This is a genomic window from Spongiibacter pelagi (assembly GCF_014705705.1).
Lineage (GTDB): Bacteria > Pseudomonadota > Gammaproteobacteria > Pseudomonadales > Spongiibacteraceae > Spongiibacter > Spongiibacter pelagi.
On record NZ_JACXLD010000010.1, the window covers coordinates 1 to 47,511 of the forward strand.

The following is a 47,511-nucleotide window of genomic DNA, read 5'->3' on the forward strand; positions in this document are numbered from 1 at the left end:
ATTTAATGGCGCCAATTGAGGGGTATCGGCCGAAAGGTGAAAGTTGATGCCTCTCTACAGGCCAGTAAACATGGGCGCTTCAGAGGCTTTTGCAGTATTTGGAGGCAAAATCCCTAGGACCCCGTTTACGACAGCTGGGTGATTATTGATTATCTGGACAAGCAGATTTAAAGCGGCACCATGCTGACCCCGCAGAATGCCAATACTCAGACGCAAATGCGTGCATTTATCGAACAGGCTTCACTGGATGATTCCCGTGCCCTGGGCGTATCACTCGGCACCTCAACTCCCGTGCTCACACTACCGGTGTTGCGCTACTGCCTTAAGCAACAACCGGCGCTCTCAGTATTGTGGAAGTACCGCAAGCACCCTATTCCCGCACGCCGCTGGGGTATAAGTATGGCCCGCTCGCTACCGTTACCGCCCTCACTATCCAGAAAATCACTGCAAAATGTGGGCGAGGAATTGAAAAACATCGAGGCTATGCTGCAATCAGGACAGGAGTATTTGTTTGGCGAATTCAGCCAAGCCGATATTATGATGGCGGCACACTTCCACCGACTGGAAGAAGTTGCACTCGGCGCAATTCTTGAAGAAGAAAAGCTCCCAAATATCGCCGCCGCTTGAAGAGTCGCCCCGCCTACGAAAAAGCGATTACCGAGTGGCACGACCCAATCTGGCGGGAAGCGCTGGACGCGGTATTTAAAGGCCAGCCTTCACCAGATTTGGAAAAAATCCGAACAATAGCCACCGACTGAACAGCAAACGGCTCTTGGTCTTGCTTATATGGCGCGCTAAGTGAGGTTCTGCAAGTAGGATTCAGCAAAATGCCGAGCCAATACAGAGAAGAGTGCTTGCTTAGGCAAACTCTTCTGTATCGATCTCCTGCTGGGTCGCCGCCGGGTAACGCGGCCCCTGAACCGTATTCGGGTTAATCAGTTCGTTGAGTTTGCCCAGAGTTTCTTCAGACAAGACCAACTCCAGCGCGCCCACGTTTTCTTCAAGATGAGCCAGTGAGGTGGTGCCGGGAATAGGCAGCACATGCTCACCACGGGTCAGCAACCAGGCCAGACAAAGCTGTGCCATGCTGCAATTATTCTCGGCCGCCAGAGTGGCAAACTTCGCCATCCATTCCTGGTTCGCGCTTAAGTATGGCTCTTGAAAACGCGGCATACCCCGACGAATATCGCCCTCTACAAGCTGCTCGGGGCGGTCGATACCGCCACAGAGAAAACCGCGACCAATCGGTGAAAAGGCCACAAAGGTCGCGCCGATTTCACGGCACAAATCCAGCACTGCAATTTCCGCATTGCGTGTCCACAGCGAATACTCGGTCTGCACGGCAGTAATAGGATGTACAGCATGGGCCTTGCGCAGGGTATCCGCCGAAACTTCCGACAAACCCAGTGCGCCGACTTTGCCCTCCTCCACCATTTTCGACAGCGCACCCATGCTTTCTTCAATGGGTACGCTTTTGTCCCAGCGGTGCAGGTAGTAGAGATCGATATGGTCTGTCTGCAAGCGTTGCAGGGCTTCGTCAATGGTTTTCACTAGGGTTTCCGGCCGACCGTCGATCACCCGCTTGCCATCAACCCCGGTCATACCGCATTTGCTGGCCAGATGGATTTCACCGCGCAGCGACTTAAGCGCCTTGCCCACCAGGGTTTCGTTACTGCCAAAACCGTAGAGTGCCGCGGTGTCGAAATGCCGCACGCCCAGTTCAAAGGCGCGATGCAATAGCGTAATGGCATCGGCTTCACTCGGCGGGTGGCCGTAAGCGTGACTGAGATTCATACAGCCCAAGCCGATGGCCGGAACCTGATGACTGCCGATATTACGCTGTTGCATTGCCCTTCCCTTTCTTTCTCTTTGGTGTTTGTTTAGCCAGCCAGTTGTTGCTCGAGGTCGTGCAACACTTTATAGCAAGGCAGTACTTTGCCAACGCTGGAGTTAGGCTCGCGGCCTTCAGCAATCGCGGCGAAGAATTCCCGATCCTGCAGCTCAATACCGTTCATGGACACATCGACTTTCGACACATCAATTGCTTCTTCCTTGCCGTTCACCAGATCGTCGTAACGGGCGATATAGGTGCCGTTATCACAGATGTATCGGAAGAAGGTTCCCAGCGGGCCATCGTTATTGAACGACAGCGACAGCGTACAGATTTTGCCGCTGGCGGTTTGCATCTGGATAGACATATCCATGGCAATGCCCAGCTCGGGGTGAATCGGCCCCTGTACCGCATTGGCTTTCACAATCGGATCGCCAGCCTGGTAGGCAAACAGATCGACAGTGTGAGCCGCATGGTGCCACAGCAGGTGATCCGTCCAGCTACGCGCCTCACCCTTGGCGTTAATGTTCTGGCGACGGAAGAAATAGGTTTGCACATCCATTTGCTGAATATTCAGCTCGCCATTCTTAATACGGTTGTGCACCCACTGGTGAGAGGGGTTAAAGCGGCGGGTGTGACCCACCATGCAAACCAGGCCAGTTTCCTGCTGGGTTTTCATTACCGCCTCAGCATCGGCCCAGCTGTCAGCCAGGGGAATTTCTACCTGTACGTGCTTGCCCGCCTTCATGCACTGAATCGATTCAGAGGCGTGTTGCTGAGTCGGGGTACACAGAATCACTGCCTCGGCTTCGGTCTCTGCCAGCGCCTGAGCCAGATCAGTCGAGACGTGCTTGATGCCGTAGTTATCGGCGACTGCCTGGGTTTTTTCTAGGGTGCGGCCAACCAGCGACACCACTTCTACACCATCAATAATTTTAATGCCGTCCAGGTGCTTGATACCAAAAGCGCCGGGGCCAGAAACCAGAACCTTCATTGCGTTCTCCTTATATCGTTAATTCATTTGGCGTCGTTGATGTTGCAACATCACTCAGGGATTTTCCAAAATCATATGGCCTACTGCGGTATTCGAGGCAGGCACATGGTAGAAGCGGTGCTTCTGCACGACCTTGCTCTGCATGGCGCCACGAGCAACCAGCCACATTACCAGCTCGATACCTTCTGAGCCGGCCTGACGAACGTAGTCAATGTGGGGAATATCCACCAGCGCCTGAGGATCATCCGCCAGACGATCAAGAAAGGCGTTATCAAACTCCTTGTTAATCAGCCCCGCACGCGGCCCCTGCAGCTGGTGGCTCATGCCACCAGTGCCCCAGATCTGCACGTTCAGGTCTTCGTCGAAGGACTCGACTGCCCGCTTCAGCGCCTCGCCAAAGGCAAAACAGCGCTTGCCTGATGGTGGCGGATATAGCACTACATTGACCGCCACAGGAATCACCAGACAAGGCCATTCTTCCGGCTGACCAAACATCAGTGACAGCGGCACGGTCAGGCCGTGGTCAACGTCCAGAGAATTGACCACCGTCAGGTCAAACTCGTCCTGAATCACGGATTGAGCAATGTGTGCCGCCAGACGCGAATGGCCTTTGACCACCGGCACCGGGCGCGGCCCCCAACCTTCATCGGCGGGCTGGAATTCCTCACCGGTGGCAATGGCGAAGGTGGGGACAAAATTGGAGTCGAAGGCGCTGGCGTGGTCGTTGTATACCAGCAGCACCACATCAGGTTTGTTCTCGCGGATCCATTCCTTGGAGTAGTCGTAACCGGCAAAGAGTGGTTTCCAGTAGTCCTCACCAGACTTGCCGTTATCGAGTGCCGCGCCGATGGCCGGCACGTGCGACGAGTATACACTCGCGGTAATTTTTGCCATTGTGGTACCTCATTGCGCCCCAACCGGAGCGTATTAAGTGTAGAGCGTTACTTGTACATATTGCCTTCTGGAGAACGACCCCCATCCAGCATCATCTGCGCGTATTCAGGCTGACTCATGCCGGTCATAGTCGCCGCTGCGTGCTGGAAGCTCAGTCCATCCGACGAAAAAATCTTGGCCAGAAAATAAATATTGCCGCCCAGTGACATCATGCGGTTGTAGTCCCGCGCAAGTACCGCCAGCTTTTGGTCTTCGGTCATCGGCCACTCATCTAGGTAAGCGCGCTGATCCGCCTTGAAGCGCTCGCGGTTTTCCGCCTTCATCAGCGACATACAGAACTGATTGAGGTGGAAACCCTGGCGTGCCATATCGGCGTCAAAAATCGTGGTACCGGGAATATCCTGATAGGGTTTGTCTAGTGCCATAAATAGCCTCCTGTTATTCCAGCCGCTTAATCCGACCAGTAGAGCCGCATCGGGTTAGCCACCAGCAGTTTTTGCTGCAACTCGGCGGTGGGTGCAATGCGGGGAATCATATCAACCAGATGGCCGTCGTCGGGCATATGGCTTTTCATATTCGGATGCGGCCAGTCTGTGCCCCACAATACGCGGTCGGGAAACAGCTCTACAATGCGGCGGCCAAAGGGCACAAAGTCGTCATAGGTCGGTGCGCCACTCAGCGACAAACGCTCGGGGCAGGTCACCTTCGACCAGAAATTCTCGTTCTCACGCAGCAGCTTGACGAACAACTCAAACTCGGGCCCGTCAACCGGCTTGCTGACATCGGGGCGACCCATGTGGTCCACCACCACAGTGGTGGGCAGCGCCGTAAAAAAGTCATACAGCTCGGGCAGTTCCTGCGCCTCGAAATAAATCACGATGTGCCAGCCCAGCGGCTTGATACGCTCGGCAATACTGCTCAGGCTGTCAAAGGGCAGCGCATCCACCAGACGCTTCACAAAGTTAAAGCGCACACCGCGCACGCCGGCGGCGTGCAGCGCTGCTAGTTCCTTGTCGGTGACACTGGCCTTGACCGTGGCCACGCCGCGAGCCAAACCATTGGAGTGGTTCAAGGCATCAACCAGCGCGCGGTTATCTGCGCCGTGGCAGGTTGCCTGAACAATGACATTACGGGAAAAGCCGAGATAATCCCGCAACGCCCACAACTGATCTTTGGAGGCGTCACAGGGGGTGTACTTGCGCTCCGGCGCAAAGGGGAATAAATCCCCGGGGCCAAACACATGGCAGTGGGCATCTACCGCGCCAGCAGGTGGCACGTAGCTCGGTTTGCTGGGCGACTGGTGCCAGTGCAGCCAGTCGGCGTCGGGGGTGAACTGGCTCATTCTCCTCGCTCCTTCAATGAGGCATCCAGTCGTGGATACACCCGGCGGGCATTGCCTTCAAAGACCTTGTAGCGGTCTTCGTCGGAAAGCGGCAACGCATCCAGATAACGTTTGGTGTCGTCGAAATACTGTCCGGTTTGCGGGTCGATACCGCGCACCGCACCGACCATTTCCGAGCCAAACAGAATATTGTCGATGTCGATCACCTTGAACAGCAGGTCGATACCGGGCTGGTGGTAAACACAGGTATCGAAGAACACATTCTTCATCACGTGCTCGTCCAACGGCGGCTGCTTGAGCATGTCGGCCAGACCACGGTAGCGACCCCAGTGGTAGGGCACCGCGCCGCCGCCGTGGGGAATAATAAAGCGCAGCTCAGGGAAATCCTTGAACAGATCGCCCTGCAGAAACTGCATAAACGCGGTGGTGTCGGCGTTGATGTAGTGGGCACCGGTAGCGTGGAAGTTGTGGTTGCAGGAACCGGACACGTGCACCATCGCCGGCACATCCAGCTCAACCATTTTTTCATAGAACGGGTACCAGCTTTTATCGGTCAGCGGCGCGGAAGTCCAGTGACCACCGGAAGGGTCGGGGTTCAGGTTACAGCCGACAAAACCCAGCTCGTTGACGCAGCGCTCCAGCTCGGCAATGGAGTTGGCAATCGGCACACCGGGCGACTGAGGCAACTGGCACACGCCAATAAAGGTTTCGGGGTAGAGATCGACTACTCGCTTAATCAGATCGTTACAGGCGCTGGTCCATTGCTTGGACACCGCCTCGTCGCCAACATGGTGAGCCATGGTGGAGGCGCGTGGCGAGAAGATGGTCATGTCGGCGCCACGCTCTTTCAGCAGGCGCATCTGGTTCTGCTCGATGCTCTCACGAATCTGGTCATCGCTGATTTGCGGCACTTCAGGCAGCGCTTCGCCTTTTTTAAAGGCTTCCAGCTGTGCCTCACGGAACAATTGATGGGGTTCTGGAGCAGTAGTGTAGTGCCCGTGGCAATCGATAATTTTCATAATTCTAGGCTTCTCCATTCATAGTACTAATTTGGGCGTTGATCGCGTCCAGCAAAGGGTTCAATTCTGTTTCACTCAGCTGGGCTTTGAATTTTGCCGCCCAGTCCTGGCGCTCGGCACAGGCCGCGCTCATCCACGGTGACAAACCCGCTTCGTTGACGGTCTTGGCCACTTCACGCATTTCTGCCGCGCGCCGCTCTCCGTGCAGTAGTGAGCGGGTAATCAGGTAGTGGGCATGTTCCGGCCAGTCGGGGCGGGGGAACAGGTTATTCAGCGAGGCCAGCACCACCTCATCAACACCGTAGTGCCGCGCGGCCAGTAAGGACTCGGTTACCAGTGCCTCCATGCCTTTAATAATCACACTGCGACACATTTTTGTAGCCGCCGCGATGCCCAGCTCCGCCGAAGTGGCACGCATGTCGCTAAAGCCCAGCTGCTCTCCAATAGCTTCGAAGGCCGCCGCGTGGGGGCCACCCAACAAGATCGGCGCGTCGGTGCGCTTGGGGTGAATCGGCGACATCACCGAGGCCTCGACAAAGCGTCCGCCTGCGGCCGTCACCATTTCTGACAGTTGCTTTTTGGCTGCCGGCGAGATGGAGTTAAGGTCGACAAACCAAGCCTCGGCAGCTAGTCCCGCCAACACCGACTCCGCGGCGGGCACCGCCTGCTCGGCGGTCACCATCGACAGCACCAGCTGGCAGTCTTTGGCAGCACTTGCCGCATCCGCAGCCCGACTCACCCGGTCAGAGGATGCCAACGACGCCCAGTGCGCTTCTGCCGCACTGCCGGTCGTGCCAAACTGCGCGTCCCACAGTTGCAAGTCCAGTTCGGTTTTCGCCAGCAGGTCCTCGGCCACGGCCAGGCCCACTTCGCCTAAACCAATCAGCGCGATGCGCTTCACTTTAGCCAGCTCAAGGTCAGCCATGCTCGCTCTCCAACTCGGCGGGCACCATCACCTCACCGCGCATCAGCAGCCGCGCCGTGCGCAACAGGGCCGCGCGCTTAACGGTAAAGCTATCGAGGCTATCGCTACCGGCCACTTCCATCTCTACAGTGAAAAACCCGGTCGGGTGCTCCACCTCCAGCTGACATACGCCATCGGCCGCAGGCACCGCTGCCACGGACTGCGCGACCGAACCCGGCAACATGCAGCCGGAGGCCACACTGACCGAACCCAGCACACCAATGGCTTCGTGAACCCGGTGAGGGATAAACGTGCGGGTATTGATCGAACCGCCGGCCAGCGGCGCAGAGATCAGACTCATCTTGGGCACGGTTTTGCTGGTCACGTCACCCAGATTCATCAGTTTGCCCGCCGCCAGACGGATGGATTCGATGCGCGCTTTCAACTCGGCATTGGCTTCCAGCTCCGCCGGAGACTCCAACCCGCTCAGGCCAAAGTCTGCCGCCCGCAGTAAGACCACCGGCATGCCGTTATCGATGCAGCTCACCTCAATTCCTTCGATCACATCGAGGGTGTTACCTGTGGGTAACAAGGCACCACAACTGGAGCCGGCAATATCGAGAAAATCGATTGGGATCGGCGCTGCCGTACCCGGCACGCCGTCAATACGGGCCTGCCCGACGTAATTTACACAGCCGTTGGGGGTTTCCACCCGAGCCACCGCGCGGGCACCGGTATTCACCATATGGATGCTGACATCGGTGTGTCCGTTCTGAGCCGCGACCAAGCCATTCTCAATGGCAAAAGGTCCCACCCCAGCCAGAATATTGCCGCAGTTTTGGGCGTCACTGACCTCGGCCTTATCGACCACCACCTGTAGGAAAAGATAGTCCACATCGACGCCGGGCAGCGATGACGGCGAGATCACCGCCACCTTGCTGGTCAGCGGGTGAGCACCGCCCATGCCGTCAATCTGGCGGGCATCCGGAGAGCCCATCGCCGCCAGCAACAAACGGTTGCGAGCTTCGGCGTCGGCAGGCAAGTCACTGGCCAGAAAATACAGGCCCTTGGAAGTGCCGCCGCGCATAACCTGACAGGGAATCGCCTTTTGCATGATTAGGCTTCGTCCAGCGACTTCACGTAACGCAGGCCTTTTTCCGCCAGACGCTCGCGCATATTGTAGATATCCAGCCCTAGTTCACCGGCGACCAGGCGTTCGCGCTTGCTGTCTTCGTTAGCCACCCGCTTGAGCACACTGGTGTGCACCGCCTCGGCTTCCTGGCGGCGCACTACCACCACGCCATCATCGTCGGCCACAATCAAATCACCGGGATTGACCAACGCGCCCGCACATACCACCGGCACATTGACGTTGCCCACGGTTTCTTTAACCGTGCCCTGACCAAACACCGCTTTGGACCACACCGGGAATCCCATCTCGGTCAAAGTGGCAATGTCCCGCACGCCAGCATCGATAATCAGCCCGACAACCCCCCGCGCCTTCAATGAGGTGGCCAACAGATCACCAAAATAACCGTCTTCACAAGGGCTAGTCGGAGCAACAACCAACACATCGCCTGGTTGGCACTGCTCTACAGCCACATGCAGCATCCAGTTGTCACCTGGCGCCACTTCACAGGTTACGGCGGTGCCAACGATTTTGGCTGGGCGGTAAATAGGGCGCATATACGAAGCCATCAAGCCCTTGCGGCCTTGCGCCTCGTGAACAGTGGCCACTTCAGCACCTTGGTACTGTTCCAGCACCTCAGCCGAAACACGCGTAATATCGGTTACACAAACAGGCATGGTCGCTTCCCCTATTTACTAAAATTCCGAACTTTATTATGGCCCAGCGTACTCATCTCGGCATGTTCGAAAGCTGTACCCAGGTATAAGTTTTTTCTATAATGTTCTTATTTCACTGCACCTCGACTCAGTTATGTCCATGAGAGACACCGCTCCCTCACCACCCAACTTGCGCCACCTCAGCGCCGCTCTGACTATATGGAAATTGGGCAGCATCAGCCGCGCCACCTCTAGCGTGCATCTATCCCAATCAGCCATCACCCAAGGCCTGGCCAAACTGGAGCAAGAACTGGATATATTGCTCTTTACCCGCTCAAGTACTGGCCTGCATGCCACCGAGGCAGGCGAAATTTTTCTTCGCCGGGCCGAACGGGCAGTGAATTGGCTGACCGCCATTGAGCAAGCCACCAGCCTACGCTCAGGCCGAAAAACGCAGCCCCTATACCGACGCCTCACCTCCACCCAACTCAGAACCCTACTCAGCGTTGTCGAACAAGGCAGTTATTCTCGGGCAGCACAGCACCTTGGACTGACCCAGCCCACAGTGCACCGCGCGATAAAAGAATTGGAAATTGTTTGTAACCAGGAGCTATTCCAGCGTTCACCAGCGGGTATGGAGCCGAGCTGGTTGGCCAGAAAAATGGCTCGACTCACAAGCCTCTTTCTTTCCGAAATTCGCCTGGGTCGCGAAGAAGTCGAAGAGCTGAAAGGGCTTAGCGCAGGTAGTGTGCGGATTGGCTGCCTGCCACTAGCGCGAACCAAACTGGTTCCGCATGCGGTCACGCACTTACTGAATGAATTTCCTGCAGCACATATCAGTATTATCGATGGGCCTTACGAGGAACAGCTACACGCCTTACTGCACGGCCAGCTGGACATGATAGTCGGCGCGCTGCGCCACCCCAGTCCTAGCCCAGAGATCGAGCAACAATTTTTATTTCGGGATTCCCTCCACTTGGTGGTACGTGCAAGCCACCCCCTGGCTGGCCGCGCTGCGCCACCCACAGCAGAACTGCGCAACTTGGGATGGATTGCGCCCAAGCACAATACCCCTGCGCGAGAAACCTTCAGCCGTTTTTTTGCCGATTCGGGCTTTGATCCGCCTACACAAATGATTGAATGCAGTTCGTTGGTTGCCATCCGTAGTCTGCTACTAGACAGCGACCGGGTCGCCCTGCTCCCCGCCCGGCAGGTTGAACTGGAAGTGGAGATGGGGATACTCGCTGCCAGTCCCCAGCCTCTCGAGGGAACGGGTCGCGATATAGGAATAACCGTTAGGAAAAACTGGCAGCCGACACGATTGCAGAAACGCTTCCTAGCGCTTCTGGACAACTTTTAGGGAACCCCGATCTACATAACCGATTCCACAGCATGAAAAGCTGCCGCCTAGAAGTCGATAGTTTGAAGGTTTTCACTGACGTGATGAAGCACCATCAGGCACTTTTCCAATTCCCGCTTTGAAATGCCTTTAGTCGCAGCTTCATTAATTTCAGGCGCAATGTGCATAAGCTTCTTTTCGAGATCACGCCCCTTCGGAGTCAAATAAACACACATCTTGCGACGATCAATTTCGTCCCGCTTTCTGGTTAGCAATCCATCTTTTTCCATGCCCAGAATCATCGCTACCGTGGTGTTTTCCTTGACATTGATAGCATCACCCAACTCCTTTTGCGTCAGGCCCTCACGCAGCCAGAGTACCCTCAAGTAGTACCAGTAGCCCGCCTTAAGACCAAACGGCGCTAGTCGAGCTGCCAGTAAACGATCAAAAGCTCTATGCGCTATGCGAACCTGATAGCCCAGACTCGCCTTCGGTGGAAGTGACGCCAATGTTTATCTCCCTTGCCCGCCGTACCCGCAATCGCCCGCATCCTCAACTTACCGCTAGCTGGGAGAAAGAAGTCGAAGCCTAATTCCAGAACGAAGACTCGCAACGCAATTCGGTCGCCAACAGAGAAGGCAAGAATAAAAAACCAAACTCTACCAAGCCCAGCGCAATGCTGCGTCTCGCAGCAAAACCCACAGATCACAACGACGCAAGCTACGACCGCGCCGCCTGACCTGCCAACTCAAGACCAAGAGCAATAACTTGCTCTGACAAGTCCCCCTGCTTCTGGACCAAATTCCGAACTGCAATGCCCTTCACCATATTCCACAAAAAACTGGTGATTTGGTAGGCCTTACCGGCCTCAACCCCCGATTCCATCAAACGGCTCGCCCACTGGTTCTGAGCGCCCGGAGAATAGCGCTCCTCCAGCGCTTTGCGCACCTTTGCCAGAGACTCATCTTTTCCAGAAGCGATCAGTATATCCAGCGTGACTTTATAAGAATCATCAAAGAAACGCGCCTGAGCATCCTCGACAATAGCAGATAGGATGTCTGCATCTTTAGTTGCGCCAATTCGACGCAAACTGTCCTGTTCTATCCGGTCTACTATACGCTCGTATACCGCTGCAACGAGTAGGTCCTTGGTAGGATAATGGTGTAACAGCCCGCCCCGGGAGACTCCTGACTGATCGATAACCTTGGCTGAACGGAGTCCAGCATGCCCCAAATCCCGCATAATTTGGTACGTTGTATCGAGAATTTGGTCCCGAGTGGAGGCACTGCGCCCTTGTTGGCCTTTATGATCGACTGCCCCTTCCACAGGTATGCCATTGCCTAGCTTCGACCCGGGCGGACTCGGGGGAGAGCTTGGCAGAGCGGGAGAGCCAAGTCTTTTCGACTTGAGATAACCGGTAAGAAGGCCTACAGCAAATTCGAGCTCGCCAGCATTTTTCTTCCCACGTCCGCCCTCTATTTTTCGGCCAACAACGTAACCCCTCTGAATACTCCACAACAGCACGAGGATTGCTGCAGCTTCCTGGCGGCTGATACCTGACTGGGCAATTCGATGAACCCACGCTTCTTCAATTGGTACCCGACTATTTGCTGAGATTTCTCTGACGCCGTCAGCAAGATGCTCCTCTTCGCCCGCAGAAACCAGCATATTTAAACTAACGGTATATAATTTGCTCGTTAAAAAATCTTGAGCGTGGCGGGCCGCCTGATCAATAACGTCCTCATCCGCTGTTTTGGCCGCATCAAACTCGGCCTGCCCCACCTCACTCTCGAACAGACGCTCGATTGCCGCTTCAATAAGTTCCTTTTTGGTGGAAAAATGGTGGGTTTGACCACCCCTGGAGACTTTAGCACGAGCAGCAGCATCGGCTATTCGAAAGCGCGAATAACCATTTTCAAGAAGGAGGTCGACGGTGGCCTTAAGGAGTTTACCAGACGTTTCACTGCGGCGCTCTTCTTGCGTGCGTCGCCTTTTTCTGGGGCTACTCTTTTTTGTACTTGGAAGCATTGTCTGCAGACATGTTACCTAGGGGGGATGACAGAGCCGGAAAATCAACGAAACAAATTCAGAATACGGCAGTACCCTGTGATGTTAAATGGGTTACTCCTTAAAGGCAAGGAAGTATAACCATGCCTCGAAGAGCCAATCCTAGAAAACGAAAGCGCGAGAGGCCTTGAAGGCATGACACTTATAAACTATTCAATACTTGGTCAGTACCTGGGTTTTCGAATTGGACTGTCAACATGCCTGAGATTGAACGCAGACCACCCAGGGTGTTTTATAACTACCTTCAGCTCGATATTTCCATAACACCCCGCAGCATGAACAATATGCAGATCAAAATAGGCAGCAGTGCAGATGATAGAGGCCAGCCCGCTCCATGCTACTTCAACCAGCCTCTTCAACGCTTTGTGCGACGCTGTCGAAATTGTGCTAATCCTTTACGCCTGCTTCAAATCAACTTAAGTTCGACAACACAAAGGCGATCGTTATGACGTCAAAGACCTTGGGTTATGTCCATAACCCTCACCGCTCCATGCTTGCTGACGATTACTCAGGCGCATTGAATCGCATTGCTTCTTTGAGCTCTTCGTCAGAAAGATAGCCAAGAGCGTCAAACATCGGCCGTGGAATCGGCGTCGGGTACATAGCGTTATCCAGACTGGGTTGCTTCACCGCACCTCCTTGACTGGCAAACGCCGGTGGATTGAGGTAGCGTTTCAAATCCGCTTCGCTCATTCCGAGTGTCTTAGCGGTACTAGGGTCGACCCAGTCTTCCGCTCGCACTGGCTCACATTGATCCGTGGTAGCAAACTCAAGTTGCATCCCTTCAGGACCACCAAAGTACATGGAGTGACTCATGCCATGCTCCAGCGGACCAAAAACAGCGTAGCCATTGCTTCTCAGGCGATCCCTCAGGGTCATCATTTCCTCAAGACTGTCGCAACCGAAGGCCATATGTTGCATTGCACCGCCAGCCACCGGGTGCGCGGTGTCAATTGCGTGGCTCACGCCATAGACAGGCTCGACATTGACGTCCTTTATTTGCACGAAGCTCACATATGCGTCTTTCCCCGCTTCAATAAAGCAATGAGAAGCACCAGGAACTCCGTGCATAGGAAAAATCCCAACCAGCTTCATACCGAGAACCTGGGTATAAAACTCAATTTGCGTTTTCATATCATTTGTTATGAAAGCGGCATGGTGTACACCAGTAAATGCCATGATATCTCTCCAAAAATAACTTGCGTCAACGACCTTAAGTACTTTGACGGATGAGCTCCGAGCCCACCTTCGTATTTAGAAAATAAACCATCAAAATCCAAAAGCTATCGTTCGGGCATACCGAACATTCTACGCATTTCATTGGCGGTCGCAGGTCTGCGACCGTGCATTTCGGCAATCTCCTTTGCGCGCTTGAACATTTCTAAGTTGCTGGTGAATTTCTCATCAGAGTTAGGATACTTGAATTCGGTATCCTCAGTACCAACTCGAATGTGCATACCCAGCATGGTCGCCAGCGTGGTGAAGTACATCGTGCCACGACCTGCTGCACAACCAATGAACTGGGCGTTGGGATCGATTTTCCGTATCTGGTGCTGCAGCAGCAGCATCTGCCGAACCAAATCATCCATATCCATTACCGTATTACCTGACAACAGCGTGCGCCCTACGTCAAAAGGCAGACCGAACAGCAGCCCCCACAGAACCGGCCCCTTCATCAGCCCTTTGTCGATAATACGGCGCTTCATCAACTCGATTTCACCGGAGTTGTGAATTGCCACTTGGGGCAGTACGCCGTATTCGAACAATGTCTTGACCGCATTGGTCACAAACACTTCTGGGTGACCCGGAGCACAGGGTGCAGTCTCCGCCAAACCGGCTTTCACCGGGCTCATGCACTCTTCGAAGGTCGCTCCGTTCAGAACATTCAGGTCTGCCATAAAGCTATAACCATAACGCTTGCGCAGCGGCTCAAGCACCATCGGGTAAGCTTCAGTAGGGGGAATCTGGTCCAAACGGCGGCCCTTCTCATCCGTCACCCAGGTAAAATCAATGTGGACAGACCAAGCACCTTCCTCAATTACTGCAGAGGCCTCATCAATGTACTTTTCAACAGAAGATTTGGATGCACCGGCCTTTGCGTCATCGCCAAAACGATTTGATACTGCACAGGAGATACCAATAATTTCAGGCACATCCCACTTTGGCTGCACGTAGTCCCCAAGGAAGCTGTATCCCTCCATTTCCTGCTTTGCAGCCTCCCACAGGGACGGAATGTTTTTCATATCGATATTGTCACTCATTATTTTTCCTCAGCTACCTTATCCAGAAGTTATAAGGCCCGGACCTTTCGGGCATGTTACAAACAGGTTGTACTGTCTATATAGTTGTGGATTCAAGCACAATTCCAAGCTCTGCGCAACCATCAAACCGTGCCTACAGAACCATCGATAAAGTGCAAAAACCCTCACCTCTTACCGGCATTACCAAGCGGCAACAACAAGTAGCCGCAACTATTTGTAATACGGACAACACTGCAGCTCCCTACAATTCCATGCCGCTCACTATTCCGGGGCAACTTCCGAAACACAATAGTTGGCGAATCGCGATAGAGAGTAGCCGCTAAAACACCCAAAGCATAATAATCAGCCCCATCAAGATATAAGGTAGGTAACTTAGAGCCTTGAAAATTTTAACAATGCGCTCAATTTCATGGGCCTCATTCACCCGCGGATATGGCTCAGCAGGAATATCCTTCCCCAGGAATTCACACAGCGGTTGCCATCCATCAGCGGGGTGGTGCACCAGCAGGCGCTCAGGCGGGTAGTACGCTTTGACGTCTTCAGTATTTTGCAGGAACACCTGTTTCGCATACGCCTCGTCAGCGAATCGACCGCCAAACACCCCATCCCAAACAACCCCTGTCACCATTTGATGGATGGTGCGCATCCGCGGACTTAACCAACGCAACCAGCGGGGCATGCTCTGGGTAAAAGCAAATATAGTGCTGCGGGTGCTGTCGTACCATTTGTCTGCGTCACGTACAGAAAGAACAATTTTGGCATCGGGATAATGGGCTGCCAGCTCTTTATGAAACTTGGCCGAGGGCCAGTCGCAAGCCGCCTGAAAGCCCTCAAAGATGACACTCCATTCAACCGCCTCCCCCGCACCTGCTCGATTAAACAAATCGACCTGGTCGCGCCGAGGCATCACTTCCTTCATATGGTGGCATGGGGCATAACCCAATCTCTCCAAAGCGACCTTAAGAGAATTTGTACTCGTCCGACCGAAACCGGCCCCAATAACCTGCAAGGTCACAACAAGCTCCCAATGATTAAAGTACGTTTATCCCCTGCACCAAAGCCAGACGCATAACACATTATTGACAGGCTTCCATTGCTCTGCGGGCCAGCTCCGCCAGGGTCGGGAAAGATGCCGCGCGATCTCGGGCATGAGCAGACGCGGCGCTGCCTTTTATCACCCGCCCCTTGATACCATGGAAAATCGCGGCCAGTCTGAAAAAGTTGAAAGCAATATAAAAATCATAGTTGGCGATAGCACTGCGCCCGGTACGACGACAGTAGTCAGCAATATAGTCTTCCTCCGTCGGAATGCCTAGCTCATGCAGGTCCGCCCCCGACAGGCCCGCAACGATATTCGGCGGCATCCGGTACATCATTGCGTGGTAAGCAAAATCCGACAGGGGGTCACCCAAAGTAGACAGCTCCCAGTCTAGCACTGCGAGTATGCGCGGCTCTGTAGGGTGAAAAATGACATTGTCACAACGGAAGTCGCCGTGAATAAGCGTTGTAGTATTGCCCTCTGGTATGTTTTCCGGCAGCCATTCAATAAGGCGATCCATATTGGCATCTCTGCCAGCGTCGCCGTCGTCCAGGTACTGCTTCGTCCAACGGGCAATTTGGCGCTCAAAGTAATTACCCGTGCGACCATAATCGCCCAAGCCCAATGCTTGGTAATCAAGGGTATGCAACTGCGCGATAGTCGCATTCATGGCGTCAAAGTAAGCGCGGCGTTCAGACTTGGCCACATCTGGGAAGGTAGCATCCCAAATAATGCGACCCTCAATCATCTCCATAATGTAAAAATTGCTGCCAATAAGCGTTTCATCAGTGCACAATCCGTAAACATGAGCGACAGGGTAGCCCGCTTTACCCAGCCCAATCAGCACAGTGGCTTCACGCTCCACCGAGTGCGCCCCCTTGACCAGCTTTCCCGGCGGTTTGCGCCGCAAAACGTAACTTCGGCCAGAAGTGATCAGTTTATAGGTGGGATTGGATTGCCCCCCCTTAAACTGCTCAACTCGAAGAGGTCCCTCAAAGCCCTCTACATTGGCCTTCATCCAGTTAGCCAGCGCGGCTTCATTAAAGGCAAACCCTTCCCGAACTGGGGTTGATCCAGAATTTGATGAATGATCGGAAGCACTCATAACTACATCGCTTTCCAATCGCGCTTGATTTTTTTAGCCAGGGACCACTTATGAACTTCGGTTGGACCGTCGTAGATGCGAAAAGCACGAATCTCACGAAAGACCTGTTCAACAACTGTATTCTGAGTCACACCAGTCCCGCCCATAACTTGAACACAACGGTCAGCAATGCGCATGAGAGCTTCAGAAACCGCCACTTTTGTCATGGAACTCTCCACAGTCGCAAGCGATCCACTATCAAGCACGGCGGCACACCAGTCGATCATTAGTTCGGCCTGTTTTAGATCAATCAGATTCTCCGCAAGCATAAAGCCTACACCTTCATGATCAACTAGCAGTTTCCCAAAAGCCTCTCGCTGACAGGCATAATCAGTCGCGATTTCATGGGCGCGCTTGCACGCACCGAGCCAGCGCATACAGTGCGAAAGCCGGGCTGGGGATAGACGCACTTGAGCATACTTGAAGCCCTCACCAGCCTCCCCAAGCATCTGCTCAGCCGGCACCCGGAGATTGTCTATCGTGAAGGTGCCGTGCCCGCCAGGCATAGCATTATCGATGGTGTGAGGGAGCTCATCGAGGCGAATCGCCGGGTTGGGGAGATCCACCAAAAACATACAGGCCCCCTCTTCGGCGGCGGCCATAACAATACCGACCTTTGCACCTATGGCACCAGTAATAAAAGCCTTCCGACCATTGATCACCCAATCATCACCATCCCGACGACAGGTGGTTTTCATCATAGATGGATCGGAGCCTGCACCGTTCTCACTCGCTGGCTCGGTCATAAAAAATGCTGACCGCGCCTCGCCGGAGGCTATCGGCTCCAAAAAGCGCATCTTGAGGGCGGGGCTGGCGACATGCCCCATTAGGTACATATTGCCTTCGTCCGGCGCCGCTGTATTACAGGCTACAGGACCGATGGGAGACAATCCTGAATTTATCAATACTAGAGCTGTCTCCCGCTGAGTGAGATGATGACCATCTGGTCGAATATGGGGTGTCATTACCCCAGCTTCCCGCGCCTTGTGACGCATCTCCATCACAAGCTCTTCGGTGGGCGCACCATGACTATCCCGACGGGCATCTTTCTCATAGGGAACAATCACATTGCGCACAAATTTTTCTACCCGCGCTGCCATCTCCACAGCGTAATCGCTCACCGGAGTCGCCAGGGAGGATTGTTTCATACCACATCTCCACTCAATTACGTCACGCCCCCGCGCAAACGCCAACACAGGGATTCCGAAGGCTCAACCTCGCAATTTAGGTGAATCAGCGCCCAGCGAGAAAACAGTTATTCCTTCAGGAAGCGGTACCCATTTCTTCACCTCATTTCCCCACACAGCAGCAATCGGCGGCGGCATATCCACTCCTGACAATGCGCCCAACGCGATCCCCCAGGAATTGGGCCGTCCCTCCGCGCGCCAAAATACAGTACTGCCGCACTCCGGACAAAAATGAAACGTGACCGTATTGCCGCTGTCAGCTTTGCGGGCGAATACTTTATAGTCACCCTCTATTTTTACACCGCTTTGGGCAAAAAATGCGTGCGTGCTATACACGCTACCTGTTCGACGTTGACACTGCTGACAACCGCAGATCGCAACAATCTCTGGCTCACCGTCTACTGCCATTACTACCTGACCACAGGCGCAGCTTGCTTTTCTTAGGCTCATCTCCTTACCCCTTTACTTGTCAATCAAAATGGTTTGGTTAAGGCCAAAATTAATACGGCAGGGATAAATACAACAATCGGATACGCTAGCCTTGTGAGGTATTTGTAGTAAAATTTCCGAAAAGCTTCGTATTTTGGTCTGTCGGCTTCTTTGTTTCGCTCCATACGTGGCGCTTTCACATGAGTCAACCAGATATCGTAAATTTCCATAGGCACAAAGAATCCAACCACTATCAACATCTTTGCAAAAAACCACCCACTGGCAAAACTCGCCACTCCAGAGGCGTAAAGCATTAACCCGGTTATTAACAGCACTGCCAGCGCAATATGTTCAAGAATAACAACCCGGTCCATCTGTTCCAGAACCCATTCCCCGCGACGCTTTAGCTCTGGATCATCGGGATTGGCCTTTAGCTTTTTCATTGTCGGATTGACGTAAAACAGCATTGGAGAAATGGTGGTAAATGACCACAAAAAAGCCGAAATGATATGAGCAGCTTTGACGCTCAAAAAGTGGCTCAGCACGAAGTTCTGAATAACGTCCACTAGTACATCCTCAAAGTAAATTATGACAAGAAGACCTGAATACCCACTCAACAGATCATATATTCCAGACGCCTAAAATTCGGCGGCCGCCTGCTTTAGAATTTCGGAAAATTCTGCAATATACTGAGCACGCTCTTCAGACGTTGGCCTAGTTGTACTCTCAGCCACCACAACTCGATGATCCAAGATACCCATAAAGCCAAAAATGGATCTGAGATACGGCAGCTGATTATCGAACGGATCACCAACCGGTACTGAGGAGCGTGTGAGAACGAACTGCAATGGTCGATCTTTCAGCAAACCAAAATGCTCCCCAGTCTCTGGGTTAAAGCCAAAGGTCACCAGAGGTTGTACAATTATGTCGATGTAGTGTTTAAGTTTGTAAGGAATCGAACCATTCCACATCGGCGTGGAAACGATGATTTTGTCAGCCTTATCAAAACGCGAGATCACGTCGAGAATAACCTGCCACTTCTGCTCTTGCTCCTGAGTTAGCTGATCGCCAAAAATGGGCGCGAACTTGGCTGTAGTCTGATCAAAGCCAAACTCGGGCAAATCACTCTCAAACAGCGATAGGGTTTCAATCTCGTGAGCGGGATTAATTTTCCGGTATTCATCAAGAAAGATATCCGCCATCTGGCCGGAAGCTGAATATTCCCTTTTGGGACTTGCATGAACATGAAGCACTTTTGTCATTATCATTTCACCATCTGTTTCAAGCTGACAAGATAATCATAGGCCACCCGCGCCAAATGCCTGACTGATAGCGTCCTCAACCACCAGCAGAACCCGCCCAGGGCAACCCACATGTTACAAATTGGGTTTTATTAAAAATTTGGACCCCGTCGAACGCGCAGCCGCCACCCGGATTTTTTCGGGGCAGAGAATTTCTCTAATGGTGGCCGAATGCCCAAACTCACTGGCAAATGTTGTATATATTTCCCGTTCGACACGTGCCTTTAATGCCGCCGTCGCCTCGTTGCCAATCTTTTCAAGGAAGGGGAACAACAACCAACCACCTGCCCCCCAGGCCATACCGTAGTTCTTACGCAGGACAATGGGACTGGTGTCGAGCCCTCCGTAAAAATACACCTGCTTATATACGTTTGATCCGTAACGACTGTAAGGTGTTTTTCCGGTGTTTGCCCTCTCCATCGCTGCAAGTATGCGGCTGGCAAGGTCACCACCACCAACAGCGTCAAAGGCAATGGTTGCCCCCGTCTCGCCGATAGCAGCGACCAGTTCATCGTCGAACGTGGGCGAGCTGCTATTGCATACATACTTGGCGCCCAGACCTTTTAACAACGTCACCTGAGCCTCGCTGCGGACAACATTTACCAGGCCAACGCCATCTGACTTGCAGATTTTTACTAGCATCTGACCGAGATTTGAGGCTGCAGCAGTATGAACCAAGGCCGTATGACCATCTCGGCGCATCGTCTCAACCAAGCTCAGGGATGTCATCGGATTTACAAATGCGCCAGCGCCATCTTCAGGGCTTGTGCCATTGGGCAGCGCCAGACAATCACCAGCATTAATCTTGCGGTACTGGGTGTACATGCCTCCGCCGACCATGGCAACCACGTTGCCGACCAAGTGCTGGGCCAGCTCCCCGGCGGCCACCACGGTGCCCATTCCTTCCAAACCTACTCCAATGGACTGGCCAACTCGCTCAGAAAACCGCCCAAAATCGGCTTCTGGAATGTCCGCAACGAGCCCACCATTGTCGGTAAGCCGAAATGCATCAGCGGACACACCACCCAGCATAGACCCAAGATCGGAAGGGTTCATCGGCGCTCCTTCGACCCTCACCACCAACTCATCCCCCACAGGACTACCGATCTCCACTACCTCCAGCGATAAATACAGCCTTGCGTCTTCACCAACGAAAGAACGCAACTCGCAATTAGCCAGTGGGAACTCTACTTTTTCAGTCATAACCGCCTCTGAGAAAAATAACTATGCAAACAGGGATGGGCCGTAGAATATTCTGACCCACTCCATGTTTCTTAGATCTCTAAACCTGCAAGCACGAATCTCGGATACTGCGAGCCGGGCTTAACCCCTAGGATTCTTAGAAACAGGTTATACTGTCTTTACGCTGCCATTTCAAGAGCACTTTTCCCCACCAAACCTGAAGCCGGTCATCACCCTTCAATTGAACCATGTAAACGATTAACCTGCAGGTAGGCATCCATCGCCCCAAAGCCCGCGTACTCAGCGCGAACACGCGAAGTGCCAGCCTTAATCAGCGCCAATGACAAACTTCAATTGACCCACAATAAAAACAGGTTATACTGTGTTTAAAATGAAAGAATAAATCGCTCTGATCTAGCACAGCAATAGATGTCCGATACCGAAGTATCGAAAAATTGAACGGTATACAGCGCCGTTCTGGATGATTGCAGCTGTACAACCTCAACAGCTCCTAATCAGGCAATTATTCACCGCTGAGTTTTACTCGGCCGTACAAAGTGAGAGTTCGATGCGCACACAACTGCATAAAGAAATTTTTACTCCACACCTGCTCATCCGAGCACTTCAGGACAATGCCGACCGCGAAGTTATCTTTCTACCCGACGGCAGCTCAAGAACCGGAAGAGAGATTGCCGATGAAACCAGTCGCTACTGCCAGGCGTTCCGAGCCCAAGGACTCAATCGCGCTAGCCGTATTGCCTTACTGTCCGGCAATAGAGTAGAAGTTATTCACGTCACTGATGCCGCGCTGTTGGAGGCAATGCTTATCACCTCTCTACACCCAATGGGCGCAGTCGATGACTTCGCGTACGTCGTCGAAGACGCCAATATCGACACCATTATTTTCGATCCCAAATTCGATCACTTGGTTGGCGAACTTAAACAGCGCTGCCCCCAGCTAAAACGTGTCTGGTCGCTGGGACAGAGTAACTCCGGCGAGAACCTCCTGCCCTTTGTGTCTAATCACGATGCGGCGCCGCTAATTGCCCCCGAGGTAAATGGAGAAGACGTATACCGGCTAACCTATTCCGGCGGCACAACGGGCAAACCCAAGGGAATCGAAGGCTCATACCGCTGCTTTATGACAATGACCCAAATCATGATGGCGGAGTGGGAATGGCCCGAAAACACGCGCCAACTTCTAGTCTCGCCCCTGAGCCACACTGGCGGCACCCTATTTCTACCCACCCTGCTTGCCGGTGGCTCCATGTACGTGATCCCCGCGTTTGAACCAGTCAAAGTCATGGAAATGATTCAGGAGCATAAAATTAACTGCATGTTGATGGTGCCAACCATGATCTACGCTCTGATGGATCACCCTCGTGCACCCGAGTTTGACCTGAGCAGCCTGGAAACCATAATTTACGGCGCCTCGCCAATGTCAGTACCACGCCTGCAGGAAGCCATCAAAAAATTCGGCCCGATCTTCTTCCAATTCTACGGCCAGAGCGAGTGCCCAATGACGATTTCGGTGATGCGCCGCAGCGAGCATTTGGTTGACGACCCCAAGCGCCTGTCGTCCTGCGGCCGCCCCGTGCCCTGGATTGATGTTGCGCTTCTCGACCACCAGGGCAATCCAGTGCCCGATGGCGAGCCCGGCGAAATCTGCACCCGCGGGCCCTTGGTGATGCCAGGTTATTACAACAAGCCCGATCTTACGGAGGAAGTCTTTGCCCACGATTGGCTCCACACTGGAGATATTGCAATTAAGGACCCCGATGGTTTCTTAAGAATTGTCGACCGCGCTAAAGACATGGTCATTACCGGCGGCTTCAATGTGTTCCCGCGGGAGGTAGAAGATGTAATTGCCACCCATCCGGCCGTCTCTGCGGTCTCGGTATTTGGCACTCCAGACGAAAAGTGGGGCGAGGCGGTCACTGCAGCAGTCGCGCTGAGACCCGGCATGGAAGCCTCTGCCGAGGATATTTCCAAACTGGTGCGCGCCACAAAAGGCCCCCACCAGACACCAAAAATTATCCATTTCGTCGACGCCATCCCCGTCACCAATCTGGGAAAGCCCGACAAAAAGGCCCTCCGCAAACAATTTAGTGGTTAATCGACAATTTTGGACTTGGGCGCGGTAAAATTCCGCTGTGGGCATCGAGAAAATTCCGCTAGAAGTTTGCAGTGAAGTGCTTACAACTGATTGGAAGTCGCTATAAACCACCGCGTTATGCCGACTACAAAGGCAAAGGTGGCATAAACCGCCACCTTATCCTTCTCCGGAAAGGTCGTTGCTACTATGTCAGCCCCCAGATTTCACGACAATTTTGATCTGGAAAACGGCATACTCATCATAAAAAAGAACTCGATCGCTACCTAGCTACGGCGTTATCTGAGGTGACAGTCTCACTCGGCAATTAAGATTTCATCACTTTTGAGCCGTTTCCGCCGGACAAAAAGGCATGTCTGCCAATGTCAGAAGGCGCGTTATTTTTTGAACCCCAAACCGTGTACCGCAGGGGCCCTTTTAATTTATCTTCTTGAGAATTTTTTTGTCACCAGTCCCTCAAAAGGAGCCCTCAAATTGACGCACGATAACCTTGATCGGAATTCCGGCGCAACGGTGGTTATATCTCACCGGGTTCACCACAACAGAAAGCCAGAATACGAAAGCTGGCTTAATGAGATTATACCGCTTAGCGAAGCCTCTCCCGGTTTCCTAGATCGTCATATCGTCAGGCCGGTACCGGGCATCACCGATACCTATTCAATTATGATCCGCTTCCGAACGGCGGAACAATTAAAAAGCTGGATGACTTCTCCAAAACGGCAACAGCTAATCGATAAGGCTAGGCCTTTCATTTCCGGAAATGATGATTTCAATATCACTAGCGGGCTGGACTTTTGGTTTACTCCAAGAAACGTCCGAGCAAAAATCCCGGTGCGCTGGAAACAGTACCTGCTAACCTGGTCTGCGATTTACCCTTTAGTGCTTTTTATTCCCATTATACTTAGCCCCCTGTTTAACCTACTAGGCATCCAGCACAATCGCTTGCTTAATACGCTCGCAGTTACTGCGGTCGCCGTTTTCCTTATGGTGTACATGATCATGCCCAGATATACCAGACTAGTTCACAAATGGCTTTTCAAATAGACCTTAAGTATCACAGCGCGACCACCAATAAATAAAAGATTTAATTATCGAATATGGCCTTCAACACGCGATCCTAAAAGACGCTGCGCTACTCTTCTTATTTAATTTGCAACTTAACCTCGCAGTAACGAGCCGGTTTCATTGTCTAATTGCTATGAAGCCTACGCACAAACCCAGTGATGCGAGATAACTGTTCAAACATCAAAAGGCTAAGGATTCGGCAGGGCCTGCTCCCGTAAATTGCATATGGTTTTATGCTTTTGGCCAAGTTGGGGAAAACGGCTCCGCCGGGCACTACCCAAATAGTAGGAATGGAGTGCCACAGCAAACCCAATTGGTCATGCTGCTCCTTCGGCTACCGTTGTTATATATCACCGGAGTGATCCGGCGATGGAGGATGTACTGTACAAAATTGAGTTCAGGCAAACTCTTCCGTATCAATTTCCAACTGCGACGTACTGCCATAGCGCGGACCGTGAACGGCGCCCTGATTAACAAGGCCATCAAGCCGCTCAATGTCACTATCTATTATGGGGACCGACGCCGCCTTAAAGTTTTCTTCCAGACCGATCAGCGAGGTGGTGCCGGGAATCGGCAACACGTGATTACTCGGGCCAGCAACCAGGCTAGCGAGAGCTGAGCCATACTTGATTGACACTAAAATTCGGCTCTGCAAATCGCGGTATCGCATTGCAAATTTCCTTTGTCGGGAACTAATCCAGGTCTTCTACCGCCCCTGCCAGAAGGCCCCGCCAAAGAGGAGAAAAAGCAACAAAGGTTGCGCCGATCTCGCAACAAGCATCAAGTACGGCGATTTCAGGATTTCGCGTCCAAAACAAGTACTCTGTCTGTACCGTCGAAATGGGGTGCACGGCATGCGCTTTGCGTAGTGTATCAGCCGACACCTCCAACAATCCCAACGCCCCAACATTGCCTTGCTCTACCATCCTGGCCATGGCTCCCAGACTTTTTTCAATGGCAATTTATTTGTCCCAGCGATGCAAGTAATTCCGATCGATATGCTCCACCCGCAGACGCAACAGCGCCTCGTCGACAGTTTTCAGCAGAGTTTCGGGGCGTCCATCAATTACCCGCTTTCCATCTACACCGGTCATACCGCACTTACTGGCGAGATGGATGTGATGGAGTTTGGACTTAAACGCCTTACCAATCAGGGCTTCATTGGCGCCAAAGCCGTAGAGTGCAGCGGTATCAAAATGCCGGATACCTAAGTCGAAGGACCGCTCCAGCACTAGCGTCGCCGCTGCCTCAGTCGGCGGATGACCGTAAGCATGGCTCAGATTCATACATCCCAAACCGACAGCTGGGACTTGCCAGTGTCCAATCTTACGGTATTGCATTTAGCTCAGATCGCACACCAATTGGCGGCGCAGTTACCCGCTTTATACGCCGCCGTACAACTCTGACTACGGAAAGGAAGCCCGGGCCAAATACCTTCCTGGCTTATTTTCAACGCTGCGTCCCGGCCACAGCAATTAGATTAAATACTGTAGCCTTCCTGTGTAGCAGGCCAGAACAACTCATCGGCCTTCACGGGACGTTCGGACAGGCCTTGCCGGTAGTGATGGTCCAGGAAGGTTTCCAGGGTTTTCAGATTGTTTTTGTAGCCGTAGGAAAAATAGTCGTTACCCATAAGCTTGCGCGCGTCTTCAATCTGCTCTTCCACAAAGGGCAACGTCACTTTAGTTGCTGATGTGTCAGACAGTGCAGCCAACGCTGCTGCCTTGGACTGCTCGAATGCCTTCAGCAGAGCCATCGGCAGCCAGTTGTGCTGCTCCACCAGTGAACGGCGAACGCCAACAACGTGCATAATCGGGAAAACGCCAGTTTTTTTATAGTACTTGGTGCCCGCAGCGCGGGAGTCCGAAAACAGACGCACGACATTCGGGTGGCCTTTGTCGAAGCACGACAGGGTCCGAGGCCCAATAAAGCCGTCGATCTCACCCTCTTCCAGCAGCGAATTCAACGTGCGGCCCGCCGCTGCAGGCTCCATAACTACACCCTTAGGCAGGGTTAACTTAACCTTCTCCGGGCGATCGGCCACTTCCATACCACCGCGAACCCAAGTGATGTCAGAGGGGCAAACACCATATTCTTCTTCCAGCAGTGCGCGCGCCCAGACGTTAGCGGTAAGCTGGTATTCGGCCACACCAATCCTTTTGCCCTTCAGATCTTCCGGACTGTTGATGCCCTTGTCATTGCGGATGTATATACAACTGTGGCGGAAGGCTCGGGACAAAAAGGCCGGAATGGCAATATAGTCGTTGGTACCGCGGCTGACGCTCAGCGTATAACTGCTAAACGACAGCTCACAAATATCGAATTCCTGATGACGGAAGGCCCGGAAGAAAATTTCCTCCGGTGACAATTTCATAAATACGGGGTTAACACCATCGATCTGGACTTCGCCGTCGATCAAAGCACGGTTGCGATCGTAATTCCCGATGGCCACAGAAAGGGACAGGTTTGACATAGATTTCTCCGTTCTATTACCTAGCTAATAGGTAATTTCTGATTATTGCGCAGCGACTTAGTCAGACATCCTGATTTCAACCCGCTGCTTGCTCCGAAACGATTCGTAAATGCCTTCACAAAGCGCCACATTGACATACCCACGACGGGCCGAATGCACCGGGGACATACCATGGCGCACCAATGCATAGAGCTCTGCAACAACCTCGGCCCGGGGAGATCCCTCCAAGGGCAAGGGAATAAACTCGTAACCATCGTCGCTATAGACATGAATGCCTTTGGCAGTGGGCCGCAGGTCAGCTTTCTCACAACTGATCACAATATTGCCGAAGTGCTCATGAAATTTCGGAACATCGCCGACGTGACTGCCCGCGACAAAACCACGGCTTTGTTTTGCCGTCACTTCGTTTTTTACCTGCGATAGATTTTTTCGAGCCACTGCATATACGTTAGGCGGCTTCAGCGCACCCATTTCCCCTATCCAACCTTGGTCGGCATCGCTGTCGTAATGACCATAGCCGCTATAAGTTACTGAACCGATACATCCATTGTCGAACTCAATTAAGGCGCTATATGCACCATCACAGGGACGCCGGGCGTCAAGGTTGCCAACGCATCCATAAACACTCACTGGCATCGCTCCAGTCAATGTTAGTAGCATATCTACCTGATGGGCGCCCTGATTAAACACCACTCCCCCACCGTGAGCGGAGTCCAATTCTTCAGGGCGTCGGGGGCGGAAAACAAAGTCAGTGTAGTAGTGAGCGTGAATCATCCCGACCCGACCATACTTGCCGCTGGCAATCAATTTTCCCGCCTCCACTATTGGTACGTCAAAACTGTGGCTGGGGCCGACGATCACTTCCCTTTGGTATTTTTCCACCGACTCAACAATGGCTGCCGCGTCGCTTACACGAATCGTCATCGGTTTTTCCACCAGTACATGCTTCCCCGAAGCCAGCGCCTCAATCGCATTGTCGCGATGCATCTCGTGAGGGGTTGCGATATAGACGGCCTCAATATTCGGGTCGGCGTACAGTTCTTCTGTCGTCGACACTGCACGATAGCCAAACCGCTTTTCAAATTCCTGCTGCTTCAATTCACTGGTCGTTGCTGCACCGACTAATTCAACTCGAGGGTCGTCCAAAAAGGTCGGCAACATCAACATAAAACCGCGGCCCAAGCCCACCACGCCGAGCTTGACTGGTTTGATATCGGCGGTATCCGTACTCATGCAATGCACCTAGCTCTGATTAATCTTAAATTTTGACGGTAATGGACTCACCCGCGGCACGCGACACGCAAGCCATTAGATAGCTTTTCTTCTCATCGCCTTCTAGAACGAGGTCGCGGTGATCCACCTCTCCGTCTAGGTAAGCAACCTTGCACGAGCCACAAGTTCCACTCTCGCAGGAGCTATGCACTTTAATACCCTGGCGCCGCAGAGCATCCAGCATTGTCTCGGATTCTCCGACTTGAACCTCGGTATCGAACCCGGCCAGACGCACGATGAAAGGCTTATCATCTACCCGCACCGCCTCAACAGGTTTGAAGTCTTCAAAGTGCAGCTGAGACTGACGCCAGTGGCCGCTCATATCTTTGATTTCGGACATCAATCCCTTCGGGCCACAGCAGTAAATATGCTGTGCCGTCGGCCTTTCCAGCATATCCCAAAAGTCGAAGCGCTCTCCAACCTCGTCACTGTGATGAATCAACACATGCTCCTTGTACTTAGCTTGTGATAACTCTTCTATAAAGGGTGCGTCAGCAACGCAGCGACTCAGGTAGATCAGCTTGAAATCGGGATGCCCGATTTTCATCAGGTGTTTAAACATCGCATAAATAGGGGTGATACCAATGCCGCCTGCTATCAGCAAATAGCCTGGGGCGTCGACAAACTCGAACTCGCACTCCGGCTCACTGATGGTCAGCACCGAGCCAACCTCAGTATCGTCAATCAGACTGACCGAGCCACCGCGACCGCCTGCCTCGCGCTTAACAGCGATAAAATAGGACTGGCTATTCTCCGTCACATCACAAATGGAGTACCAGCGATGCGCCCCGCTGGGCACCTCAACCGAAATGTGTGATCCAAGCTCACAGCCTGGCAACGCCGCACCGTCGGTCCGCACCAGCTCAAATTGATAGATATTGGTTGCAATTTGACTTTTGCTTTTAATAACAACTTCTAAACTCGGTTCGTTCCCACTCATACTCGCTCAGACCACAACTGAAACACTCACAAATATACTTCTCTATAGAAGCTTAATAGTGTACACCCTTCGATATTCGCTTTGCAATATTCCCCACTCTCTCTCGGACTCACCACCATCAACTTGAAACCAAGCAGCCTAAAAAGACCAAGCGTCAGCGAAAAATAGTCACTCATAGACCAAAATCGAGATCTGAGAATTCACGGAAATTGCGTTCGCAGCGCCTTTTTCAACACGGTGCACACATAACTTGGAGCCTCAATTGCGGCAAAACAAAAGGCTTGAATAAATATCTATATAGAAGTATATTTATGGGCATCAAATGCAATTCTTTTGCTCGTGGTCTATTAGGAGGCAGAATGCTAACCCCAGCCGAAAACGAACTATTGTGCAGAGTTGAGGGCGACGCCCCGATGGGGAAAATCATGCGTCACTATTGGATGCCCGCGTGCTTATCGGAGGAAATTCCAGAAGCCGATGGCAAGCCCATCCAGGTAAGGTTGCTGGGGGAAAACTTCGTTGCGTTTCGCGATAGTAATGGCGAAGTTGGTGTTATGGATGAGCTTTGCCCCCACCGCCGCGCCTCACTGGTGATGGGACGAAATGAAGAATGTGGCCTGCGCTGTCTTTACCATGGATGGAAAATGGACCGCCACGGCAACATCGTGGATATGCCCTCTGAGCCGCCGGAGAGCCCCTTGAAAGACAAGGTCAAGCACCGCGCTCTCCCTGTCAAAGAATGGGCAGGCTTGGTGTGGGTTTTCCTTGGGGAGGCAAATAGCGTACCTGAATTTATTCCGCCGGCATGGGCCCCCAACGCTGATACCAAAGTCAGTATTGCCAAGATCAAAATTCCGTGTAACTGGGCGCAGATTCTTGAGGGCGCGATTGACAGCTCACACAGCTCCAGCCTTCACTCCAGCGACATGGTTCCTTCACGTGTCGTTCAGGCTGAGGCTGATGACAACGCTTGGTACCGACCCTCTACGGACAAGAACCCGAGCATGCGCTCCAAATCAACCGAGTATGGCTTCCACTACGCTGCTATCAGAAGACCTATTAAAAAGGCGGATACTCACAGTTATGTGCGGACCTCAGTCTTCGTTTCCCCGATGACCGTGCTGATCCCGCCGAACGCGTCTTACAATGTCGCAAACATCAATGTTCCTATTGACGACACCAACACCGCATTCCATTTCATTGGTTGGGGTGAGAACGCCATGGACACCGAAAAATGGCGCGCCTTTCTAGGTGCGACACTGGGCGAACATCTAGATCAAAATTGGGTTTCTAAGCGCAACCTAAGCAATTGGTTCCAACAAGACCGACAGATGATGAAGGACGGTAACTTTACCGGGATCATCGGCATTCCCAATCAGGACATGGCTATGTGGATCACCATGGGCCCCATTGCCAATCGCTCTGAAGATACACTAGGTGCTGGCGACGCTGCGGTAGTGGAATTTCGCCGCTATATGATGGCTCAGTTGAGCAAGTACCAAGAGGAAGGCAAGGCGTTCGAAAAATCCATATTTCGCAAAGGACCTGAGCAGATTATTCCCTCTTGGCAAGGTATTATCCCGAAGGAAACCGACTGGTCTGATCCTCAAGAACGTGAGGAGAAGAAGCTCCAGCAATGGTAAGGGCTTGGCAAAAAAGGGATTTCGTGACTCTCAGGATTATTCTCGGCCAGTTTTGAGCTCATCTGTTCCACCCAGCGTTATTTCCGGCTCTTTATGGGCCGGCTTTTTTTTGAATGAGGCAAAGCCAGCTCATGATTGATTTAGACGTTCTTAATGCAGCAATAAAGCAAAATGTGGATGCAGCGCTAGCCGAAGATATCGGCACTGGCGATATTTCTGCACAGCTCATCCCGCTGGATACAACCGCCCGCGCAAAAATTTATTCGCGTCAGGAGGCGACTCTTTGCGGCACTCCATGGGTCGACGAAATATTCCGTCGTCTTGATCCCAATATTGCAATTTCGTGGCAAGTCGAAGAAGGACAGCAAGTAGCTAAAGACCAATGTCTTGTAGAAATAGCGGGAAATGCCAGAGCACTGCTAAGTGGCGAACGCACTGCCCTCAACTTCCTGCAAACCCTCTCAGGTGTGGCGACCGTTTGCAGGCACTACGCCGGACTAGTGTCATCAACGAAGGTAAAGTTGCTCGACACCCGAAAAACTCTCCCCGGTCTGCGAATTGCTGAAAAATACGCCGTAACCATTGGAGGCTGCTTCAACCACCGTATTGGCCTGTATGACGCTTTTCTAATAAAGGAAAATCATATCAACGCCTGTGGTTCCATTGCAGCGACAGTCAGGGCTGCCAGAGAACTTGCGCCAGGTAAATCCGTGGAAGTTGAAGTGGAAAACCTAAATGAGCTTGAACAAGCCCTAGAAGCAAAGGCCGACATTATCATGCTGGATAACTTCTCCGTTGACGATATGCGCGTAGCGGTAAAAAGAACCAACAAGCAGGCCAAAATTGAGGCCTCCGGGGGAATCAATGAACAGACACTACTGTCGATAGCAAAAACCGGTGTAGATTACATATCCATTGGCACTATTACGAAGGACTGTAAAGCTGTTGACCTGTCCATGCGCTTTGTCTAGTGCGAGGCCAGCTAAGAGCGAGCATGCGAGCAAAGCAGCGAATTGATGTGAAGTCGTCCGGGTAATTCGGACGACGCTCGCTATCTGAACTAATACAACTACAGCTATCTGAAATACCCCCGTCATTGAAGCGGTGTACACCAGAAGAGATGTCTAATCTACTTGCCGCTCTAAGTTTTAGTCTGTCGGTTACCTTTCCAATTTATGTAGTTATGGCTCTCGGATTCTTGCTGCGGCGGCGCCAGTTTACTGATAAGAACTTCATTGATATCAGCCCCAAGCTCACTTTCAACGTAACACTTCATGCGCTACTTTTTATTAGCGTTGACAAACCCACGTAGATTCTTCAAATAATCTTATGCTAATACATTTCGGACTAGCAGTTACCTTGATCGCATTTGTTCTACTAGAGTAGCTCTCAAAAGTACTGGTTCCAGACAGATGCAACCGAGGAGTGGTAGTACAAGGAGGATTTCGTTCCAATATGGGCATTGTCTGATTGGCCTATTGTACTAATGCATTTGGCGAGCTAGGCCTGAGAAGCGCCGCCCCATACATGGCACAGCTGACCATACAATTTGTAATCATCCGAGACAATCACAGCTCGCCTTCGCCTGCAGAGAATCAGTTGAATAAATCACCGCACTTGCGAGAGATAGAACAGGTATACCGACCTATTAGGGGTCCTAGGGATTTTGCCTCCAAATATTGCAAAAACCGCTGCAGGCCGCGCCAGCTGTGGTTTCTGGAGGCCCATTACTTATCGATTGTCGGCCGGTAGCCATCAATCGATTCCATTAAATCCTCAAGTTTTGGCAATTCACCTGTCGGTGCGAATGTGTATCTACCCCGGAGGTTGATATTCTCCCAGGCTACAGGTGAGGCCCGCTTTACTGTTTCCAGAGACATTGCATTGCCTTGATCCTCAAAGCTGTCCAGCAGATTACTGAGCACTTTTGAGTTGAAGTAGATGATGGCATTTGCCACCAGTCTGGCACTTTCGTTCCAGATCTGGATCTCCTCATCGCTATTACCCCGGAATCGGTCGCCATTGACGTGGCTAATCGCCCGTCTCAGCTGGTGATAGGCTTCACCCCGGTTCAACGCTCGCTGAACGTGATTTCTAAGGCTGGCGTCGTCAATGTAGTTCAGCAGATATTGGGCTTTCAGCAGCCGGTTATATTCGGTCAATGCCTCCAGTAATGGGTGATTGTGCTTGTAACCGGATAGTTTACGCACTAACCTGGCCTGACTGGTCTTGCGCTGAGCCAAAGAGACGGCAATCCGCTGGATGGTGTCCCAGTGAGCCATGATACGCTGCGTGTTGATCGGCTTGCGCAACGATATATGCACTTGCTGGTTCTTGTCTTCGGTGATGTTGAATAGTTCATTGATGACCCTGCCGACCTGGGCATATCGAGGTGCGAACCGATATCCGAACAGGTCGAGCAGGGCAAAGTTCACATGGTTTACTCCATGAGTGTCAGTTGAGAGCATGTCGGGGACTATCTCAGTACTGTTGTTCATCAACAGGTCAAAGATGTAATGGGATTCATGCTCATTGGCCCCGATTACCCGGGCATTGATGGCCATATTGTTGATTTGCATTTAAAACTGACCCGGCATTTGCATTTAAAGTTGACCCACCCCATTTGCCTAATTATGGCGTAGTTTTCGGTTTTCTGCCGGTCTTAATTTCCTCCCTGTTTGTCGTTGAGTTTTTTAGTCGGTAACTATCATTGCCTGTTTCGAGGATATGGCAGTGATGCGTTAATCGATCTAGTAGCGCCGTCGTCATTTTTTCGTCCCCGAACACCGTCGACCATTCAGCAAAGCTGAGGTTGGTTGTAATGATGATGCTAGTGCGCTCATAGAGTTTGCTGATCAAGTGGAACAACAAGGCGCCGCCAGCCTGACTGAACGGTAAGTAGCCCAGTTCATCCAATATCACGAGGTCGGTATAGATCAACCGATTCGCAAGGCGCCCTTGTTGTCCTTGCTGCTTCTCCTGCTCAAGCGTATTAACCACCTCGATCGTTGAGAGGAAGCGCACCCGCTGTCTGTGCTGCTGGATAGCTTGAACTCCGATGGCTGTCGCAAGATGCGTTTTGCCCGTGCCCGGCCCGCCGACTAAAACCACATTCTGGGCGTCCTCTAGGAATTGGCATCGGTGTAGCGACTTAACAAGCACTTCGTCGACGATACTTTGCTGGAAGTCGAAGCCAGTCAGGTCTCGGTAGGCTGGGAACTTCGCCACCTTCATCTGATATTGGATCGAGCGTACATCCCGCTCAGAGGATTCGGCTTTGAGCAGCATGTTGAGTACCGGTAACGCATTTTGATATGCCGGTGATGCTTGCTCAGATAGGGCCAAGATCGCATCTGCCATGCCGTGTAGCTTCAAGGACTTTAGTGTTGCCACCATCGCTTCAGTGTTCATGCTGAGTTCTCCTCAGGTTGTCGTAGCGTGCTGTATTCGCCATAGGTTCCGTGACGAGCTTGAGAGTGGGTGGAGGCTTAAGAGGCTGCGGTCGAGGTGGTTGCTCAAGTCGGTTTAAGCAATTGAGAACATGTTCTTTAGACGACTCCCCTAATGCCAGCGCCTTAACAATGGCTTGTTCTACTAACGCCTCATCATGCAACAGGACGAGCGCTAGGATATCCGCCATTTCTCGGTCACCTCCTGGGCGCTTTAAAAGCTTGGTTTGCAGCAGTCGGAAGCTTTCAGGTAATGTGCTGAACGGCGCACCATTGCGCAGTGCACCGGGTTTACGTTGTACAACGGTAAGGTAATGGCGCCAGTTATAGATGGTTCGTCCTTGAGTACGTTTATCACGATTAAAAACACGCTCATGCTCCGCAACCACTTGAGCTTCGGCAACGATCACCAGGCGTTCTGGATAAATCCGCAGGCTGACCATGCGATTAGCGAAGCTCGCTGGAACACTATAGCGATTATGCTCATGGGTAATCAGGCAGGTTGAGGACACCCGCTTGGTGTCCTCAACAAAGCCGTCAAAGGCTGGCGGCACAGACATCATCTCAGGTAGCTCATCGGTCAAGCACTCGGCCAACGACCGTGCTCTAAACTCGGGATGAGCTGTTTCTTGCCAACGTAGCTGACAACGCTGTTCCAGCCACCGATTTACCTCAGGTAGTGAAGTAAAGTTGGGGGCGTCATACCAAAGCCCGTGGCGAGCATCGAGCACCGCTTTCTCTACTTGCCCCTTCTCCCAACCTGAGGCTGGGTTACAGAACTCGGGTTCAAAGAGATAATGGCCGACCATGGCATAGAAGCGCTTATTAATCTGGCGCTGTTTACCTCGCCCAATTTTATCGACGGCAGTCTTCATATTGTCGTAAATGCCGCGCTGAGGGACGCCGCCAAAGGCTTGGAAGGCGTGATAGTGGGCGTCGAACAGCATCTCGTGCGTCTGGGTCAGATACGCCCGGAGATAGAAGGCTCGACTGTAACTCAGCTTGAAGTGCGCGATCTGCAGCTTAGTTTTGACACCGTTAATCCTGACCCAGTCCTCACTCCAGTCAAACTGGAAAGCTTCGCCCGGAGCAAACTGAAGCGGTACGTAAACATGCTTGCTAGAGAGACGCTTAGCCTCATCTTGAGTTTGTCGCCAACGGCGAGCAAAGGCGGCAACACGATCATAAGAGCCGGTGTAACCAAGCCCTGTGAGGTCGCGATGTAGCTGCTTAACGGTTCGCCGCTGTTTACGGTGTCGTCGCGATTCTCGAAACAGCCAGCCTGTGAGAATCTCGTCGTAGTTGTCTAAGTTGCTGGGTGTCTTGCGGGCCGGGTAGGCTGGCTCGACAACATCACTGGAAAGGTATTTGCGTACCGTATTACGAGACAAGCCCGTACGTCTGACGATCTCTCGAATTGGCATCCCATCACGTAGGTGCCAGCGTCGAATTACACTTAATAATGCCACGTCTATCACTCCAAAATACTCCCGCGACTTCGTCGCGGGAGAGTGTTACACGTGGGTCAAAATTCGATGCAAATATAGGGGGTTAGTGGGTCAGTTTTGGATGCAATTCAACAGCCATATGATTGGCATTCAGACTGACCGCGGACACGCCTTTGCTGGTCCCGAAGTATTTTGAGGAGTACCGCGTGCGGAATGTCTCGCGTTTGGCTTCGAACTTCTGACCATCGGCACTGGCGTGCAGAATATCTTCCTGAATGTTGTAGTGCTTGAAGATACTCAGTCGTGTAGTGGCGTTGTTGATGCGGTCATTGGACGCATTCAGGGTTTCCAACCGAAGGTAGTTCGCTTGGATAGTGCTGAGTTGTTCATAGGTGCAGTCAGAAATCTGCGCGATGCCATAGATGCCCTGATTAGTGGCATTGGCAATCAGTATCGCCAGCAGATCCACTTCGTACTGACGGCTTTTCGAGCTCAAGCCCAGCACATGTTGGAAGTCGTCAATGAACCCGGTATCCCGATCCACTACGCGCAATACATCGGCGATGCTGACCGCTTTCATTTGCTGGAAGAACGGGTTATTCACTAGGTGCTTCTTGCTGGCTGTAGGCAGCCGCCAGTGATGTTTGCCGTCTTTCGGTCGCAAAATTACGTCCCTGGTATCTGAACGCTCCAAATAGTGGCTGACTTCGTGCAACCGAAGGGTCAGCTCATCCGCCATGCGTGGAATCAGACGTTTCGGATCCTCGCTGATATTGGGTTGCTGAGTGCCCTCCACCAAGGACCCCTTCTGGTTTTTCCAGATCTCTGGCTTCACGAGATCATCCTCTAACGCCCGATATCGAATGACTTCCGGCAGCGTCAACTGGCCGTTTAAGCGGTTGGGTATCTGCAGATACAAAAACCATTCATACTTGGATTTGTCTATACTGCCATCGGGTTTCGACAGCAATGGCCGTGTGGCTTTCGGTAGTAAACGCTGATCAATGCTGACATCGCCGAGCCTATTACCGGCGACCAAATCCAACCGAGCTTGGGCCAGGGCCCCGGCTAACCGCCGCGTTTTGTCGGTACCGTCAAAACGCAGACAGCAAAAGAGCGAACGCAACAGTCCGGCTCGCAATGTGGACTCCGTATCCAGGTGCTGCCAAAATGCCTCCTCCGCCGACTGTTTCTGATTACTCAGGTATCGGCAGACTGAGTTCAGGTCGCTGACATTGAGAAACTGGAACGCCCGTTGCTGTACAGCTTGAAACGACGTATCAGGATCGATGCTGTCATCAACGAACAGGTGTAAGATATCAGTAGCTTTGCTCACATTGCGAGCTGCCTTTTGCCAATCCCGATAGACCCGTTCTTGGGCCATTTGATGCGCACGTTGTTTCACTTGCCGGAGGTGATGTATGAACCCTTCCGCAATACGTTCCAGGCCCTGCTGGTGCCGCGACTGCAGATAGCACAGCAAGTACAGGCGCTGGTTAGCAAGCGATTGACGTTTAAGTTTGGCTCCGTAGTAGTCAACCCGTTCGGCATAGTGTTGCTGGTTTTTCTGAGAGAGAGAAAGTGACTCGAGTACAGTCGTCACATCCGTCATCCACGGCTGAATATGGTGATACACGGCTATTTCTTTTTGCAACTCGGTGCCGGTAAAATTGCGGGCGCTCTGGCGTAGTTGCTGGAATGTAAACTGGCCTTCACCGGAAACCAGTGTGAGCAACATAGTTGATAGACCTTGGCTGCAAGCGGCGTCGATCTGGTCATGCAATCGTTTCTGGTGCTGGCCAATAACCTGACTGACGATCTTCTGCAGCGTACTATAGGCGGGAATTGCGATTTTCTGGCGAGCCAAATATTCGATTGCAGCGTCAAAGACTGCTCGGGGCTCCACCCAGCTTTCAGCACAGGTACACAAGTGCTCGACAAGCTGTGGCTGATGTCTTTTATCGTTCCAGTTGCTGACGCCGACGATCGATAGAACACGCGCATAGATACGGGATTTTTGGTCAGGTTTCAGGCTAAAACGCCTGAAGGTAAGGTCCCTATAGTGAAATCGGGCTATGAATACCAAGTCGTCCTGCATTGATTTGTACCTTGGGTTAAGCAGGACCGGTTTGCATTTGAAGTAGCCCAGCAAAGCAATCGCCACACAACGATATTTGCGTTGCCTTATTCTCGATATCTCCGCTAGTTCTTTGTCATTCAGCATAAAGTAGAATCGCTGGTATGACTCATTGAAGGATGGGACGCCATATAGATCCTCGACCTCGGCAGCAGTGAGGATTGATAGCCGCTTGTTTCTGCTCATTCTTTGACCTAAAGGTCGAAGAAGATACCGAATTTCTCAGCGCATTAGAAACTAATAGCCCCCTGCAGCCCACGGATGGCGGGGCCTCCGGCGGTTTTTGCAATATTTGGAGGCAAAATCCCTAGGACCCCTCATGGGCTTTTTCCATGAAATTGAGAGCGCTGGCAGTCACTTCAGAGTCGACAGTCTCCATCCGTTTCATCGTCAGGGGGCCGGTGTCCTGTACCCTGCCATCAGCGTGAGAATGAATAACACCCCGGGGGCCGAACTTCTTGCGAAATGCTGGATCCTTTGGGTAGTCGACATTTTCCGGCTCGTCCTCGGCGTTGAGGTGGTACAGGTTGCCGAAGAACTCGTCGAAGCCGTGATTGGTGGGCAGGTGCTCATCGCGGTCACCCAGGTGATTCTTGCCGAACTGGCCGGTGGCATAGCCGTGATTTTTCAACAGGCCGGCAAGTGTCGGGTCTTTTTCGCTCATACCTTCTTTCGCGCCGGGAAGCCCAACCTTGGTCAGGCCGGTACGAATGGGCGATTGGCCGGTAATAAACGCAGCGCGCCCGGCGGTGCAGCTCTGCTGACCGTACCAGTCGGTGAACATGGCGCCCTCATTGGCGATCCTGTCGATATTGGGTGTCTTGTATCCCATCATCCCGTGGTTGTAGGCGCTGATATTGAACCAGCCAATATCGTCGCCCCAAATCACTAGAATATTGGGTTTGCCTGCCGCATGAGTTGTAGTTGCCATCAGGCAGGCGGCGATTACAGCCCCTATCCATGCTAGTATGTACTTCTGGATAATTTTCACCAAACCTACTCCTTCGTTGGTTGAACGTACCGATTTTCCAAAATCATTCAGGGTGACGCCGCCGGCGATCACGCTCCACATCAAGTGTAGGCTATGTTCAGGTAAAAGCAGGGAGCAACCCTCGTCAATGTGGTCGAGCCTACTTTGCTTGCATAACCGTAGCTGCATCCAGTCGAATAACGCGCCCGTTCATATAAGCATTCTCGGCCAAAAAAGCGCAGGTATGGGCGAACTCATCCATCTCACCCATCCGTCGCGGTGCTTCAACCATCTGGATCAGGGCATCCTGGACTTTTTGGTCCATGGATTTGATCATGGGCGTGCCGAACAGACCCGGGGCGATTGAATTCACACGGATACCCAGGGGGCCCAGCTCCCGGGCGGCGGGAATGTTCATCCCGTTAACCCCCGCCTTAGAGCCACTGTAGGCACTCTGGCCAATCTGACCCTCGTAGGCCGCACCCGACGATACGTTCACGATCACCCCGCGCTCGCCCTTCTGGTCCGGCTCATTCTTCGCCATCTGCTCAGCACACTTGGCCATGACGTTGAACACCCCCATCAGGTTGACGTTGATAACCATGGCGTACTTCGCCAGGCTGCTGGCCTTGCCTTCCCGGTCGAGGATCTTGCACGGCAACGGGATACCAGCGGCGTTAACATTCATATGGATCGCGCCGAACTTGTCCATGATCGCTGCGATAGCGACATCTATGCTCTCCTCGGAGGTCACATCGGTCTGGCAGAAAATGGCATTTTCCTCGCCCAATTCTTCTACTGTCGCTGTGCCGGCTGCCTCATTCAGGTCCAGAAGTGCAACCTTTGCACCCTTCTCGCTCACCATATAACGCGCGGTGGCCTGGCCCAGACCCGAGGCGCCGCCGGTGATTACCAAAACTCTATTTTTCAGCTTCACAAAAACCTCCAAATTCCCTTACTTAACTGAACGCATTCAAACCGGTCAGGGCCCGGCTGATTAACAGCTTCTGGATTTCGGTAGTGCCATCGGGGATCGGCGCGACAATAGCCTCCCGCGCCAGGCGCTCAACGATGAATTCCTTGGTCACACCGTTACCACCGTGAATTTCCAGCGCGTCGCGCGTCGCGGTCACCGCGATTTCGGTGCCGTACCACTTGGCCATGGCGCACTCCTTGTCCGCGCGCTCGCCGCGCATCACCATATCCATGGCCCGGTAGGTCAGCAGCCGGGCGGCATCGATCTGGGTGGCCATGGTGGCGAGCTTGTCGGCGATCAGCTGGTGACCGCCAATCAACTTGCCGTGCTGCTTGCGCTCCTGGGCGTACTTGATGGCCTCGTCCATGGCGCGACGCGCCACGCCAATTCCCCACATTGCCATGTGGCAGCGAGCGTATTCGAATATCTTCAGGGTATTTTTGAGCCCGGTACCGCGGCCACCCACCACGTTCTCCACCGGCACCCGCACATCAGACATGAAAACCTGCGAAGTGGACTGACCGTTCAACGCCATCTTGGGAATTCCCACCGTCTCGTAGCCATGCTCCTCACGGTCGATCAGTATATGGCTGATCTCGTTCTCACCGGTGCGACAGGTACAGATGAACACGTCTGAGTACTCGCCATTCGTAATCCAGGTCTTTTCGCCATTGATCACCCAGTGGTCGCCATCGAGCACCGCACGCGTCTTGACTGCAGACACGTCTGAACCCACGTCCGGCTCAGAGATACCCATGGCGATGAACTTGTCGCAGTTGATGATGTCCGCGAGGTAATTCTCCTTGATGGCCTCGGGCGCCAGCTGTCTTAACAGCTCGGCATTGACCGCGTTGATAAAACCGGGGATGGCGATATCCAGAGAGGTGTAGGCGATCTCCTCAAATACCATCAGGTGGGTGAGCCAGTCCATGCCAAAGCCGCCCCACTCCTCACCGAATGGCGCCTTGATCAAGCCGAACTCGGTCAGCCCCTGGGTCCACTCCTGCATTTTCTCCCGCGGTATGAAGCCCTCGCCGTGCTCGCGAAAGGCCGGCTCGATCTCCGAGTCCAGGTATTTGCGCAGATTCTCGATAATCATCTGCTGTTCTTCACTGCGTTGGAAATTCATCGCTTTGTTCTCCTCTACTGCTTTGCGAGTATGCTTACCGCGGCCGTTGCCTCTTCCAGGCCGACGAGGCCACCACCGTTTTCCTGTACTGCGATCCGCGCGCCTTCAACCTGGCGCGCGCCGGCTTCGCCGCGCAGCTGGGTTACCAGCTCAAATATCTGGCCGAGGCCTGTGGCGCCGATGGGGTGCCCTTTTGACTCCAGGCCGCCGGAGGGATTGACCGGCACCCGGCCGCCGACAGTGAAATCGCCGCGCGCGGCGGCGGGGCCGCCCTCCCCCCAGGGCACCAGGCGCAGGTTTTCCACCTGGATGATCTCACCCATGGCAGTCGCGTCGTGCACCTCCACCACGCTCACATCCTCCGGGGAAACGCCGGCCTTCTCGTAGGCTTCTGCGGCCGCCAGCGCAGTAATGTGCTTTTCATACTCCTCGGCCGTGCGGTTGATACCGGAGCGGAAGACGCAGCTGAGCAGCTTCACCGCCCGGGAGGCATCGCCCCTGAGCCGTTTGAGGCCCTCGGCACTGCACAGCACCGCCGCGGCAGAGCCGTCGGAGATGGGCGCGCACATGGGCAGGGTCAGGGGGTAAGTGATCGGCGGTGCGGCCATCACCTCTTCAACGGTGTAAGGGTTCTGGTACTGGGCCAGGGGATTGTGCACCGAGTGGGTGTGGTTCTTGGCGCAAACCGCGGCGATCTGCTCCTGGGTGGTGCCGAAGGTCTTCATATGCTGGCGGCAGAAGGCTGCGTACACATCCATGAACATGCTGTAGGGCTTGGGTGACAGGGAGCCTTCCGGCAGGGTAATCCCCTCCCCCATCTTGAGCAGGTACTCCTTGTTGGCCTCAACCGTGGTCACATCCCAGGCGGAATCGAACGCGGCGAACATCTTCGCCTTGTCCTCGGTTAACATTTTTTCCGTACCCACCGCGATTGCGATATCGCAGCTGCCGGCGCGAATCGCCTGGGCAGCCAGGTAAAGGCCGGACGTGGCGGAAGCGCAGGCGCCTTCAACATTGAATATAGGGATGCCCTCAAAACCCATGGAGCGCAGGGCCACCTGGCCGGGCACCATATGCTGGTCCTGCAGAAAGCCGATGACACAGGAGGCGAAGAAGGCCTCGCCCACCTCGTCCTTGTCTACACCCGCATCAGTCAGGGCCCCCTGTACAGCCTCAGCGGTCAGGTCCTTGTAGCTCTTGTCCATATGCCGACCGAAGGGGGTCATGCCGACGCCGGCGATATATACATCTGTCATTTTCTCTACTCCTATTAGCGGCCCTGGAACCGTGGCTTGCGTTTCTCGGCAAAGGCGGCCAGGCCTTCCTGCATATCCCAGGAGCGCTGGTGCTTGCGGAATTCGTACATCTCGTGCCGCAGCGCGTCGTCTCGGGTCTTGTCAGCGGCGGCATTAGCCACGGACTTCATCCGGCGCAGGGCGATGGGGCTCTTCTCAGCGATATGCAGGGCCAATGCCTGGGCGGCTTCCTGCAGCTCACCGTCGGCTACCACCTCATTGACGAAGCCGTAGTTTTTCATCTCCTGTGCGGAAAGAGTTCTGCCGGTAAACAGTAGGTACTTAGCCACGTTGTGGGGAACGATACGCGGCAGTACTGCTGCTCCCCCCGCCCCCGGGTAGACACCGAAGTTGGCGTGAGCGTCGCCTATCCTGGCACTCTCAGCGGCCACGACGAGATCGGCGCACATGGCGGTCTCCAGGCCACCTGCCATGGTGATACCGTTGAGGGCGGCAATCACCGGCTTGGGGAAATCGCGCAGCGGGTTCAAAACCCTGTCGCACAGGCGATCGAGGAAATCAGGCTTACCGGGTGGGACGTCGAGGCTATCCAATACCTGCTTCAAGTCAGCGCCGGCGCAGAAAGCCTTGCCCGCACCGCTGATGACAACAACCTTGATACACTCATCCCCCAGAATCTGTTCCAGGTACTCCTCGTACAGGGTAATCATTTCCAGGCTGATGGAATTCATGGCCTCGGGCCGGTTCATGGTCAACCAGGCTACTCCATCCCTGTTTTCGAATAGAAGGGCAGCTTCACTCATTAGAAAAACTCCTGACACTGATCCATCTGTGGACCGATATTGTTAGCGGAAACCCGCGCTGGGTATTCACTCCCGTGTTCTGGGAATACTATAAGCGCAGGCGGCTGTAAGCCCCTTGTCATCAGAGCTTAAATACTTGTCTGGATGATAATTGTTAACGGGGGCTTTGAGAGTCGATTCGGGCGAATCGGGGAAGAAATAAAAAAAACAGCGCTTGATACCAGGCAGGGTGCCGGCATCAAGCGCCGCAAAGGGACTATCAGAAATTGTATGCTGCAGATATTCCGTAGACGCGGGGTTCCTCAACCCAGCCAATATAAACTCCTGGGCTCAAGGGAGCATCAACCGAAGCGGTGTAGGTGGTCTCATCGGTCAGGTTCCGTCCGTAGAGCACCACCTCCCAGGTACCTTCCAGGGACATCAGGGAGATACTGGCATCGACCTTGGTGTAGGAATCCTGCAGCACATTTTCATCGAGGTCGCCATCCAGGAAGAATTCATCCTTGTAATTGACATCGACATGGAAATTGAATTCCGCCCAATCAAATGCGTGATTGTAGTCCAGGTAGAGCGAGGCACTGTGCTCCGGTGCGAACGCCCCGCGCTCGCCGGACAGATCCTTTGTACCCTCACCAGAGGAGTTCGGGCAGGTACCCAGGCCAATCTCGACAACGGAACAACCCGCCCCCGGATACGAATCGAACTCGTGATCGAGGTAGGCATAGCTGCCGCCGATTTCCAGTGCATCGGTAGCGGCGAACTGCGCTTCGATCTCGATACCCTGGACGGTCAGCTCCGCCGCGTTGCCTACGACAAAACTTGTGCCACCCCAAGAAGTAACCTGCAGATCTTCCAGCTCAGATCTGTAAATGGCTGTCGCGACGCGCGCACGGCCATCCATGAAGTCCTGTTTTACACCCAACTCCCAGGCAGTCACGGCTTCGTCTTCAAACTCGTGACCGGGTCGAGACGAGCCATCGGGATTCGCTGTATCCGGGCTGAAATTGAAGCCGCCAGACTTGTAACCTTCCGAATACGAAAGGTATGCCATTCCGGTGTCACTGTATTCCCAGCGCAGGCGAGCAGAGGGGTCAAAATGACTTTCATCACGCTCGTCTTCAAAATAGGCAGCGTATCGATCCAGGCTGCCGGCATGTGCCGCGGCCGCAGCTGTCGCACCGGCATCGCCAGTAGCCACCATGACATTGGTCAGGTATTCAATAAGATCTGCGGACCCGGCAGTAATGTCAGGAGTCACTATATCGTTTACTTGCCCTGGTGCGCCCTGGCCGATGGTAACCAGCTTGGTCATTTCCTTCTCATCTTCCGAGTAACGCCCGCCAAGATCGAGGCTCAGGGTATCGGTGATGTCGAAAGTGACTTCACCGAAAATTGCCATTGTCGTGGTGTCCTGGTCGAAATCGGTCAGACCGGACGATGTGTCTGTCTCACCAAACGGTGTCACGAAAATGGTGGGGACTAGCCCGCCAAATGTGCCATCGATGTGAGTACCTTCGTCCAATTCCAGCTCCTGGTCCTCGTAGTAAACACCCGCGATAAAGTTAAACCGGCCATCCCAGTTTGTAGCAACACGGATTTCCTGGCTGAACATGTTCAGCTTTTCCTGGTCGATATTCTCGATGAAGTTGGGAGGCAGGAAGTCCACATCATGGTACTGCTCGAATTCAAAGTCAGATATGCCGGTCAAGGACGTTACCGTGTAGTCACCGACATCCCAGTCGATTTTCACAGAGAAGGCGGTCGAAGTCGTGTCCTCGGTATCACCCCTGCCCCACTGCAGGTTGCCTACCCAACTTTCATAGTCATCGCCTCCGGGTGCATCGGCCGCCGCAAATTGACCACCAGTAAGTGCGGCAGAGAGGGCCAGAGTGCTAGCCGGGGGCAGGCGGTCATCAATCGTATAGGCGTTCATTTCCTTGCCGGTACTTTCCATATCCACGTGTGACGCCTTGGCAACAATCGACAGGTTGTCGGCTGCATCCCAGGCCAGTGTCAGGCGAGCCATCTTGTTGGTTTCTTCCTGCTCATCGGTGTCCCGGAACCTGTTATCCATGTAACCATCGGAGTCTTCCTGGCGCAGCACCAAGCGGGCCGCAACACTGTCGCTCAGACTGCCTGATACGATGCCAGTGTAACGTGTGGTGGACTGCTCAGGCTCAAACGCGGCCTTGATGGACCCGTTGAACTCATCGCCAACTACCGGGTTGGCTGTTTCCACCTTAATAGCACCAGCCACAGTGTTTTTTCCGAATAGCACGCCCTGGGGGCCACGCAATACTTCCACCTGCTGCAGATCAACCAGGGACTGGGTGAACTGGCGGCTACGGGACTGGTAGATACCATCAATGTACATTCCCGCGGACTGCTCAAAGCCCTTGTTAATGCCTGAGCCGACACCGCGGATACGAATATTCGTGGTCTGGGCGCCGCGGCCAATCTGCAGGCCAGGTACCTTGGCGGAAAGCTGTTCCATGTTGGAGATACCCTGAGACTCCATGGCCTGGCCGGATACCGCGGTGACCGCCACAGGAGCGTCCATCAGGGTCTCAGTACGCTTACGGGCGGTGACCATCACCTCTTCCAGGGCCTGGCCGTGGGTGGGCAGTGACTGGTAGAGAAGAACCTGGGAAGCGGCGACTGCGAGCGCAAGGGGGCTTGGTTTTGAGTGAGATATTCATTGTGATCCTCTGCTTTCTATAGTTATGGAGCTTTATATAGTTATGGAACTGTGGGTTATTACATGGCAAACAAACGTCCGGCTCTTGGCCGAATAATGATTAAATTTGTCCATTCAGCCCGGAACGCGTGTTAATTTGCCGCTTTTCTTCCTGCGGGGTTCTTCCTCACCGGCTTTTTAGCTGTTGTTTTCTTTTTTAGCGGGCGTTTCGCCGGCTTACGCTTTGGTTTGGCCCCAGTGGCCGCCAGCAATTCCGCATAGCTCTCTTCCAGACACTGGGCCAGGAATTCCGGGGCCGGCACAATCTCGCGGCAGGCCGTCGGGCAGATATAGATCTCCCGGTCGTAACTGGTGATCGCGAATACCGCTCCCATGCCGTCGGTACAGGGCGCCACAATGGACCAGAACTTCAGCTTCGCGCCCTGGAGGTACAGCGGCACGCTCGGCCCAGGCACATTGGAAATTGCCATATTAAACAAGCGCTTACCGGTGCCACCCGCATCGAGACCAATACGGGAAATCAGCTTCCCTGTGGCCGCCAGCAAAGAAGCGGGAATATGCTTGTTGAGGTCCGTCAGGTCACTGGCGCCAATGGCGTTGACGATACTCTTGGAGCGAGCAGTCTGTTCGGTCACATAGGCGAGACGTTCTTTCGGGTCCGCAATATCGGAACCGATAGCGGCCCCCATGAAGGTGATGTTGTTGGCGCCAGGCTCGGCATCGGGCCCGGACCGGGTGTTGACCGGCATCATCGCCACCATGGTGTCCCGGGGCAATTCACCGTTGTGGTCCAGGTAGCGGCGCAGGGCACCGGATATAATTGTCGTCACCACATCGTTGATGGTGCTGCCTTCCACGGCCTTGCGAATGCCCTTGAGCTCGTCCAGTTGGAAGCGTGAGGTGGTAAACACCCGAAAGGGAGAAACCCGGCCGTCGAAGCGGGTCGTCGGCACCTTCGTTCCAGAATTGTGTTCTTCGACCCTGGCCACAGTGCGTTTCTGCACCTCCTTGCGCAACCTGCCACCCACCTTGGGCAGCAGGCGGGACAGGGGTCTGGCAAGACGCATCGGCGAGGTCGCATTGTTCCACCAGGCACGGGTGGCCATCTCAAACTGGCTGGGGGCGCGAACACCCTCGGTCTCATGCTCTCCGCCCAGCCCCGGCTTCTTGAGGGTCGGCCGTCATCCTGGAAAAATTCGCCAAATAAACCATAACGTATCGTTTTATATATGTTTTTACGGTTCTTCTGGCTCTAATATCTTGATGCCGAAGTCCAGCGGAGGCACCTCTCGTTCCAGGTCCAGGTTGTAGTCCCCGAAACGATTGATATTGGAGTTCCTGTACGGTGACAGCCCATTGAGTAGGTCCTTGCTGATGACGACATCCTCGCCCGCCAGATCTTTGAGGACTCTGGTCATTTTCTCCACGTTGTAGAGAATGACCATGTTTGCGACAAGCTGATTGTACTTAACGATTTTGCGCTGTTCGTGGCGCACATTTTCAGCGATGATGCCTTCCCCGCCAAAAAACAGCCATTTGATGAAACCATTAAACTCTTCGCTTTTATTGGTTGCAGACTGGATGGTTTTTCGCAGTTCGAGTTCATCAATATATCGGAGCAAAAAGAGCGTTCTCACGGCCTTTCCAAGCTCTTTAAAAGCCATATACAACTTGTTTTTTCGGCTGTAGGTTCCGAGGCGCCGCAAGATGGTTGAGGCGGTAATTTTGCCTTTCTTAATTGAGATGACCACACGCAGCATGTCGCGAAGGTGCCGTTCAATTAACTTGAAATCGATACTACCGGCAAACAAAGCCTCTATATTTTTGTATCGATAGCGATTGTCGGGCCTGAACAGCAACAAGTCCTGAATATTGCGAATCCGCGGCATGAGATTGATGCCCAGAAGGTGTGATAAACCAAACACAGGATAACTTTGCGCTTGTGTATCACCGTGCAAGGTGTCAGGTTGAATATCGGATTTATTGCTCATGAGTCCATCCAGAATATAGACCGCTTCGTAGACGCCGCATGGAATAAAGTGACTGAACAAGGCAATGTAAGTATCGGAAACGTGATAGTAGCCAATACCTCCGTATTTGCCGTACCGAATATGATATTCCGTCAGCAGGTTTTGCTCGTACAGATCCCACATGGTGCCATCCGCAGCGGCATGCTTTCCGGTACCCCAGTATTTGGGGAGATCAAATTTATTGTAGGCGTTGACGACCTGCGTTATTGCTCGGTCTAATCGGTCTTCGGAGGCATGCCGGAGATTGAGCCAGGCAATCTGTTTGCGGCTCATATTCTTCACCGATTTGGCCGTTTGAACCGGTCCAAGATTGCACCCATAGCAAAATAGCGTGGTGATAAATCGCTTCTCCGGCTCATCAATGCGCGCCTCATTTCCGGACAAGGGACCG

39 protein-coding genes and 4 pseudogenes are annotated in these 47,511 nt (G+C 53.2%); 6 read left to right on the forward strand and 37 right to left on the reverse strand.

The window, feature by feature from the left end; all coding sequences use genetic code 11:
• Positions 1-180 precede the first annotated feature (180 nt).
• Positions 181-627: a glutathione S-transferase family protein gene (locus IB286_RS13570; protein WP_008250905.1), complete on the forward strand. Its 447-nt coding sequence runs from the start codon at positions 181-183 to the stop codon at positions 625-627.
• Positions 628-858: 231 nt separating this feature from the next.
• On the opposite strand, the gene IB286_RS13575 is transcribed toward IB286_RS13570, so the two are convergent.
• From IB286_RS13575 to IB286_RS13615, 9 genes are read right to left on the reverse strand one after another with little or no spacing between them, the layout of a single operon-like run.
• Positions 859-1,848 carry an aldo/keto reductase gene (locus IB286_RS13575; RefSeq protein WP_008250904.1) on the reverse strand — a complete coding sequence of 330 codons (990 nt, stop codon included), beginning with the start codon at positions 1,846-1,848 and terminating at the stop codon, positions 859-861.
• 32 nt (positions 1,849-1,880) lie between these two features.
• Positions 1,881-2,825, reverse strand: coding sequence for a Gfo/Idh/MocA family oxidoreductase (locus IB286_RS13580; protein WP_008250903.1), 945 nt, complete (start codon positions 2,823-2,825; stop codon positions 1,881-1,883).
• A gap of 54 nt (positions 2,826-2,879) precedes the next feature.
• Entirely contained in the window at positions 2,880-3,719 is an 840-nt protein-coding gene (locus tag IB286_RS13585) for a class III extradiol dioxygenase subunit beta (protein ID WP_008250902.1), read from the reverse strand.
• 47 nt (positions 3,720-3,766) lie between these two features.
• A complete protein-coding gene (ligA, locus tag IB286_RS13590; protein ID WP_008250901.1) occupies positions 3,767-4,144 on the reverse strand; it encodes a protocatechuate 4,5-dioxygenase subunit alpha in 378 nt (125 codons plus the stop codon).
• A 26-nt stretch (positions 4,145-4,170) separates the two neighbouring features.
• A complete protein-coding gene (locus IB286_RS13595) occupies positions 4,171-5,061 on the reverse strand; it encodes an amidohydrolase family protein (RefSeq protein ID WP_008250900.1) in 891 nt (296 codons plus the stop codon).
• Positions 5,058-6,080 (reverse strand): amidohydrolase family protein, encoded by a 1,023-nt coding sequence (locus tag IB286_RS13600; protein ID WP_008250899.1) that lies wholly within the window; start codon positions 6,078-6,080, stop codon positions 5,058-5,060. The genes IB286_RS13595 and IB286_RS13600 overlap by 4 nt, the downstream gene beginning before the upstream one ends.
• Before the next feature lie 4 nt (positions 6,081-6,084).
• Positions 6,085-7,005, reverse strand: a complete 921-nt coding sequence (locus IB286_RS13605) for an NAD(P)-dependent oxidoreductase (RefSeq protein WP_008250897.1) — start codon at positions 7,003-7,005, stop codon at positions 6,085-6,087.
• On the reverse strand, positions 6,998-8,098 hold the full coding sequence (locus IB286_RS13610; protein ID WP_008250895.1) for a 4-oxalomesaconate tautomerase: 1,101 nt from the start codon (positions 8,096-8,098) through the stop codon (positions 6,998-7,000). The genes IB286_RS13605 and IB286_RS13610 overlap by 8 nt, the downstream gene beginning before the upstream one ends.
• A 2-nt stretch (positions 8,099-8,100) precedes the next feature.
• Complete coding sequence (locus IB286_RS13615; RefSeq protein ID WP_008250894.1) at positions 8,101-8,790, reverse strand: 4-carboxy-4-hydroxy-2-oxoadipate aldolase/oxaloacetate decarboxylase; 690 nt, start codon at positions 8,788-8,790, stop codon at positions 8,101-8,103.
• A 139-nt stretch (positions 8,791-8,929) separates the two neighbouring features.
• Between IB286_RS13615 and IB286_RS13620 the strand changes: the two genes are divergently transcribed.
• Positions 8,930-10,129: a LysR family transcriptional regulator gene (locus tag IB286_RS13620; RefSeq protein WP_040803725.1), complete on the forward strand. Its 1,200-nt coding sequence runs from the start codon at positions 8,930-8,932 to the stop codon at positions 10,127-10,129.
• Between the two features lie 47 nt (positions 10,130-10,176).
• On the opposite strand, the gene IB286_RS13625 is transcribed toward IB286_RS13620, so the two are convergent.
• The 11 genes from IB286_RS13625 to IB286_RS13675 form a co-directional block, all read right to left on the reverse strand.
• On the reverse strand, positions 10,177-10,617 hold the full coding sequence (locus tag IB286_RS13625) for a MarR family winged helix-turn-helix transcriptional regulator (RefSeq protein ID WP_008250891.1): 441 nt from the start codon (positions 10,615-10,617) through the stop codon (positions 10,177-10,179).
• A gap of 211 nt (positions 10,618-10,828) precedes the next feature.
• Complete coding sequence (locus IB286_RS13630) at positions 10,829-12,136, reverse strand: TetR/AcrR family transcriptional regulator (protein ID WP_008250889.1); 1,308 nt, start codon at positions 12,134-12,136, stop codon at positions 10,829-10,831.
• A gap of 543 nt (positions 12,137-12,679) precedes the next feature.
• Complete coding sequence (locus IB286_RS13635) at positions 12,680-13,354, reverse strand: VOC family protein (RefSeq protein WP_008250887.1); 675 nt, start codon at positions 13,352-13,354, stop codon at positions 12,680-12,682.
• A 104-nt stretch (positions 13,355-13,458) separates the two neighbouring features.
• Positions 13,459-14,436 carry a 3-keto-5-aminohexanoate cleavage protein gene (locus IB286_RS13640; protein WP_008250885.1) on the reverse strand — a complete coding sequence of 326 codons (978 nt, stop codon included), beginning with the start codon at positions 14,434-14,436 and terminating at the stop codon, positions 13,459-13,461.
• 319 nt (positions 14,437-14,755) lie between these two features.
• The gene (locus IB286_RS13645; protein WP_040803722.1) at positions 14,756-15,451 is read right to left on the reverse strand and encodes a sulfotransferase family protein; all 696 of its coding nucleotides are present in this window, start codon (positions 15,449-15,451) and stop codon (positions 14,756-14,758) included.
• 61 nt (positions 15,452-15,512) lie between these two features.
• Positions 15,513-16,580 carry a phosphotransferase gene (locus IB286_RS13650; RefSeq protein WP_008250876.1) on the reverse strand — a complete coding sequence of 356 codons (1,068 nt, stop codon included), beginning with the start codon at positions 16,578-16,580 and terminating at the stop codon, positions 15,513-15,515.
• Between the two features lie 2 nt (positions 16,581-16,582).
• On the reverse strand, positions 16,583-17,767 hold the full coding sequence (locus IB286_RS13655; protein WP_008250875.1) for an acyl-CoA dehydrogenase family protein: 1,185 nt from the start codon (positions 17,765-17,767) through the stop codon (positions 16,583-16,585).
• A gap of 63 nt (positions 17,768-17,830) precedes the next feature.
• The gene (locus tag IB286_RS13660; protein WP_008250874.1) at positions 17,831-18,256 is read right to left on the reverse strand and encodes a GFA family protein; all 426 of its coding nucleotides are present in this window, start codon (positions 18,254-18,256) and stop codon (positions 17,831-17,833) included.
• 23 nt (positions 18,257-18,279) lie between these two features.
• A complete protein-coding gene (locus IB286_RS13665; RefSeq protein WP_008250873.1) occupies positions 18,280-18,801 on the reverse strand; it encodes a hypothetical protein in 522 nt (173 codons plus the stop codon).
• Between the two features lie 72 nt (positions 18,802-18,873).
• Positions 18,874-19,497, reverse strand: a complete 624-nt coding sequence (locus IB286_RS13670; protein WP_040803719.1) for an FMN-dependent NADH-azoreductase — start codon at positions 19,495-19,497, stop codon at positions 18,874-18,876.
• Between the two features lie 114 nt (positions 19,498-19,611).
• Positions 19,612-20,739 carry a zinc-binding dehydrogenase gene (locus IB286_RS13675; protein ID WP_190766493.1) on the reverse strand — a complete coding sequence of 376 codons (1,128 nt, stop codon included), beginning with the start codon at positions 20,737-20,739 and terminating at the stop codon, positions 19,612-19,614.
• 547 nt (positions 20,740-21,286) lie between these two features.
• Between IB286_RS13675 and IB286_RS13680 the strand changes: the two genes are divergently transcribed.
• Both IB286_RS13680 and IB286_RS13685 read left to right on the forward strand, forming a co-directional pair.
• Positions 21,287-22,834: an AMP-binding protein gene (locus IB286_RS13680; protein WP_040803792.1), complete on the forward strand. Its 1,548-nt coding sequence runs from the start codon at positions 21,287-21,289 to the stop codon at positions 22,832-22,834.
• A gap of 471 nt (positions 22,835-23,305) precedes the next feature.
• On the forward strand, positions 23,306-23,875 hold the full coding sequence (locus tag IB286_RS13685; protein WP_040803791.1) for an antibiotic biosynthesis monooxygenase: 570 nt from the start codon (positions 23,306-23,308) through the stop codon (positions 23,873-23,875).
• A 418-nt stretch (positions 23,876-24,293) separates the two neighbouring features.
• Here the strand turns inward: IB286_RS13685 and IB286_RS15535 are convergent, their stop codons facing one another.
• The 5 genes and pseudogenes from IB286_RS15535 to IB286_RS13705 all read right to left on the reverse strand — a co-directional run bounded on the left by IB286_RS15535 (position 24,294) and on the right by IB286_RS13705 (position 28,581).
• Entirely contained in the window at positions 24,294-24,566 is a 273-nt protein-coding gene (locus IB286_RS15535) for an aldo/keto reductase (protein ID WP_008250865.1), read from the reverse strand.
• A gap of 22 nt (positions 24,567-24,588) precedes the next feature.
• Positions 24,589-25,236, reverse strand: a pseudogene (locus tag IB286_RS13690) (aldo/keto reductase).
• Positions 25,237-25,376: 140 nt separating this feature from the next.
• On the reverse strand, positions 25,377-26,369 hold the full coding sequence (locus IB286_RS13695; protein WP_008250864.1) for a PhnD/SsuA/transferrin family substrate-binding protein: 993 nt from the start codon (positions 26,367-26,369) through the stop codon (positions 25,377-25,379).
• Positions 26,370-26,426: 57 nt separating this feature from the next.
• Positions 26,427-27,602 (reverse strand): Gfo/Idh/MocA family oxidoreductase, encoded by a 1,176-nt coding sequence (locus IB286_RS13700; RefSeq protein WP_190766495.1) that lies wholly within the window; start codon positions 27,600-27,602, stop codon positions 26,427-26,429.
• A 25-nt stretch (positions 27,603-27,627) separates the two neighbouring features.
• The gene (locus IB286_RS13705) at positions 27,628-28,581 is read right to left on the reverse strand and encodes a PDR/VanB family oxidoreductase (RefSeq protein WP_008250862.1); all 954 of its coding nucleotides are present in this window, start codon (positions 28,579-28,581) and stop codon (positions 27,628-27,630) included.
• Positions 28,582-28,940: 359 nt separating this feature from the next.
• Here IB286_RS13705 and IB286_RS13710 point away from each other — a divergent pair, with 359 nt between their 5' ends.
• Positions 28,941-30,224 carry a Rieske 2Fe-2S domain-containing protein gene (locus IB286_RS13710; RefSeq protein WP_008250861.1) on the forward strand — a complete coding sequence of 428 codons (1,284 nt, stop codon included), beginning with the start codon at positions 28,941-28,943 and terminating at the stop codon, positions 30,222-30,224.
• Positions 30,225-30,355: 131 nt separating this feature from the next.
• A complete protein-coding gene (nadC, locus tag IB286_RS13715) occupies positions 30,356-31,195 on the forward strand; it encodes a carboxylating nicotinate-nucleotide diphosphorylase (protein WP_008250860.1) in 840 nt (279 codons plus the stop codon).
• Between the two features lie 756 nt (positions 31,196-31,951).
• On the opposite strand, the pseudogene IB286_RS13720 reads toward nadC, so the two are convergent.
• The 12 genes and pseudogenes from IB286_RS13720 to IB286_RS13775 form a co-directional block, all read right to left on the reverse strand.
• Positions 31,952-32,794 (reverse strand): annotated as a pseudogene (locus IB286_RS13720) (Tn3 family transposase); the annotation flags it as partial.
• A 61-nt stretch (positions 32,795-32,855) separates the two neighbouring features.
• Positions 32,856-33,635, reverse strand: coding sequence for an IS21-like element helper ATPase IstB (gene istB, locus IB286_RS13725; RefSeq protein WP_190766497.1), 780 nt, complete (start codon positions 33,633-33,635; stop codon positions 32,856-32,858).
• The gene (istA, locus tag IB286_RS13730; protein WP_450097560.1) at positions 33,625-35,151 is read right to left on the reverse strand and encodes an IS21 family transposase; all 1,527 of its coding nucleotides are present in this window, start codon (positions 35,149-35,151) and stop codon (positions 33,625-33,627) included. The genes istB and istA overlap by 11 nt, the downstream gene beginning before the upstream one ends.
• Positions 35,152-35,251: 100 nt before the next feature.
• Positions 35,252-37,444 (reverse strand): annotated as a pseudogene (locus IB286_RS13735) (Tn3 family transposase); the annotation flags it as partial.
• Between the two features lie 136 nt (positions 37,445-37,580).
• Positions 37,581-38,189 (reverse strand): annotated as a pseudogene (locus IB286_RS13740) (sulfatase-like hydrolase/transferase); the annotation flags it as partial.
• Between the two features lie 199 nt (positions 38,190-38,388).
• Positions 38,389-39,165, reverse strand: a complete 777-nt coding sequence (locus IB286_RS13745) for an SDR family NAD(P)-dependent oxidoreductase (RefSeq protein ID WP_190766501.1) — start codon at positions 39,163-39,165, stop codon at positions 38,389-38,391.
• Between the two features lie 22 nt (positions 39,166-39,187).
• Positions 39,188-40,333, reverse strand: a complete 1,146-nt coding sequence (locus IB286_RS13750; RefSeq protein ID WP_027951050.1) for an acyl-CoA dehydrogenase family protein — start codon at positions 40,331-40,333, stop codon at positions 39,188-39,190.
• A 14-nt stretch (positions 40,334-40,347) separates the two neighbouring features.
• The gene (locus tag IB286_RS13755) at positions 40,348-41,589 is read right to left on the reverse strand and encodes a thiolase family protein (RefSeq protein WP_027951049.1); all 1,242 of its coding nucleotides are present in this window, start codon (positions 41,587-41,589) and stop codon (positions 40,348-40,350) included.
• Positions 41,590-41,603: 14 nt separating this feature from the next.
• Entirely contained in the window at positions 41,604-42,392 is a 789-nt protein-coding gene (locus IB286_RS13760) for an enoyl-CoA hydratase/isomerase family protein (RefSeq protein WP_027951048.1), read from the reverse strand.
• Positions 42,393-42,651: 259 nt separating this feature from the next.
• Positions 42,652-44,985 (reverse strand): TonB-dependent receptor, encoded by a 2,334-nt coding sequence (locus IB286_RS13765; RefSeq protein WP_190766503.1) that lies wholly within the window; start codon positions 44,983-44,985, stop codon positions 42,652-42,654.
• Between the two features lie 236 nt (positions 44,986-45,221).
• Complete coding sequence (locus IB286_RS13770; RefSeq protein WP_190766505.1) at positions 45,222-46,196, reverse strand: WS/DGAT domain-containing protein; 975 nt, start codon at positions 46,194-46,196, stop codon at positions 45,222-45,224.
• A gap of 129 nt (positions 46,197-46,325) precedes the next feature.
• Positions 46,326-47,511, reverse strand: a 1,186-nt coding sequence (locus tag IB286_RS13775) for a Tn3 family transposase (RefSeq protein WP_190766507.1), incomplete at its 5' end; no start/stop codon positions are given.

Excerpts from the sequence above, each read along its gene's own strand:
- istB (WP_190766497.1), bottom strand. The coding sequence starts at position 33,635 with ATGAACACTGAAGCGATGGTGGCAACACTAAAGTCCTTGAAGCTACAC.
- IB286_RS13600 (WP_008250899.1), bottom strand. The coding sequence starts at position 6,080 with ATGAAAATTATCGATTGCCACGGGCACTACACTACTGCTCCAGAACCC.
- IB286_RS13580 (WP_008250903.1), bottom strand. The coding sequence starts at position 2,825 with ATGAAGGTTCTGGTTTCTGGCCCCGGCGCTTTTGGTATCAAGCACCTG.
- IB286_RS13765 (WP_190766503.1), bottom strand. The coding sequence starts at position 44,985 with ATGGTCACCGCCCGTAAGCGTACTGAGACCCTGATGGACGCTCCTGTG.
- IB286_RS13680 (WP_040803792.1), top strand. The coding sequence starts at position 21,287 with ATGCGCACACAACTGCATAAAGAAATTTTTACTCCACACCTGCTCATC.
- ligA (WP_008250901.1), bottom strand. The coding sequence starts at position 4,144 with ATGGCACTAGACAAACCCTATCAGGATATTCCCGGTACCACGATTTTT.
- IB286_RS13755 (WP_027951049.1), bottom strand. The coding sequence starts at position 41,589 with ATGACAGATGTATATATCGCCGGCGTCGGCATGACCCCCTTCGGTCGG.
- IB286_RS13670 (WP_040803719.1), bottom strand. The coding sequence starts at position 19,497 with ATGACAAAAGTGCTTCATGTTCATGCAAGTCCCAAAAGGGAATATTCA.
- IB286_RS13655 (WP_008250875.1), bottom strand. The coding sequence starts at position 17,767 with ATGAAACAATCCTCCCTGGCGACTCCGGTGAGCGATTACGCTGTGGAG.
- IB286_RS13635 (WP_008250887.1), bottom strand. The coding sequence starts at position 13,354 with ATGGCATTTACTGGTGTACACCATGCCGCTTTCATAACAAATGATATG.
- IB286_RS13660 (WP_008250874.1), bottom strand. The coding sequence starts at position 18,256 with ATGAGCCTAAGAAAAGCAAGCTGCGCCTGTGGTCAGGTAGTAATGGCA.
- IB286_RS13710 (WP_008250861.1), top strand. The coding sequence starts at position 28,941 with ATGCTAACCCCAGCCGAAAACGAACTATTGTGCAGAGTTGAGGGCGAC.
- IB286_RS15535 (WP_008250865.1), bottom strand. The coding sequence starts at position 24,566 with ATGCGATACCGCGATTTGCAGAGCCGAATTTTAGTGTCAATCAAGTAT.
- IB286_RS13570 (WP_008250905.1), top strand. The coding sequence starts at position 181 with ATGCTGACCCCGCAGAATGCCAATACTCAGACGCAAATGCGTGCATTT.
- IB286_RS13770 (WP_190766505.1), bottom strand. The coding sequence starts at position 46,196 with ATGGCCACCCGTGCCTGGTGGAACAATGCGACCTCGCCGATGCGTCTT.
- IB286_RS13585 (WP_008250902.1), bottom strand. The coding sequence starts at position 3,719 with ATGGCAAAAATTACCGCGAGTGTATACTCGTCGCACGTGCCGGCCATC.
- nadC (WP_008250860.1), top strand. The coding sequence starts at position 30,356 with ATGATTGATTTAGACGTTCTTAATGCAGCAATAAAGCAAAATGTGGAT.
- IB286_RS13575 (WP_008250904.1), bottom strand. The coding sequence starts at position 1,848 with ATGCAACAGCGTAATATCGGCAGTCATCAGGTTCCGGCCATCGGCTTG.
- IB286_RS13750 (WP_027951050.1), bottom strand. The coding sequence starts at position 40,333 with ATGAATTTCCAACGCAGTGAAGAACAGCAGATGATTATCGAGAATCTG.
- IB286_RS13700 (WP_190766495.1), bottom strand. The coding sequence starts at position 27,602 with ATGAGTACGGATACCGCCGATATCAAACCAGTCAAGCTCGGCGTGGTG.
- IB286_RS13630 (WP_008250889.1), bottom strand. The coding sequence starts at position 12,136 with ATGCTTCCAAGTACAAAAAAGAGTAGCCCCAGAAAAAGGCGACGCACG.
- IB286_RS13605 (WP_008250897.1), bottom strand. The coding sequence starts at position 7,005 with ATGGCTGACCTTGAGCTGGCTAAAGTGAAGCGCATCGCGCTGATTGGT.
- IB286_RS13695 (WP_008250864.1), bottom strand. The coding sequence starts at position 26,369 with ATGTCAAACCTGTCCCTTTCTGTGGCCATCGGGAATTACGATCGCAAC.
- IB286_RS13760 (WP_027951048.1), bottom strand. The coding sequence starts at position 42,392 with ATGAGTGAAGCTGCCCTTCTATTCGAAAACAGGGATGGAGTAGCCTGG.
- IB286_RS13640 (WP_008250885.1), bottom strand. The coding sequence starts at position 14,436 with ATGAGTGACAATATCGATATGAAAAACATTCCGTCCCTGTGGGAGGCT.
- IB286_RS13615 (WP_008250894.1), bottom strand. The coding sequence starts at position 8,790 with ATGCCTGTTTGTGTAACCGATATTACGCGTGTTTCGGCTGAGGTGCTG.
- IB286_RS13620 (WP_040803725.1), top strand. The coding sequence starts at position 8,930 with ATGAGAGACACCGCTCCCTCACCACCCAACTTGCGCCACCTCAGCGCC.
- IB286_RS13595 (WP_008250900.1), bottom strand. The coding sequence starts at position 5,061 with ATGAGCCAGTTCACCCCCGACGCCGACTGGCTGCACTGGCACCAGTCG.
- IB286_RS13650 (WP_008250876.1), bottom strand. The coding sequence starts at position 16,580 with ATGAGTGCTTCCGATCATTCATCAAATTCTGGATCAACCCCAGTTCGG.
- IB286_RS13675 (WP_190766493.1), bottom strand. The coding sequence starts at position 20,739 with ATGACTGAAAAAGTAGAGTTCCCACTGGCTAATTGCGAGTTGCGTTCT.
- IB286_RS13610 (WP_008250895.1), bottom strand. The coding sequence starts at position 8,098 with ATGCAAAAGGCGATTCCCTGTCAGGTTATGCGCGGCGGCACTTCCAAG.
- IB286_RS13705 (WP_008250862.1), bottom strand. The coding sequence starts at position 28,581 with ATGAGTGGGAACGAACCGAGTTTAGAAGTTGTTATTAAAAGCAAAAGT.